Consider the following 57,671-nt stretch of genomic DNA (forward strand, 5'->3'; position numbering starts at 1 on the left):
CGCGGTTGCGCAGGTGGATGCTCTTGCCGATGTACAACGGCAACGTGCTGCTCTGACCATGAAATAGATAGACCCCGGGCGTGGCCGGCAAGGTCTCCAGTTCTGCACGCAGATGCTCGGGGTAGGTGTAGTCCGGAGCGCCCCAGCTGCGCTTTGCCCGCTCAGCGCGCCCCACCATCGCCGGCCTCCTGTCTCGGTGGTAACGCGTTGCTTGGCGCGATGCCAGACGCGCAGTGCCGCCGTTCGATCAATGTGGTGCGGCGAGTAGCCGTTGTGGTGCGTGTCATCGGCGGCGATGCTGCCAAGCACGCGTCTCAGTGGATGAGACGCGGGCGGTCATCGGACATCAGTGGGCGGCGATGGCGCAGCGCTGCGCCCACCAGGCCGCGCGGCAGTGAACGGTTTAGCGTTTTGCCGCAGCACAACGACCGGCAGGCGGCCGGAAGTTGTGGCGATGCTGGCGGGCGCGCTATCGTCTCGCCCGCGACGGGCACAACCGATGCCGCACGCGGGCAGTCTTCACGGGGAGTCGCTAACGCCATGGAGCCTGCACGACGCTGTCGACCGCCCGCCGTTCGATGGCAAGACGCATCGCGCACGCCTGCCGTATTTCCGGCAGTGGTCCACCCCAATTACGTCAGACGCGATGCCCGTTGATCCCAGTGGTGAGTCGTTTTCCTTCCTTGCCGGTGGTGGCGAAATGGGCGCGCGGATGCGTGCGCACGACTGGAGTGGCTCGGCGCTGGGGCTACCTTCGCAGTGGCCGCAATCGCTGCGTTCGGCGCTGTCGATCTGCCTGAACTCGCCGGTGCTCGCCACGGTGTTGTGGGGCCCGGATCTGGTGATGCTCTACAACGACGCCTATATCCCGTCGATGGCCGATCGCCATCCGTGGGCGTTGGGCCAGCCGGTCTCCGAGGTCTGGGGCGCGTCCTGGGAACAGGTGGCGCCGCCGTTCCGCCGGTGTCTGCAGACCGGCGAAGGTTTCGAGCAGCGGCATGTGGAACTGCCGATGGTGCGTCGTGGCGTGCCGGAGACGACTTACTGGAACTTCAGCGCAGCACCGATCCGCGGCGAAGACGGCAGCATCGTGGGCCTGTTCAACCAGGGCATCGAGATCACCGAGACGGTGCGCGCCGATCGCCTGCGCGCCGCCGAAGCCGAGCGGCAGCGCCGGCTGTTCGAACAGGCTCCCGGGTTCACCGCGATCTTGCACGGCCCGGAGCATGTGTTCGCCTTCGTCAATGCCGCTTATTTACGACTGGTGGGCGGTCGCGACATGCTCGGCATGAGCGTGCGTGCCGGCCTGCCGGAACTCGAAGGCCAGGGCTTCTACGAATTGCTCGACAGCGTCTACAGCACCGGCGAGCGCTTCGTGGCGTCGGCCGTGTCGATCCAGCTGCAGCGGACCGGTACCGGCGCCGAGCAGCGCTTCGTCGATTTTGTCTATGAGCCGGTCAAGGACGATGCCGGCCGCGTCACCGGCATCTTCGTGCAGGGGTTCGACACCACCGATGCGCAGCAGGCGCAGCAGGCCCTGCGCGAGAGCGAAAAACGCTACCGCATGCTGTTCGAAAACATCGACGCCGGCTTCTGCATTGCCGAGGTCAAGTTCGATGCGCAGGGTCAGGCAATCGACCACCGCATGCTCGCGGTCAATCCGGCCTTCGAGCGGCATACCGGCCTGACCGATGTGGTGGGCAAATGGTCGAGCGAGTTGTTGCCCGGGATCGAGCAGGAGTGGCACGAGGCGTATGGCCGCGTTGCCCGCAGCGGCGAGCCAATGCGCTTCGAACGCGAGGCCGCACGGCTGGGGCGCTGGTACGACGCGCACCTGTTTCCGGCCGGCACCCACGACAATCACGTGGCGATGCTGATCGTGGACATCACCCCGCGCCGGCGGGTGGAGCAGCAGTTGCGCGACTTGAACGAGACGCTGGAGCAGCGCGTTGTCGAAGCATTGGCCGAGCGGCGCCTGTTTGCCGACTTCGTCGATAGCACCGACGCGGCCGTGCTCGCTTGCGACATGGACTTCACCATCCTGGCCCTCAACACCGCCAGCGCCGAGGCTTTGCGGCTCGCCTATGGGGTATCTGCGCATGTGGGCGACAACCTGCTAGGTCTGCTCGACGGCTTGCCCGAACATCGCGCGCAGGTGGCGCGCCACTGGGGCCGCGCGCTAAGTGGCGACGAGTTCCTGGTGCTGGAGGAGTTCGGCGACCCGGCACGCGCGCTGCGGCATTACGAAGTGCGCTTCAGCCAGCTGCGCGATCGCCATGGCGGACGAGTGGGCGCCTTCCAGGTGGCGCAGGATGTCACCGACCGCGTGCAGACCGAAGCCAGTCTGGAGGTGGCACGCGAGGCGTTGCGGCAGAGCCAGAAGATGGAAGCGGTGGGGCAGCTCACGGGCGGGTTGGCGCACGACTTCAACAATCTGCTGACCGGCATTTCCGGCAGCCTGGAGTTGATGCAGACACGCATGGGCCAGGGCCGCTTCGACGATGTGGAGCGCTACATCGCAGTGGCGCAGAAGGCGGCCGGCCGCGCCGCAGCGTTGACCCATCGCCTGCTGGCGTTTTCGCGCCGGCAGACGCTCGCGCCCAAGCCGACCGATGTGAATGCATTGATTGCCGGCATGGAAGATTTGATCCGGCGCACGGTGGGGCCGTCGATCGAACTCACCACGGTGGCCGAGCAGGCGCTGTGGCCCGCGTTGGTGGACCCATCCCAGCTGGAAAATGCGCTGCTCAACCTGTGCCTCAACGCGCGCGACGCGATGCCGGACGGCGGCCGCATCACCATCGAAACCGCCAATACTTGGTTGAACCATTCGGCCACGCAGCAACACGAGGTGCCCGACGGCGAGTACCTGTCGTTGTGCGTGAGCGACACCGGTACCGGCATGCCCGAAGACGTCATTGCGCGGGTGTTCGAGCCGTTCTTCACCACCAAACCGATCGGCGAGGGCACCGGCCTGGGGCTGTCGATGATCTACGGTTTTGCGCAGCAGTCCGGTGGCCAGGTGCGGGTGTCGTCGACCGTGGGCGAGGGCACCACCGTCTGCATCCACTTGCCGCGGCATCTGGGCGATGCCACCGGCGATGCGCAAGCGCGCACGCTGCCGGCGATGCCGCGTTCGCAACAGGGCGAGACCGTGCTGGTGGTGGACGACGAACCCAGCGTGCGCATGCTGGTGGCCGACATCCTGGAGGAACTGGGCTATACCGCGTTGCAGGCGGTGGACGGCGCATCCGGCTTGAGCTTGCTGCAGTCCGATGTGCGGATCGATTTGCTGATCACCGATGTTGGCTTGCCGGGTGGCATGAACGGGCGGCAGATGGCCGATGCGGCGCGGATCGCGCGGCCGCGCTTGAGCGTGTTGTTCATTACAGGCTATGCGGAAACTGCTGTGCTCGGCGCCGGCCAACTCGCGCTAGGCATGGCCGTGCTGACCAAGCCGTTCGGTATCGATGCGATGGCGGCACGCATTCGCGAGATGATTCGCTAGGTGTTCGCGGCAGTGCTGTGCGGTGGCATCGCGTTGCCGCGCCTGCGCGAGATGCAAAGACAGCAGGGCGCTCTCAAGCGCCCGGTCTCAGGTCAATGACGTCAAGCATGAGCGCTTCCGGAGAGCGGATGACCCTCCGGAAGCGCCGCGCGGTCAGCGATTGCCGCCGCCGCTGGACTGGCCGCCCTTCTTGCCGGCTTCGCGTGCTTCTTCCGAGCTGAATTCGTGTGCGTTGCCGCTCTGATGGGCTGCCTTGCCGCCCTTGGAGGCGATTTCCCGCTGCTTGTCTTCATCCATCGAAGCAAAGCCGCGGTTACTGGTGCCGCCCTGGTTTTGGTTCTGATTTGCCATGGAGAGTTCTCTTGGTTCGTTGCTTGGGGAATGCACGCACGCGTTTGCGTGGTGCGGGGCAGAGCATCGCGCCGCCTGCATAAAACGCACGTCGGCGATGCGCCAATCGCACGTGAGCGCATAAGCGGACTTGGCGATTTTTCTTCACTGCCAAGAAACGGGCGATGGCGATCGCTGGCGCGTAGGCATGTCGACGGATGCGTCCGCGTTCGGTCGCGCATGCCCAGACCCACAGGCAGTTGCACGGCCGGCTATGCTGCACGCCCGGAACGAAATGGATGAGCAGGCAGATGCGAGGTCACGCAGTGGCGATGGTGTTGGCAACGGCGATGGCAATCGGCCCCTGTGCCGCAGCGGCGCTGCCGCCCGAGCTGAGCGCGCACCTGCCTGCCGGCTATACGCTCATCCAGGCGGTTGATGCGGATGTGAATGGCGATGGCCGGCGCGATTACCTGCTGGCGTTGCGGCGCGCCGACGAAGCAGCGCAGATTGCCGCCGGCAAGGATGCACCGCAGCGGCTGTTGCTGGTCCTGATGCACACGGCCGATGGCCGCTTTGTCGAAGCCGCGCGCAACGCACAGGTGATCTTCAAGGCCGATGACGGTGGGCAGTGCGATCCGTTCGATTACGACGGCCAGGGGTTGGTGGCCAAGGGCGCCTATTTCACCGTGCAGAACGGCGTTGCATGCGGCCAGCACTGGACCGACTACATCACCTTCCGCTACGACCGCATGCAGCGTGCAGTGCTGTTCCATGTGCGCATCATCGAAGACTGGGTGACCAACCCGGACGCAGAGCGCGATGGCGAGGCGCTGCGCCTGAGCCGGCACGAGGTGATCAAGGCCGACCCGCGCAAGCCGGTGACACTGTCTGCCTACAGCCCCATCGGTGGCTAGTGTCGCGCTAACGTGATGGCGTGATCCGCAGGCGAGTGCCGGGCTTGGCATCGGCGTGTGCGACGCGTTTGCTGCGTTGTCTGCGCAGCGCCGGTGTGTGGCCGGCGCCTGCGCCGTGCGGCGAGCCCGCAGCGTGATCGCGCGGCTCAGCCAGCCGGTTGCCGCGGCTCCGCGCCACGCCGGTACACAAACAGGCGCGGCGCCTTGGCGACGTGCACCGCGGCCTGGCGTTCGCCGGCAATCAATGAAAAACCGATGTCGGCCAGCATGCGCGACAAGCTGTTCGCATTGCCGCGGCCGGGGTCGCTGATCACGATTTCGCAGGCCGGTTTGGCCAGGTCGGGAATCAGCTTGGCCAGCAGGGTGGCGTGGCGGGTTTCGTAGAGCACGTCGCTGGCGATGATCATGTCGAACTGGCCCATGTCCGCCGCGCCCGCGTCCCAATCCAGGCGCCGGTACGGCACCGATTCCAGCGCATTGAGCGCAGCGTTGTAGGCCAGGAAGACTTCGGCCAGCGGGTGATGGTCGCTGGCCACGATGTCGGCGCCGCGGCGGCGCAACACCAGGCTGGCCAGCCCCAGGCCACAACCGAGTTCGAGAATGCGTTTGCCGGCCACCGGCCGGGTGGCCATCGCTTCGGCCAACAGCTGGCCGGCGGGCCAGACCTGGCCGAACAGGCTCCACTGCGCCGAGGAAATCCCCGCATCGGCGGCTGTCTGGTCGGGGTCTGCGTATTGCTGCTTGTCCGCCAACGCACGGATGCTGAAGGTGTGCTGCCCGAAGGTCAGCGCATGGATCTGGGTCTGATAGCCCGGCATGGTCGCGTCGCGTGATCGCCAGGCGCGCAGGCCGGCGGAGAGAGAAGAGCGCGCAACGGCGCCAGAACGGCCGGACGAGACGCAGGAGCTGCGTGGTGCACGCGCATGCTACGGCAAACCCGACCGTGGCGCGTTAGCGCGCGCGGTGCGTGCCGGCAATGGCGCACAGCCCGGCGATTGCGTGCAGGCCGGTGGCTGCCGTTATGGTCGCGGCAGTGAAGGCGTGGAGGCGAGGATGAAGCACTGGGTGTTTCTGGCGGTGGCAATCGTTGCGGAGGTCATGGCGACGGCGGCGCTCACATCCAGCGAAGGCTTCACCCGGCGATGGCCGTCGCTGCTGACCGTGCTCGGCTATGCCGTGGCGTTCTATTGCCTGGCGGTGACGTTGCGGGTGATCCCGGTCGGCATCGCGTACGCGCTCTGGTCCGGAGCCGGCATCGTGCTGATCTCGTTGGTGGCCTGGCTGGTGCATGGCCAGCGGCTGGATCTGCCGGCCATGCTGGGCATGGCGCTGATCGTGGCCGGCGCGGTGGTCATCAACGTGTTCTCGAAGATGGCGCCGCAGTGACGGCGCAAGGCGAGGACAGGTGTTGCCGCGCGCCGGGCAAGACCGGCAATTTGTCTGCATTGCGGCAGTCCACACGCTCCGCAGCGAGGGCGCCGGGCAGTCACCCGGGCGCAGCTACGTTCGGCCGCAATCAAAGGTTGCATCGCGGTCATTTGCCGGTCTGGAAAGGCTCACGGATGTGATGGGGGCCTCACCGGGCTCGTCTAAACTAGCGCCACGGGAATGGCCCCGCGGAGAGCACGCACTTGAACGATCCCGGTTACGGAGAGCCACGGGCGCCATTGATTGGCGAATCGCAGACGCTTCCGGTCAGCAAGCATCGCTCGGACATCTTCTTTGCTGCGGTGGAAACCACGCGCATGCCGATGACGGTGACCGACCCATACCTGCCGGATAACCCGATCGTGTTCGCCAACCGGGCCTTCCTGGAAATGACCGGGTACGCTGCCGACGAAATCATTGGCAACAACTGCCGCTTCCTGCAGGGCCCGGAGACCGATCGCCAGGCCGTGGCCGATGTGCGTGACGCCATCGACAACCGCCGCGAATTCGCCACTGAAGTGCTGAATTACCGCAAGGACGGCTCGACATTCTGGAATGCGCTGTTCGTTTCTCCGGTCTTCGATGACACCGGCAAGCTGGTGTACTTCTTTGGCTCGCAGCTGGACGTCAGCCGCCGCCGTGATGCCGAAGATGCCTTGCGCCAGGCGCAGAAGATGGAAGCGCTGGGCCAGCTCACCGGCGGCATTGCGCACGACTTCAACAATCTGCTGCAGGTGATGTCCGGGCATCTGGAATTCATCCAGATGATGGTCAGCAACGGCAGCGGCAGCCCCGATCGCATCGCGGTCAGCGCGGAGCACGCCGCCGCGGCAGCGGCCAAGGCCGCGACCTTGACCCAGCAATTGCTGGCGTTTTCGCGCAAGCAGAAACTGCGTGGCCGGGTGGTGAATCTCAACGGCCTGGTGTCGGGCATGAACAACATGGCCGAGCGCGCCCTGGGGGGCGGCATCAGCTTGCGTCAGGCGCTGGAAGAACGGCTGTGGAATTGCCAGATCGACACGACGCAGGCGGAAGTGGCGCTGTTGAACGTGCTGATCAACGCACGCGACGCCATGGCCAATGCCGAGCGCAAGGAAGTGATGGTGCAGACGCAGAATGTGGAGATCACTAGCCACGATCTGTCGATGTATCACCAGCTCGCGCCGGGCCGCTACGTGAGTATTGCGGTGACCGACAGCGGCTCGGGCATGCCGCCGGAAGTGGTGAGCCGGGTCATGGAACCGTTCTTCACCACCAAGGAAGAGGGGCAGGGCACCGGCCTGGGCTTGTCGATGGTGTATGGCTTCGTCAAGCAATCCGGCGGCACCGTGCGCATCTACAGCGAAGTGGGCGAAGGCACCACGGTGCGGCTGTATTTCCCCGCCTCCAGCGATTACGAAAACGCGCTGCCGTCCACCAAGAACCGCGCCCTGGACAAGGGCGGCAACGAAACCATCCTGATCGTGGAAGACAAGGATGACGTGGCGGTGGTGGCCAAGATGTTCCTGGAAGGCGCCGGTTATCGCGCGCTGTCCGCGTCGAGCGGGCGCGAAGCAATCGAGGTGCTGGAGCAGCATCCGGAAGTGGACGCCTTGTTCACCGACCTGATCATGCCGGGCGGCATGAATGGCGTGGTGCTGGCACGCGAAGCACGGCGGATGCTGCCCAAGATCAAGGTGCTGCTCACCACCGGCTATGCCGATGCCAGCATCCAGCGCACCGATGTGGGCGGTGCGGAGTTCGATGTGGTCAACAAGCCGTACACGCAGAAGGAATTGCTCAAGCGCATCCGCATGTTGCTGGATGGCCCCACCGGCGTTGGTTGAATACGTGCAGGTGCCGGTGTGGCCTGGAGTGCCCGGCAGTGGCCCATCCGTGAACGCGTGGCCGGGCACGCGCGCACTTTCAGCCAGGCATGACATCCGGCGGGGCATGCTCAGGCGTCATTGCCGAGGTGTCCCATGCACAAATTCATTTGGGTGGTCATTGCGCTGCTGAGTCTGGTTGGCTGCGCCACCGGGCGCCTGTCTGACGAGGAGCGCCTGCAGCTGTACCGCGCCAACGCCGGTGCGCCGGTGCGCGATTTCCGCTATGGCAACAGCCTGGCCGGCTGGACCGCATTGGGCGGCAGCGCGTTGGCGGTGTGGACGCGCCCCAATCAGGCGTATTTGCTGGAACTGCGCGCGAGCTGCAACGAGCTCGGGTATGCGCCGGCCATTGCGATCACGCAGCGCTTTGGTCAGGTGAGTGCGCGCTTCGACAATGTGATTGCGCTCGGTGGCCCGGGGATGATCCGTATTCCGTGCCGCATCGAGACGATTCGCCCGCTCGATGTCAAGGCGATCCGTGCCTCGGAGAAACAACTACGCGAGGCCAGGATGCAGGAGCGCACGGAGGCGGAAGCCGAACAGGCTCCGCAGGAGTGAGCGTGGGCGCCTACTCCGGCGAGTCATGATGTCGGCCCGCTGGTCGGCGGCAGTGGCGATGCACCACAGCGCCTTGGCGCGAACATGCGCGCAATACCGCGCCAAACGCACGCTGTAGCCAATCAGCGCATTGCCGCGCTCACTCTTCACCCAGCGGATCCACATACCCTTCTGGCTTGTCGGCATTGCGTTCGAAAAGGAACTTCTGCAATTCCGCTTCGAGGAAGGCGCGGTGCTTGGGATCGCGCGGCGAGAGCCGGTTTTCGTTGATCAGCATGGTCTGGTGCGCAAGCCAGGCTTGCCAGCCAGCCTTGCCAATCTGCGCGAAGATGCGCTGGCCGAGCTCGCCCGGATACGGCGCAAAATCCAGGCCTTCGGTGTCGCATTGCTGGTACTGGCAGAACACGGTGCGGGACATGCAAAGTTCCTTGTATGGGGCGCGCGTGGTGTGGGCGATGCAGGTGTGCAGGGCTCAACCAGCACACGGTGCGCTGGAGTGGCAGTGTAAGCCCGTGTCCTGTCAAAGCCGAGCCGCGGTTGCCTGCGCACGTGGTTGTCGTGCGGCGCGCGTTTATAACGCGTCGAGCAATTTGCGGATCGGCGCCGGCAGACCCAGCGTTGCAAGGTCTGCGTGTGCCACCCAACGCAGGTCGTCGTTGTCGCGCAGCATCTGGCGCAGCGCGACCTTGCGCAGACGCAGTGGCTGCAGGTGCAGGCGGTAGTGGCTGAAGGTGTGCACGATCATCGGCATTTCGTCGGCACGGTCGTAATCGCCATCGATATGCGCGGCGAACCACTCACGCAGCGCGCTGTCGGTTTCGGCTTGTGGCAGCGTCCACAGCGACGCCCAGATGCCGGTGGGCGGGCGGCGTTGCAGCAGGATCTCGTTGTGCGCGTTTTCCAGCAGTAGCGCAGTGGCCTCGCGCTCGGGCAATTGCTTGCCGGGCTTGGGCGTGGGCAGTGCCTCTACCAGGCCTTCGCGGCGCGCCACGCAGTTGTCCTGCAGCGGGCACACCATGCACGCCGGTCTGGCGCGCGTGCACAGCGTGGCGCCGAAATCCATCTGCGCCTGCGTGTAGTCGGCCAGGCGGGCGGCAGGCACGTGTGCGACATGGTTCGCCGCCAGCTGCCATAGCTGTTTTTCCACGACCGGCACGCCGGGATAGCCGGCAATGCCGTGGATGCGCGTGAGTACGCGTTTGACGTTGCCATCCATGATTGGAAAGCGGTCGTTCCAGGCCTGGCTGAGGATCGCGCCGGCGGTGCTGCGGCCGATGCCGGGCAGCGCCAGCAGCGCATCGAAATCGCGCGGCAACTCGCCTGCATGCAAGGCCACGCACTGCTTGGCGGCGGCATGCAGGTTGCGAGCACGCGCGTAGTAACCCAGCCCGGCCCAGTGCGCCATCACCGTGTCGTTGTCGGCGGCGGCCAGATCGGCCAGGGTGGGGAAGCTGGCGACGAACTTCTGGAAGTACGGGATCACCACCGCCACCTGGGTCTGCTGCAACATGATTTCCGACAACCACACCCGGTAGGGCGCGCGCGGATGCTGCCAGGGCAGGTCGTGCCGGCCGTGACCGTCGAACCAGTGCAGCAGGCGGTCGACAAACGCATCGGTGGTGAGCGTGGCAGGTGCGGGCATGGGGTCTGCTGGCGTGGGAAGGCGAAGGGTCAAAGCGGTTGGTGTGCACAAGCGGGGCGGTGACTTCATCCCGCATGCGGCTGCGTGCTTCGTGCGAGCTGATACGCAATGCCGCCGCTGTGCAGTGTAGGCGTCGGTGGCTTGATCTCGGCACTCAACAGCGCAGCAAGGTGCGTGTTTGCAGGGTGGATAGGCATCGCGCAATGCAGCTAACTGCACATCCGGCCGCCCTTGATGGCACTGCCACGCCGGTACTTTGTCGATCAGGCGCTGCAGGGTCGATCACGCGCTGCAGATGGCAAACCTGCGCTGCGCCAGAGGCGCCTCCCGCAGCGCCTCCCGCTGCAACGGCTGAAGGTGGCCGCTTTAGCGCGATCCCGCAGCCACGCCTGGCCCGTGCAGACGCAGCGCGGTGAATGCATCCGCGCAGCCATCTGGACCCCAGCGCCAGTGCTGCATGCGTGCAGCACTGCAGCAGGCGTGGAATCAGCTGCCCAGCGCTTCTGGCAGCAGCGCATCGACAAACGCTTCCGGGTCGAATACGCGCAGGTCTTCCGGGCGCTCGCCGATACCGGCAAAACGGATCGGAATGCCGAACTCGCGGGCCAGCGCAAATACCACGCCGCCCTTGGCGGTGCCATCGAGCTTGGTCACCACCAGGCCGGTGACGCCGACTGCGGCGTGGAACTGGCGCAACTGCGAGATGGCGTTCTGGCCGGTGGTGCCGTCGATGACCATCAGCACTTCGTGTGGCGCGGCGGCATCGATCTTGCCGAGCACACGGCGGATCTTGCCCAGCTCGTTCATCAGCCCGGTCTGCGTGTGCAGGCGGCCAGCGGTATCGGCGATCAGCACTTCGGTGCCACGGGCCTTGGCGGCCTGCAGCGCGTCGAACGCCACCGAAGCGGCATCGGCGTTCTGTCCCTGCGCAATCACGGCCACGCCGTTGCGATCGCCCCATGCCTGCAGCTGGGCCACCGCGGCGGCACGGAAGGTGTCGCCGGCGGCCAGCATCAGGCTGTGGCCGTCGTCCTTGAAGCGCTTGGCGAGCTTGCCGATGGTAGTGGTCTTGCCGACGCCGTTGACGCCGACGGTCAGCACCACGAACGGCTTGACCGAGCGGTCGATCACCAGCGGCTTGGAGACCGGCTGCAGCAGTGCGATGAGGTCGGCGCGCAAGGCCTTGAACATGGCCTGGGCATCGACGAACTCGCGCGACTTCATGCGCTTGCGCAGGCCTTCGACCAGCGCGGTGGTGGCGCCGATGCCGACGTCGGCGGTGATCAGTGCGGTCTCGATCTCGTCGAGCAGGTCGTCGTCGAGCTTGGGGTTACGGGAGAACAGGCCGCCAAAGCTGCGCGCAAAGGTGCTGTTGCGCAGGCGCTCGCGCCAGCCCGGCTTGCCGGCCGGCGCGGCAGGCAGGCTGTCGCGCGTGTCGATGCCGCTGTCCTGCACGACCTGCGTGGGCGCAGCCACCGGTGTGGTGACCAGGGGCGCTGCCGTGACTGGCGCGTATGCGGCGAGCGGTGTCGCTGCAGGCACCGCAGGCGCAGCCGGTGCAGTCACTACGGGCGGTACCGCCACCTGCGGCGTGGCTACCGGCGTGGCTGGCGTGACTGCCGGGGTCGGCGCTTGCAGCGGTGCAGCAGGTGCGGCCTGTGGCAGCGGCTGCGGCGTAGGCACCACAACGACGGGCGTGGCGGTGGCCGGCGCGCTCGGCGCAACCGGATCCGGCAATGCCTGCAGCGCCGAGGGCGCAGCGGCTGGCGGCGGCGTGGGTGCGCTGGGTACCGCGGCAATGCTCTGCGCCTGCCCGGTGCGTGCGGCGATGTCCTGCGCCAGTTGTTCAGCGGGTGCGGCCGGCGCTGTTGGCGTTGGCGTTTCTGCAGCCGGCGTGCTGGGCGCTGCAACCGGCGCGACCGGTGTGGTCGGCGCGCTGGCAGGCGGTGTCTGGGTGGGCGCGGGCGGAGCGGCTGGCGTGGCAGCCGATGGCGCCGTGGGGAATGCGGCTGCCAGTTCTTCCAGGCTGTAGCGCGAGGTCCGCGAGCTGTCGGGCGTGGTTGGCTTGTTGCGACGGAAGAAGCTGGCCATTGGCAACGCAGTAGGGGAAACGCGGAATTCTACCATCCGGGCCCGGTTCGGCCCTTGACGCGTCCTTCAGCGCAGCCAGCACCACGGGCCTCGCGGCCCGGCTGTAATCCTGCCGAATTCTGCATCTGCGGCAGACGCCCTCACGGCGTGCTGCTGCGGTCTTAGAGCTGGCCTTTCAGCGCCCGGTAGTCGCGCGGGGTCATGCCCACCGTGGCCTTGAATTGCCGCGCGAATGCGCTCTGGTCGGCAAAGCCGCAGCGCTGGCCGATACTGGCAATGCTGTCGTCGCCGTACAGCAGGCGCATCGCCGATTCGATGCGCAACTTGGTCAGCAGTTGCTGCGGCGTCACCTGGAACACGCGACGGAAATGCCGTTCCAGCTGCGCCACCGACAACCCGGCCAGGTCGGCCAGCGCCTGCACGCGCAGGTTGTCGCCGAAGTTGGCCTGCATGTGGTCCATCACCTGGCTCAGGCGCTCGTACGCCGAGTGACGGCTGTCCGGCTGACCAAGATCGCGCGAAATGCCGACCACGCCAATCACCTCGTCGCCTTCGCACAGCGGGCGCTTGAAGGTGAGGCACCAACCCGGCAGGCGATTGGGATACAGGTGCACTTCCAGCTGGTTGTCGATGAGCTCGCCACACAGCACGCGGCGGTCCTGCATCATGTAGCTGCCACCCAGCGGCAGCGGGAACACCTCCAGCGGCGAGCGGCCGATGATCTCGCTGCGCAGCTTGCGCCCGAGCCGGCGCACCAGGGTGAGGTTGCAATGGGTGTAGCGGCCTTCGCCATCCTTGATGAAGAACACCACATCCGGCAGCGCGTCGAACAACGTCTGCATTTCCAGCGCGGGCAGGTTGAGGTCCATCGGAGTCATCGTGGCGGTCGCATTTGACGGTCGCGCGAAAGGCGCGGCCCGACGCCGATCCTAGCGCAAACGCGCGGCTGTGAATCAGGTTGGCGATTGTGCGGATTTCCGCATTTGCGCCTCGCATTGCGCGCTAGTCGCCCGCGCGCCCTGGATGGGAGCATGGCGGCATGCACACCATCGACGTCATCGACTCCCATACCGCAGGCGAACCGACCCGCGTGGTCCTGTCCGGCTTCCCCGACCTAGGCGATGGCGACCTGGCGCAGTGCCGCGAGCGCTTCCGCAGCGACTTCGACCACTGGCGCAGTGCCATTGCCTGCGAGCCGCGCGGCTCGGACACCATGGTCGGCGCCTTGTTGCTGCCGCCGCGCGACCCGAGCGCCTGCACCGGGGTGATCTTCTTCAACAACGTCGGCTACCTGGGCATGTGCGGGCACGGCACCATCGGCGTGGTGCGCACGCTGGCCGAACTGGGCCGCATCGCGCCGGGGCAGCACCGCATCGAGACGCCGGTAGGCACGGTGGGCGTGGCGCTGACCGACGACGGCACGGTGTCGATCGACAACGTCGAAAGCTACCGCCACGCCGCCGACGTGGAAGTGGACGTGCCCGGGCATGGCCGCGTGCGCGGCGACGTGGCCTGGGGCGGCAATTGGTTCTTCATCACCGAGCAGGCGCCGTGCGCGTTGGGCCTGGCCCAGCAGCGCGAACTCACTGCCTACACCGAAGCGATCCGCCTGGCCCTGGAAGCGGCCGGCATCACCGGCGAGGCGGGTGGGGAGATCGACCATATCGAGATCAGCGGCGTGGCCCCGGACGGCAGCGGCGCGGCACGCAACTTCGTGCTGTGCCCCGGCCTGGCCTACGACCGCTCGCCGTGCGGCACCGGCACCAGTGCGAAGCTGGCCTGCCTGGCGGCCGACGGCAAGCTGGCCGAAGGCGAGCGCTGGCTGCAGCAAGGCATCCTGGGCAGTGCATTCGAAGGCAGCTTCCGGCACAGCGGGCGTGGCATTGCGCCACGGATCAGCGGGCACGCGTTCATCACCGCGCGGTCGCAACTGCTGATCGATCCGGCCGACCCGTTCGCCTGGGGCATCGTGGCCTGATGCAGCCGCCACCGCGCGCGCAGGGCGGTACCGGCGCAGCGCCTGCTGCGGCGACTGCCGTGCCCGAAGCCGCGCAGCCATTACATGGCGACACGCACGCCACCGCCGCTTCAACGCGCCGCAGCTACGACCTGATCGTGGTCGGCGCCGGCATCGTTGGCGCGGCCTGCGCGGAGGCCGCCGCCGCCGAGGGCTTGCGCGTGGCGATCGTGGAACCGGGGCCGATCGGCGGTGGCTCCACCGCCGCGGCGATGGGGCACTTGGTGGCGATGGACGACGACCCCGCCGAGCTGGCCTTATCGGCGTATTCGCTGCGCCTGTGGGAGCGGTTTGCCGAATTGAGCGAGGCCGAATTCAGCCGGTGCGGCACGCTGTGGGTGGCCCGCGATGCGCGCGAACTGGCAGCGGTGCCGGCCAAGATTGCGCGGCTGGCCGCCGCCGACCTGCGTGCCGAAGCGATCGATGCCACGCAGCTCTACGCGCTGGAACCACACCTGGTGCCCGGCCTGGCCGGTGGCATGCGTGTACCTGACGAGGCGGTGGTGTATCCGCCGCGGGTGGCGCGGCATCTGGTGAGCCTGGCTTGCACCGCAGGCGCGCACTTGTTTGCCGGCCGCAAGGTCGAGCAGCTGCAGGCCGGCGGCGTGCGTCTGGACGATGGGCAGGTGCTGGCCGGCCCGGTGCTGGTCGCCAGCGGCGTCGCCTTGCCCGCCTTGCTGCCCGAACTGGCGCTGCGCCCGCGCAAGGGCCATCTGGTGATCACCGACCGCCATCCGGGCCTGATCCGGCATCAGTTGCTGGAACTGGGCTATGCGGATTCCGCACATGGCGCCGACGACAGCAGCGTGGCCTTCAATGTGCAACCGCGGCCGACCGGGCAGATCCTGATCGGCTCCTCGCGCCAATACGGCGCGGACGACCGCACGCTGTCGATGCCGATCCTGCAGCAGATGCTGCAACGCGCCTTCGCGTATTTGCCGGTACTGCGCGAGCTGCAGGCGATCCGGGTGTGGACCGGCCTGCGCCCGGCCACCGCGGATGGCCGGCCGTACCTGGGGCCCGTGCCGGGCCGGCGCGATGTGTGGGTGGCGGCCGGCCACGAGGGCTTGGGGGTCACCACGGCGCTGGGGAGCGCACGGGTGATCGTGGACAGCCTGCTCGGGCGCACACCGGCGATCGACCCGGCGCCCTATGCGCCCGCGCGCGCGGTACAGGGCGTGGCGGCATGAGCGGCACGGTGCGCCTGCATGTGGATGCGCAGCCGGTGGAGGTGCCGCTGGGCGCCAGTGTTGCGGCCGCCGTGGCGCAGGCAACGCTGCAGTTTCGCCAGTCGGCGAGCGGTCAGCCGCGCGCACCGCTGTGCGGCATGGGCGTGTGCTTCGAGTGCCGGGTGCGCATCGACGGCATCGGCCAGCAACGTGCGTGCATGGTGGACGCGCGCGATGGCATGCAGGTGCGTACCGATGGCTGAGCGCGTGCGCCATTTCGATGTGTTGGTGATCGGCGCTGGCCCGGCCGGGCTGGCGGCGGCACGGGCGGCCGCCAGCCACGGCGTGCAGGTGGGCGTGGTGGATGCGCAGCCGCGCGCCGGCGGGCAGGTGTGGCGCAGTGACGTGCAGCACGGTGCGCCGGCCGATGCACGCACGCTGCTGGCGCAGGTGGCCGGCGATGCGGCGATCACGCTGCTCACTGGGCTGCAGATCGTGCTGGCGCAACCGGGCTGGCTGTTGGCGGACGGCGCGCAGGGCAGCGTGCAACTGCATTACGCCGCGCTGGTGCTGGCCACCGGCGCGCGGGAACTGATGCTGCCGTTCCCCGGCTGGACGCTGCCCGGCGTGACCGGCGCCGGTGCGGCGCAAGCGCTGACCAAGCAAGGTTGGCCGGTGCGCGGCAAGCGTGTGCTGGTGGCCGGCAGCGGGCCGTTGCTGCTGGCCAGCGCGGCCACCTTGCAGCGGCACGGCGCGCAGGTGCTGGGGATTCACGAACAAGCCAGCGCGGCGGCGCTGCGCGGCTTCGCGCTGCAGTTGTGGCACTGGCCGGGCAAGGCCGCGCAGGCGGTGGCACTGCGGCTGCAGCTGCATGCGGTGGCTTACCGCAGCGGCAGCGTGGTGGTTGCGGCACATGGCGACACCCAGTTGCGCGAAGTCGAGGTCGACGGCCCTGCCGGGCGCAGCCGCATGGCCTGCGATCAGCTCGCAGTGGGGTACGGGCTGGTGCCGAATGTCGAACTGGCGCAGTTGCTGGGCTGCCAGCTGGAGCCGTGCGGTGCACACCAGCAGGTGCAGGTGGATGCGCTGCTGCGCACCAGCGTGGCCCAAATATTTGCTGCCGGCGAAGCCTGCGGGATCGGCGGGCGCGATTGCGCGTTGATCGAAGGTGCGATGGCCGGGCACATGGCCGCCGACGGGCCGGACGCAGCGCAGCACCTGCAACCGCAACGGCTCAAGGCGCGTGCCTTCGCCGCCCTGTTGCAGCAGCACTTCGCGCTTGATCCGCGCATTCACCGCCTGGCCCAACCGGACACGCTGGTGTGCCGCTGCGAAGACGTGCCGCTGGGCGCGCTGGACCCCTTCAACGATGCACGCGATGCGAAGTTGGCCTCGCGCTGCGGCATGGGCGCCTGCCAGGGCCGCATCTGCGGCACCGCGCTGGCCGAACTGGGCCGCTGCCTGCCCGCACTTTCCACCGACGCCGGCCGCCGGCCGCCGTTGTTCCCGGTCCGCCTCGCGGCGCTGGCCGACTCCTTCACTTCCGACTCGCAAGGGAATCATCCATGAGCATTGCTGCGTTCTGGCACGGCGTGTTGCCGGCCATCACCACCCCGTTCACCGCCAACGGCGACATCGACCACGACTTCCTGGCCAAGCATGCCAATCAGCTGGTGGACGCCGGTTGCACCGCGATCGTGCCGCTGGGCTCGCTGGGCGAAGCGGCCACCTTGAGCGTGGACGACAAGCTCGCCATCCTCAAGACGCTGGTGACGGCCTTGAACGGCCGCGTGCCGGTGGTGCCGGGCATCGCCAGCCTGGCCACGGGCGAGGCGGTGGCGCTGGCAAAGGCGGCAAAGGAACTGGGCTGCGGCGGGCTGATGGTGTTGCCGCCGTACGTGTATTCCACCGACTGGCGCGAGATGGGCGCGCATGTGCGTGCGGTGATCGCGGCCACCGATCTGCCGGTGATCCTCTACAACAACCCGGTGGCCTACAAGACCGATTTCGGCCCGGCACAGATCGCCGAGCTGGCGGCCGAATTCCCCAATCTGCAGGCAGTAAAGGAATCTTCCGGCGATGTGCGCCGCTTCGCCGCGCTGCAGGAATTGCTGGGCGATCGTCTCGCGCTGCTGGTCGGCATGGACGATGCCATCGTCGAAGGCCTCAGCATGGGCGCCAAGGGCTGGATCGCCGGCCTGGTCAATGCGTATCCGAAGGAGTCGGTGCGCCTGTTCGAGCTGGCGCGCGACGGCGGCTACCCGGCGGCCAAGGAACTGTACGACTGGTTCCTGCCGCTGCTGCGCCTGGACACCGTGCCCAAGTTCGTGCAGCTGATCAAACTGGTGCAGGAAAAGGTGGGCCTGGGCAGCGAACGTGTCCGTGCGCCACGCCTGGTGGTGGACGGTGCCGAGCGCGAGGCAGCGCTGAAGGTGATCGACCACGCCATCGCCACGGCGCCCAGCCTGCACTGAGCACGCGCCGTTGCCGTCGCGCTGGTGTTTGTTTAGCGCAGCCGCCGTGCGTGCTGCGCTGGATGAGCCGGTGCCGGTAGTGGTCCATGGATCAAACGGGTGGGACGTCGCAGGCGCGTTACCCTCATCCGCTGTTCGATCGCCCGTGCTGCGTGCGGGCGCTTCCACGCAACCGAAGGTGCTGCGATGACCCAGACTCTCCAACCCGTGCTGCTGGCCGGCCAATGGCAAGCCAGCCGCGATGCCGCCGGCAGTTTTCGCGCTGCCGACCCCACCACCGGCGAGGCGATCGGGCCTCAGTTCCCGGTCAGCGGTGCCGGCGACATCGACACCGCCGTTGCGGCGGCGCACGCGGTGGCTGCCGAACTTGCCGCCGCTCCGGCTGAACGGATCGCTGCATTTCTGGACGCGTACGCGGATGCGCTGGACGCCGATGCCGACACGCTGGTGGCGCTGGCCCATGCCGAGACCGCACTGCCGGCGCCCACGCGTTTGCGCGGCAACGAACTGCCGCGTACCAGCGGGCAGCTACGCCAGGCCGCCCAGGCCGTGCGCAGCTATAGCTGGACGCACCCCATCATCGATACCGCTGCCGATCTGCGCTCGCATCTGGCGCCGCTGGGCAAGCCGGTGCTGGTGTTCGGGCCGAATAACTTCCCGTTTGCGTTCAACGCGATTGCCGGCAGCGACTTCGCCTCGGCGATCGCGGCGCGCAATCCGGTGATCGCCAAGGCGCATCCGCTGCATCCGGCCACCAGCCAGCGCATGGCCGAGCTGGCGCATCAGGCGCTGTTGACTGCCGGGCTGCCGGCCGCGGCGGTGCAGTTGCTGTATCACTTCGACAACGCGCTTGGCCTGCGACTGGCCGGCGATGCACGGCTGGGTGCGATTGGTTTCACCGGCAGCCGTGCCGGTGGCCTGGCGCTGAAGGCCGCCGCCGATGCCGCCGGCGTGCCGTTCTACGCCGAGTTGTCCAGCGTCAACCCGGTGTTCCTGCTGCTCGGCGCGGTAGCCGAACGCGGCGCCGCACTGGCACAGGAATTCTTCGCCTCGTGCACGCTGGGCAGCGGCCAGTTCTGCACCAATCCCGGCGTGCTGGTGGTGCCTCACGGCGAGGCGGGCGATGCACTGGTGGCCGCGGCCACCGCGCACTTTGCCGGCGCCGCACCGATGGTGCTGTTTTCGCAAGGCGGCGTGGATGGCGTGCAGCGCGGCGTGGAGACCTTGCGCGCGGCCGGTGCCCAGGTGCTGGCCGGGGCAACGGCAGGCGAGGGCGGCTACCGCTATGCGCCAACCTTGCTCAGCGTGGAAGCAGACGCCTTCATCGCCGCGCCGCACGCGCTGCAGACTGAAGCCTTTGGCCCGGTGAGCCTGCTGGTGCGCACGCGCGACAGCGCCCAGATGGCGCAGGTGGCCGCCGCATTCGAAGGCAACCTCACCGGCACGCTGTACCGCGCCAGCGATGGCGGTGACGATGCCGCCTGGCAACAGATCGCGCCGGTGCTGCGCACACGCGTGGGCCGGCTGATCAACAGCAAGATGCCGACCGGCGTGGCGGTAAGTGCCGCGCAGAATCATGGTGGGCCGTTCCCCAGCACCGGGCATCCGGGCTTCACCGCTGTGGGCATGCCGGGTGCAATCCGCCGGTTTGCCGCCTTGCACAGCTATGACGCCGTGCCGGATGCGCTGCTGCCGGTGGAGCTGCGCCAGCGCAACCCGGGCGGCGTCGCGCGTCTGGTGGATGGGCAGTGGAGCAGCGCCGACCTCGGGGCGCATGCATGAGCACGCAGATCGGCGGGATGTCGCTGGACCAGGCCCGTGCGCAGCTCGCGCCGTGGACGCAGCGGGCAGCGCCGATCGGCGCGGACGAATACCAGCAGCGTATCGAGCGCGCACGCATGCTGATGCGCGCGCAGGGCGTGGATGCCTTGCTGATCGGCGCAGGCACTTCGTTGCGCTATTTCAGCGGCGTGCCGTGGGGCGCCAGCGAGCGGCTGGTGGCGCTGTTGCTCACTACCGAGGGCGACCCGGTGCTGATCTGCCCGGCCTTTGAAGAAGGCTCACTGGATGCGGTGCTGCAACTCCCGGTGCGCAAGCGCCTGTGGGAAGAGCACGAAGACCCGTATGCGCTGGTGGTGCAGGCCATGGATGAGCAGCATGCACATGCCCTGGCGCTGGACCCGGGCATCGCCTTTGCGGTGCACACCGGTTTGCGGGCGCACCTGGGCACCGCGATCCGCGATGCCGGCGCCATCATCGATGGCTGCCGCATGTGCAAGTCGCCGGCGGAGCTGGCGTTGATGCAGCAGGCCTGCGACATGACGCTACTGGTGCAGCGGCTGGCCGCCGGCATTGCGCACGAAGGCATCGGCACCGACCAACTGGTGCGCTTCATCGACGAAGCGCACCGCGCGCTGGGTGCCGACAACGGCTCCACTTTTTGCATCGTGCAGTTTGGCCATGCCACCGCATTTCCGCATGGCATCCCCGGCGTGCAGCATCTGCGGGCCGGCGAGCTGGTGTTGATCGATACCGGCTGCACCGTGCAGGGCTACCATTCCGACATCACCCGTACCTGGATCTACGGCACGCCCAGCGACGCGCAGCAGCGCATCTGGGAGCTGGAACTGGCCGCGCAGGCGGCCGCGTTTGCCGCGGTGCGCCCGGGCGTGGCGTGCGAGGCGGTTGACCAGGCGGCGCGCGCGGTGTTGCAGGCGGCCGGGTTGGGGCCGGATTACCGCTTGCCCGGGTTGCCGCACCGCACCGGCCATGGCTGCGGCCTGGCGATCCACGAAGCGCCGTACCTGGTGCGCGGCAATCGCCAGCCATTGCAGCCGGGCATGTGCGCCAGCAACGAACCAATGATCGTGGTGCCGGGCGCGTTCGGTGTGCGCCTGGAAGACCATTTCTATGTCACCGACACCGGGGCGCAGTGGTTCACGCCGCCGTCGGTGGCGATCGATCAACCGTTTGCATGAGCCAGCACACGCGCGCAGTGCGCTGGTGCAGTGAACGGCATGGTGAGGTCGATCTCGTAGGAGCGCGCTTGCGCGCGATTGGGCGTTACCGGGAGAGCTTCATCGCGCGCAAGCGCGCTCCTACGGTGCCGGTGGGTCGCGTCTTTTTCGGAGTGAATGCATGAATGTATTGCGTCCTGTCGTTGTCAGCCTGCTTGCCGCTGCGTTGTCTACTTTGCGTAGCTGCACTGATCTGGCGGCCGCCAGGCGCAAAAACGACCTGGATGTCGTAGGAGCGCGCTTGCGCGCGATGGGGCATTACCGGGAGAGCTTCATCGCGCGCAAGCGCGCTCCTACGGTGCCGGTGGTTCGCGTTTCCTGGAGTGGATGCATGAATGTAGTGGGCCCTGTTGTTGTCAGCCTGCTCGCTGCTGCGCTGTTCACCTTGCACCGCTGCAGTGATCGGGCGGCCGCCACGCGCAAAAACGACCTGGATGTCGTAGGAGCGCGCTTGCGCGCGATGCGGCGTTACCGGGACAGCTTCATCGCGCGCCAGCGCGCTGCTACGGTGCCGATGGGCCGCATCTTTTTCGGAGTGAATGCATGAATGTATTGCGTCCTGTCGTTGTCAGCCTGCTTGCCGCTGCGCTGTTCACTGCCTGCAAACCGGCAACGCCCGGTGCAAGCACCGCCGCCGCCGCAGCGCCTGCACCCACCAACGAACAGGCGGCTAAAGCCTTCGATGCGTTGCTCGATCAGCAATGGCAATACCAGCTGCAGCACAGCCCGGAATTTGCCAGCATCATCGGCGACAAGCGCTACAACGATCGCTGGAGCGACTATTCCCTGGACGCCGCGCAGGCCGAGCGCGTTGCCACGGCCGCATTGCTGCGCAAGTTCGAGGCGGTCGACGCCAAAACGTTGGACGAGCAACGCCAACTCAGCCTGCAGATGATGCTCGGCCAGCTGCATGACCGGCTGGAAGGGCTCGACCTCAAAACCTATGAAATGCCGCTGGAGCCGGTCGGCGGTATCCAGCTGGCACTGGCCGGGTACGGCGATGCGTTTCCATTCGAGAACGCCAAGGACTACCAGGACTACATCACCCGGCTGAAGGCGATTCCTACCGTGATCGACCAGGTCATCGCGGTGTCGCGCCAGGGGGCGAAGGACGGATTGGTGCAGCCGCGCTACCTGCTCGAACGGCTGCCGGAGCAGATCGACAAGATCGCAGCGATGCAGGGCGCGCAGAGCCCGTTTGCCTCGCCATTGAAGAAGCTCGACGGCGCGGTGCCGGCCGACCAGCGCGCTGCGTTACGCACACAACTGATTGCAGCAATCGACCAGCAGGCAAGGCCCGCCTACACCCGCCTGGCAGCATTCGTACGTGACGAATACGCCGCCCAAGGGCGCGCGCAGGAAGGCATCTGGTCGCTGCCCGATGGCGAGCGCCGCTACCGCTACGCCATCCACACCCAGACCACCACCGACATGGCGCCGGAGGAAATCCATCAGATCGGCTTGAAGGAGGTGGCGCGCATCGAAGGCGAGATGGCCGTCATCGCCAAGGCGCAGGGCTACCCGGACCTGGCCAGCTTCCGCAAGGCGGTCGACGCCGACAAACGCCACTTCGCCAAATCCGGCGAGCAGATCCTGCAGCAATACCGGCAGTACATCGCCGCGATGCAGCCGGAGTTGCCCAAGCTGTTCGGCAAGCTGCCCACGGTTGCGCTGGAGGTGCAGGCGATGCCTGCGTTCCGGCGGACCGCACCGGGCGCCGAGTACTGGCAGAGCAATCCGGAGGGCAGCAAGCCGGCCATCGTGAAGGTCAACACCAGCGACTACGCCAGCCGCACGCTGATCAATATCGAAACCACCGCCTACCATGAGGGCGTGCCGGGCCATCACCTGCAAATTTCGCTTGCGCAGACGTTGCCGCTACCGCCGTTCCGCCAGCAGGCCGGCTACAACGCCTACATCGAAGGCTGGGCGCTGTATGCCGAGCGGTTGGGCAAGGACATCGGCTTCTTCAAGGACCCGTACAACGACTATGGCCGGCTCTCCGGCGAGTTGCTGCGCGCCAATCGCCTGGTGCTCGATACCGGCGTGCACTACAAGCGCTGGAACCGCCAGCAGATGGTGGATTTCTTCCACGCGCATCCGTCCGACGACGAGCCGAGCATCCAGTCCGAAACAGACCGCTACATCGTCTGGCCGGGCCAGGCGCTGGGGTACAAACTGGGTCAGTTGCAGATCCTGGCCTTGCGTGCCGAAGCCGAAAAAGAACTGGGCACGCATTTCGACATCCGCGGTTTCCATGATGCGGTGCTGGGTGGTGGCGCAATGCCGCTGGCGATGCTGCAACAGCGCGTGCGTGCGTGGATCGTGCAATCGAAAGCGGCCATTGCCACGCGGGATGCACGCGGATGAGCGCACTGACCGTGTTGCGCGCCAGCGTCCTGAGCAGCATGATCGCAGCCAGCCTGTGTAGCGTGGTTGCGCCCGTGCAGGCGGCGGCGCCGGCGTCGGTTGCGCAGACATCCGCTGCGCAGCGCTTCAAGGCGTTGTACACGCGCGAATGGCGCTGGCGGCAGGCGCAGCTGGCGGGTGCGGTGGACGAAGACAACCAGGCCACCCAGAGTGGCCCAGCCGATCATCTGCCCAAGGTCGACGTGGCCACGCAGCAGACGCGCACCGCGTACTGGCAACAGGTGCTCAAGGAGCTGGACGCGATTCCGATGGCGCAGCTCTCGGCCGAGGATCAGGTGAACGCGCAGGTGTATCGCCAGCAGCTCGACGTGCTGCTGGACCAGCAGCACTTCCGCGCCTGGGAGATGCCGTTCAACAGCGACTCGGCGTTCTGGAGCGACCTGGGCTTCAGTGCCGAGGCCACCTTGCGTACGCGCCAGGATTACCAGCGCTATCTGAAGATGCTGGCCGATATTCCACGCTACTTCGGTGAGCAGACCGACAACATGCGCGCCGGCCTGGCGCGCGGTTTCAGCCAGCCCAGGGTCACCTTGACCGGGCGCGATCAGTCCATTGCCGATGTGGTGCAGGCCAAGGGCGAGGCCAATCCGTTCTACGCACCGTTCAAGCAGATGCCGGCCACCCTGCCGGCCGCCGAGCAGGCGCAGTTGCGGCAGCAGGCGCTGCAGGTCATCGCCCAACACGTGGTGCCGGCATACGCCAAGCTGCTCAGCTTCATACGCGAGGAGTATCAGCCACGCGCCCGCGACACCCTGGCTGGCGAAGCGCTGCCCGATGGCGCGGCCTACTACCGCGCACAGATCCGCGAGTTCACCACGCTGGATCTGAGCCCGGAGCAGATCCATCAGATTGGCCTGCAGGAAGTGGCCAAGCTGCGCACGCAGATGGACCAGACCATCGTGGCCAGCGGCTTCAAGCCGCCAGCCGGGCAGGCGGTGTTTCCTGCGTTTTTGCAGTTCTTGCGCACCGATCCGCAGTTCTATGCCAAGACGCCGGAGGAGCTGCTCAAGCAGGCGGCCTGGATCGCCAAGCGCGTCGACGCCAAGGTCGGCGACTACATCGGCCGCCTGCCGCGGCAGCGCTTCGCCATCGAGCCGGTGCCGCCGGAGCTGGCGCCGTTTTACACCGGTGGCCGCGGTGGGCCGGGCATCTATCTGGTCAACACCTACAACCTGCCATCGCGCCCGCTGTACAACCTCACCGCGCTGACCTTGCACGAGTCATCGCCCGGCCACGCGTTGCAGATGCCGCTGGCCGCCGAAGCGCAGGATCTGCCGGAGTTCCGCCGCTACAGCTACATCTCCGCCTATGGCGAGGGCTGGGCGCTGTACTCGGAATATCTGGGCCAGGAAATGGGCATGTACGAGACGCCGTACGACCGCTTCGGCTATCTCACCTACCAGATGTGGCGTGCCTGCCGGCTGGTGATCGACACCGGCATCCACCACCAGGGCTGGACGCGTGCGCAGGCGATCGCGTATCTGCGCGACAACACCGCGCTCAGCGAGCACGAAGTGACCACCGAGGTGGATCGCTACATTGCCTGGCCGGGCCAGGCGCTGTCGTATTACCTGGGCGAGTTGAAGATTCTGGAGCTGCGCCGCAAGGCAGAGGCGGCGCTGGGCGAGACGTTCGACCTACGCCACTTCCATGATGCGGTGCTGCAGACCGGCTCGGTGCCGTTGCCGGTGCTGCAAGCGCGGATCGATCGATTCATCGCCGATGGTGGCGCATCGCCGTATCCGGATCCGCGCGCCGGCTCCGATGCCGATGCCAAGGTGTCGGCCAGCGACTGAGTTGTCTTGCCTCATGCCGGCGCAGGCCGCGCGGTTTCACTGCTTTCCTCTCTGGGGGTGACGTATGACCACACACGGTGCGAGCGCACAGGGCAAGTTCCACAAGCGGCTCAGCCTGACCGACCTGACCTTCATCGGGCTGGGCTCGATCTTCGGCTCGGGCTGGTTGTTTTCCGCCAGCCACGTGTCCTCGATCGCCGGTCCGGCCGGCATCGTGTCGTGGATTCTTGGCGGCATCGCGGTGTTGTTGCTGGGGCTGGTGTATTGCGAACTCGGCGCCGCGTTGCCACGCGCCGGCGGCGTGGTGCGGTACCCCGAGTACTCGCATGGGCCCTTGCTGGGGTCGTTGACCGGCTTCATCACGTTGATTGCGTTTTCCAGCCTGATCGCAATCGAAGTGGAAGCGGCGCGGCAGTACGCGGCGGCCTGGTTTCCGGCGCTTAGCCAGGCCGGCAGCACGCATCCCAGCCTGCTGGGCTGGCTGGTGCAACTGGCATTGTTGCTGCTGTTCTTTGCGCTTAATTACTTCAGCGTCAAGACCTTCGCGCTGGCCAACAACATCGTCAGCATCTTCAAGTTCCTGGTGCCGATCCTGGTCATCGTGCTGCTGATGAAGCACTTCAATGCCGACAACCTGAGCGTGCACGGCTTCGCACCCTCGGGCATGGCCGGGGTGGAAGCGGCGATCTCCGCCGGCGGCATCATCTTTGCGTACCTGGGGCTCACCCCGATCGTCTCGGTGGCCAGCGAGGTGTGCAACCCGCAACGCAATATTCCGATTGCCTTGATCCTGTCGGTGGCGCTGTCCACGGTGATCTACGTGCTGTTGCAACTTGCCTTTCTGGGCAGCATTCCGGCCGCGCAGCTGGCGCAGGGCTGGAGCGGCATCGACAAGTCGTTTTCGCTGCCGTACCACGACATCGCGCTGGCACTGGGCATGGCGTGGCTGGCCGCGCTGGTGATCTGCGATGCGATGGTGTCGCCCAGCGGCACCGGCAATATCTACATGAATGCCACGCCGCGCGTGGTGTACGGCTGGGCGCGCAGCGGCGGGTTTCTGCCGGTGTTGACGCGGGTGGACCCGGCCTCGGGCATCCCGCGCCCGGCATTGTGGCTGAGCCTGGGGTTGTCGATCTTCTGGACCTTGCCATTCCCGTCCTGGGAAACGTTGATTGGCGTGGTGTCGGCCGCGTTGGTGCTGAGCTATGCGGTGGCGCCGGTCACGGTGGCCGCGCTGCGGCGCAGTGCGCCCGGCCTGGCGCGGCCGTTCCGCGTGCGCGGATTTGCGGTGCTGGGGCCGCTGTCGTTCGTGGTGGCCGCTCTGATCGTGTATTGGTCCACCTGGCCCACGCTGTCCTGGCTGCTGGGCCTGCAGGTGGTCGCGTTCGCGGCGTACGTGCTGTATCGCCTGCCATCGCGCGCGGGCAGGGCCCGGCTGTTGCGCCAGGTCCGCGCGTCGCTGTGGCTGATTGTGTTTTTCGTGCTGGTGATGGCGGTGTCGTGGGCGGGCACCTTCGGTGGTCATGGCTGGATCGCGCATCCGTTCGACACGCTGAGCGTGGCGGTGATCGCCTTCGGCATCTATCACTGGGGCGCGCGTAGCGGCCTGCGCAGCGACGAACTGGCGCTGGAGGAGGACGATGGTGAGTGACGGATGCAAGCGCACCTGCATGCGGCAGTGGCTGCGCGGCGTGGTTGCCTGCGTGGCGCTGCTTGCTGCTGCGGCGCAGGCTGCGCCGAGCGTGGCCGACTACCAGCGGTCGCTGGGCCTGCGTGCGCAGTGGATGACCCTGACCGAAAACGTGAGCTGGCCGGCGCAATGGCACGACGCTGACACGTTTTATTACCGCAAGACCGTGCCGGGTGGCTTCGCGTTCATGCGCGAAGACCTGGCCACGCTGCAGAAAACGCCCGCCTTCGATCATGCGCAGCTGGCGCGTGGGTTGTCTGCTGCCGGCGGCAACAACGTCACCGCAACGACGCTGCCATTCGAGCGTTTTGCCTATGCCCAGGAGGCCGGGCGTGCCGATGGCGCAGTGGAATTCGAGATCGGCGAGACCAGCTGGCGCTGCACACTGACCCACTACCAATGCGCGCCGGTGGCTGCCACCGCGCAGCAGCGCCCTCGCGGGTTTGGCGTGGTGCGCGATCCGGCTGTGGCGGCCGACGCCACGCCGCGGCACTCACCCGATGGTGCGTGGGAGGTGGTGGCCGATGGCTGGAATCTGCAGCTGCGGCGCGTGGCCGACGGCCAGAGTACGCGGTTGAGCAGCGACGGCCGCGCCGAGGATTTCTATGATGTTGAAAGCGTCGCCTGGTCGCCGGATTCGCAGCACCTCGCGGTGTACCGCGTACGCCCGGGGTATGCGCGGCGGGTGACCCGCGTGGAAGCGGTGCCGCCTGGTGGCGGGCAGCCGGTGGTGCACGCGCAGCTGTACCCAAAGCCGGGCGATGCGGTGGACGTGGAGCGGCCGGTGCTGTTTGCACTGGATGGCAGCCGACGTGAGGTGGACACGGCGTTGTTCGGCAACCCGTATGCGCTGTCGCCGTTGCAGTGGCGCAGCGATAGCCGCAGCGTGAGTTTCGAGTACGTGCAACGCGGGTTTCAACGCATGCGGGTGATTGCGGTGGACGCGCAGACCGGCCGCGCGCACGTGGCCGTGGGCGAGGACGCGCGCACGTTTGTGTATGCCGACCGCAGCTTTCGCCACGATGTCGATGGGCGCGGCGATGAGATCCTGTGGATCTCCGAACGCGACGGCTGGCGCCATCTGTATCTGTTCGACGGCCGCAGCGGCAAGGTCAAACGCCAGCTCACCCGCGGTGCATGGATCGTGCGGGATGTGCTGCGCGTGGACGATGCACAACGCCGCATTTGGTTCACCGCCAGTGGCATGGATGCCGGCAAGGACCCGTACTACCGCCAGCTCTACAGCGTGGATTTCGATGGTCGCCATCTCAGCCGGCTGACCCACAGCGACGCCGACCACGATGTGGCGATTGCCCCGGATGGGCAGCATTATGTGGATACCTATTCGCGCCCGGATCTGCCACCGGTGATGGAGCTGCATGCCATCGATGGCCGCCTGCTGCAGCAGGTGGAGCAAGGCACCATCGATAAACTACAGGCCGCCGGGTGGCGTGCGCCGGAGACCTTCGTGGCCAAGGGCCGCGATGGCCGCACCGACATCTGGGGCATGGTGGTGCGCCCGCGCGACTACGACCCGCGCAAGCGCTACCCGGTGATCGAGAACATCTACGCCGGGCCGCACGATGCCTTCGTGCCGAAGACGTTCTGGCCGTTCGGCTACCACTCCGGTGGCGACAAGCAGATCGGCATGCAGGCGCAAGCGGACCTGGGCTTCATCGTGGTGATGATCGACGGCATGGGCACCGCCAACCGCTCCAAGGCCTTCCACGATGTGGCGTGGAAGAACCTGGGCGATTCCGGCTTTGCCGACCGCATTGCCTGGCACCGTGCGCTGGCCGCCAAGGACCCCTCGTACGACATCAGCCGGGTCGGCATCTATGGTGCATCTGCGGGCGGGCAGAGCACCCTGGGCGCGCTCGAACGCCACCCGGAGTTCTACAAGGTGGGCGTGGCGTTTGCGGGCTGCTACGACAATCGCATGGACAAGATCAGCTGGAACGAGCAGTGGATGGGCTGGCCGGTGGATGCCAGTTATGCCGCCGCATCGGGCGTGGTCAATGCAGCAGCGCTGCAGGGCGATGTGTTGCTGATCGTCGGCGAGCAGGACAGCAATGTGGACCCGGCGTCCACCGCGCAGTTGGTGGATGCGCTGATCAAGGCCGGCAAGGATTTCGACCTGCTCAACGTGCCGGGTGGCGAGCATTCGGTGGGCCGCTCCAGCGGGCCGATCGACTACGTGCAGCGCCGCCAGTACGACTTTTTCGTTCGGCATCTGCGCGGCGACGCTACGCCGCGCTGGAATGCCACTGCCCAGGAGCCCCGCTGATGCGCCTGTTTCTTTCCCGTGGCGCCGTGCGTCGCTGTGTTGCGCAAGTGCTGCTCTGCACGCTGGCACTGCTGGGCGGCCCCGCTGTTGCCAATGCTGAAGAACTGCCACGTTTCGTCACCCAGAACGGCCGCCACGCCTTGCTGGTCGACGGCGCGCCGTACACCATCCTGGCCGCGCAGCTGCACAACTCCAGCGCCTGGCCGGCTGTACTGCCGCAGGCGCTGGACCAGGTGGTCGCGCTGCATGCCAACACGGTGGAAGCGCCGGTGTATTGGGAGCAGTTCGAGCCGGCGCCGGGGCGGTTCGATACCACCAACGTGGATGCGTTGATCGCCGGGGCACGCAAGCGCGGCCTGCGCGTGGCGCTGCTCTGGTTCGGCAGCTGGAAGAACGGCCAGATGCATTACGTGCCGGAGTGGATCAAGCGCGACGACGCGACTTACCCACGCATGCGCGACGCCAATGGCGAGCCGGTGGACGTGCTGTCGCCGCACGTGGCGGCCAATGTGCAGGCCGACGCACGTGCATTCACCGCGCTGATGCAGCACCTGCGCAAGGTCGATGGCGACCGCCACACCGTGATCGTGGTGCAGGTGGAAAACGAGCCCGGCGCCATCGGCACCGTGCGCGATCACGGCCCGGCCGGCGAAGCGGCATTCGCGCAACCGGTGCCGGCCGCCATTGCCGCGGCGCTGGGCAAGCCCGCCGGCAGTTGGCAGCAACTATTCGGTGCGGAAGCGGCCGAAGCGTTCAATGCGCATGCCACCGCCGCGTATATCGAACAGGTGGCCGCAGCCGGCAAGCGTGCGTATCCGCTGCCGCTCTACGTCAACACCTGGCTGCGCTACAAGGGCAAGCGCTACCCCGGCATGGATTACCCCTCCGGCGGCGCCACGGTGAATGTGTTTGCGCTGTGGCGCGCGGCCACGCCGTCGATCGACTTCATCGGCACCGACATCTACACCAGCGACTACGGCGAATACACCAAGGTCATCGGCCAATACGCGCGCCCCGACAATCCGGCCTGGGTGTCGGAGACCGGCTTCGAAGCGGCCACCGCGCCGTACCTGTTCCATGTGCTGGGGCAGGGCGGGATCGGGTTCTCGGTGTTCGGTATCGACGGCAACCCGGACAGCGAGGCGAACCGCGCGGCCATTGCCGCGCACGCGGCCAACTTCCGCCAGCTGGCGCCGCTGCAACGCCTGATTGCCCAAGCCAATCTCGATGGCCGCCTGCAAGCGGTGGCCGAGCAGCCGGGGGCGCCGCAGCGCACGCTGCGTTTCGGTGACTGGGAGGCCAAGGTGTCGTTTGGCGCGCCGCTGTGGGGCGATGCGCCGGCGATCCTGCCCGGCACCGACGACCACGCCGGGCGCCTGCTGGTGCTGCAACAGGGGCCGGACGAGTTTCTGGTCACCGGTACCGCGGCGCGCATTGAATTTTTCCGCAGCGCGGCCGATACCCGTCATGGGCAGCTGTTGCAGGTGGAGCAGGGCCGGTATGTCGACGGGCGCTGGCAGATGGAGCGCCAGCTCAACGGCGACCAGACCGACTACGGGCTCAATTTCGGCCGCACCGATGCGGCTGGCCAACCGCCGCCGGTATTGCGGGTGCGGGTGGGCAGCTACTGAACGCGTAGCGGCTGCGGATTGGCCGCCGGTGATCGGCAGGCCGTGATGTGCTGGACGGGTGGCGCGTGACTGGTAGTTCGCATCGTCCGGTTGGTGGTTGCAGCAGGCGTTTGTCGTTTTTTTCTTGTTCTCAGTCCGGAGCCACCATGAGCATCAGCACCATCGCCAGTTCCGGAATGCAGGTGGCCGCCCTGCGCCAGCAGGTGGCCGCCAGCAACGTGGCGCGTCAGCCGGTGGAAGGCAGCCCCCGCCAGGCCGTGGCGGCGAGCACCCAGGCCGGCGGCGGCGTGACTGCCAGCGTGGTGGATGCGGCGGCGGATCCGTCCGCCTTGGCCACCGATCTGGTGGCCGGCCTGTCGGCGCGCAATGATTTTCAGGCCAACGCCAATGTGCTGCGGCGCTCCGACGAAGCGCTGGGCAGCCTGTTGGACGTGCTGGCCTGAAGCAGGCGCGGTTCGCGGGCGTGAGCGCAGTGAACGTGCGACACGCCACAGCGGCTCACCGGGAAGGTGCGCCAAGCACCTGTTGTGCATCGACGATATCGATGCCTTGCAGTTGCCCCAGCAGGCTGTCGAACCACGGTTTATGCATCGCGCCAACGATGACCAGCACGCGTGCGCCGGGTCGATCGCCGAAGCTGGTGCGGATGTTGGAGACCATGCGCAGGTTGCGCGCTTCCCAACCGGCCACATACCGCTGCCCGTAATGCTCCGGTGAGCTGTCGCGGAGCGCCGCGCGGAAATCGACATCCACTGCGAGCTGCGCGTTGCCCGGCGCATTGATCGCGCGATACAGCTCCAGCAGGCGGCCCTGCGATGCCAGCGCATCTTCCTGGTCGCGCATCGGCTTGGCGCGTGGTGCGGCCTGTTCCCACTGGGCCTGGATCACCTTGCCGTACGCGGCCGGGTCGCCAAGATCGATGTTGTCGCCGGTGTGGTCGTCCACCGGATACACCCGCTGCAGGCCGAGTTGCGCCGCCAGGCGTGCGGCAATCTGCTGGCTCTCGTTGGGGCGGTCCTGATACGCGCGCAACCATGTCACCAGCGCCTGGTCCAGGCCATCGCCTGCACGTTGTTCGGCGGCCGGCAGTTGCATCCATTGCACGCTGGCCGATGCGGGGTCGCCTGCAGCCAGGAACACCGCGGCCAGGTGGCGGCGCTGCGCGGGTGTGGATGTGCGCGCCATGGTCTTCAACAGCGTGCGCATCTGGGCGATTGCCGAGGGCACGTCCAGCCCGGTGGCGGCCTGCGCGGCGGCCGTATCCGGGCAATACGCGGACACGTCCTCGGCCAGATACACCGCTGGATGCCGCCGCATCAGGTCGCAGGTTTCGCCAGACAGCCCTTCAATGGTGATGATGTCCGGCTTGAACGCGGCAAGGCGCTCCAGCAGCGGTTGCAGGCGCGCGGTGCTGACATCGCTCCCCTTCGGTAGCTGCGACAGATGCACGCTCCCCAACACCAGAACCGGCGTGCGCGGGCCGGCCATCTCCGCATCCAGCGTAGACAGGTCAACGTGGGTGGCCTGCGCCTGTGCGAGGCCAGGTAATATGAGCGCAAACGACAGTACCCATCTAACCGTGTGCAGATGCATCTTCATTCCTTGAGGTGGTGCGCGGATGCGGAACCGGTGAACGTGCCGGCCTGCAGATGGGCGCGGCGCCGCGTGTGGTCGCGTTGTTTTTCGGTCTGGGTGATCACGGTGCGCCGTGGAGCCGCTGGCGCACGACGAGTGTCGTTGCCGCGTACGCTTGGAAACAATAGGCGATAAGTCACTGCGCCTGATGGCTGTGCGTGCGCGGGGTTCGCAGGCGGCCCGTTGCCGTTGAGTGCCTGTGTTGCGTCGTTGCTGATGCAGCTGCCTGATGTACGTTGCGCTGTGTCGCTTGCGATTAGCGATGTGGGTTTCCAGCGCGGTCTTCATCACCGTGAGTCCGGGACGCATGTCCGCATGCAACGCAATCAGGCGGCAGACGCTGGCATCTGCAACGTGCAGGCGCATGACGTTTCCTGCACCGGGGCGGCACTGTACATCCATCCATGAAGACTTGTTGGTGGCATCCATGCCGCTATTGATCCCGTCCGTGGCGACGCGAGCACCCGTCAAAGACTGCCTACGCTGATAACCCCGCTGGTTCGCTACGCGCGATGCCCCCACATGCCTGAGCTCCACGTGCCTGCAGCCTCCAGCGCGCCTGTGCAGATTTCCGCACGCCTGCCAGGCAGCGACCACAAGACGTGGCGCCAGTGCGCGCGCACGATGCAAAGTGGACACACGAAAGGGGCGCAACGATGGACCGTCGAACGTTTTTGCGGCAGGGGATTGCCGCCACCGCCGTGGTGGGCGTGGCGGGTGCCGGTGCGGTACCGGCTGCGGTGGCCGGCGACGCCACGCCTGTGCCGCTACGTCTGCGCCTGGAAGCGCTGCCTTCGGCGGCGCATGTTGGCAGCACGCTCTGCCGGTTTCGCCACCTGGAGCAGGACTGGACCGTCTACGAGCATCTCGACGACCCGCAAGGCCAGCTGACGCTCTGGACCGACAGCGGCATGCTGCGCCTGGACAAGCGCACCGAGCCTGCCTATCCCGCCGCAAGCAAGCCGTATTTCGGCCTGCCGCTGGCCGAGGTGGCGATGGCCGAGGCGGATCTGCTTGCCGACCGACTGCTGCGCGATGGCGACCCGGACGAGGCGCAGGTACGCGACGTGGCGCCACCGCCGGCCTCGCTGCTCGATCCCAAGGACAATGGCGGGCGCTGGCCGTGGACCACCTTTGTCGGCACGCGCGAAGCGCTCGACACCATGCCCATCCTGCCCAACGGCCGCAGCCGCACCTCGCGCCCGGAACATGCCTTTACCGCGTTGGGCGACGAGGCGCTGATCAAGCGGCGCGAGGAAGGCATGCTCGGCGGCTGGATGCCGGCGGTGCGCAAGGTCATGCGCCACGATGGCCAGGCCGATGCGTGGTACGACGTGCTGGTGTTTGCCGATGTGCGCGCCACTGATCGCTTCGTGGTGCAGACCTGGCACCGCACCATGCAGGTGAAAGGTGGGCAGATCGTAGCGGTGCACTACACCCACAGCTACCCTGCCTTCGGCCCGGTGCGTGGCGAGGCCAGTGCCGAGCAGTTCTATGCGGCGTTGCTCGATTTTGCCGCTTACTGGCAGCACGCACTCAGCGGCACGGTGCAGGCGCAGCTGCCCGATGCCAGCTGGAACGACATGGCGCAGTTTGCGTTTGCGCGCGAACTGGTGGTGCGCCCCGGTGGCGACTACCCCAAGTACGGCGCGGTCGAGCGCGACTACTACGGCAACGAGTACGACGGCTTTCAGGACACCTTTACCAGTTCCTTCTACGCCAACCTGGAGTGGGGGCGCTTCGACCAGGCGGCCGCGGTGCTGGACAACTATTTCGAGAGGTTCGTGCAGGACGACGGCCTGCCGAACATGCGTGGGCCGGAGGTCGGACAATTCGGGCTTACCTTGTCGCTGCTGGCGCGCTATCTGCAGTACACCGGTGATGCCACGCGCCTGCGCCGGCATCTGCCCAGGATCACTGCCACCGCGCAGGTGTTATGCACCTTGCACGACCAGGCGCTGGCGTTGCCGCGTAAGGCCCATGGCCATGGCTTGCTGCATGGCTGGAACGAATCCGATGCCTGCCTGTTCCCCGATCCGTCGCTGTGGTGGAAGCCGTACTACGCCAACAGCGCGCTGACCATTCGCGGCTGGGAAGACATCGCACAGGTCTGGCGCACGCTCGGCGGCGAGCCATCCGTCGCGCAGGACTGGCAGCGCCGCGCCCGGCAACTGCGCGCGCGTCTTGAAGCCAGCCTGCACGCCAACGTGCGGCGCGATCTCTCACCACCGTATGTTGGTCCACTGCCAGGCACCACGCTGACGTTCCGGCAATCGCTGCTGCAGGAAAAGCCCAGCGAACAGCAATGGCCGCACCGTGCCTATGCCGAACTATTGCAAGCCGATGTGCTGCCGGAGGCATTGGCCAACCTGGTGATCGATTGCCTGCGTGGCCACGGCGGCACCAGCCTGGGCGTGGTGGCCAACATCGCGCCCCCCGAGCCCGGCAGCCGCGATCTGCTTGGCTTTATTTCCTACGGCTATGCGCAACAACTGCTGCGGTTGGACCGCATCGAAGAGTACCTGCTGTTCCTGTACGCGCATCGCTATCAGGTGCACACGCGCGGCAGCTGGACGGCCGGCGAGGTCAGTGGCATCACCGGCGGCATGCCGCTGTTCTGCATTCCCGCGCAGATGACCATCCCGCTGCTGCTGCGCTGGATGCTGGTCAGCGATGACAGCGCCGGCGAGCAGCTATTCCTGGCACGTGCAGTGCCGCGTGCTTGGCTCGGCACCGGCAAGACGGTGGGCATCACTGCTGCGCCCACGCGCTGGGGCACGGTCACGCTGATGCTGCAGGCACTGCCGGAGCAGCGCCGCATCGATGCGCAGGTGGTGCTCCCCGCGCGCAGCCCGCAGCAGACCTGGCTCAGCATGCGCCCACCGCACGGCACGCGCCTGCAGCGGGCAGAGGTGGACGGAAAGCCGGCGCGCCTGCACGGGCCGCACGGCGACCGTGTGGCACTGCCTGGCACCGGTGGCACGGTGAGCGTGCAGGGGTGGTACGGCTGAGCGTGCGCTGGTGCGGGCCTGCATGCTGGGGGGCGCGTAGGCGTGTAGCCGCTTGCGAACCGCCTATGTTGCACCGGTAGCGGCGCGTTCTGGATGCTCGTCTTTTGACGTATCGAAGAAATAGCCGACCTGTGCGCCCAGCCACCAACTGCTATCGCGCTGCGGCGGGTTGGCGCTTGGCAAGTGTCGATGCCGCTCTTCACCCATCACCGGCTTTCTCACCTGGATCGGCCCATGCTCCTGCAGTTGCAACGTCCCGCGCGCCTGTCGCACTTTCGTATTGTCATCGCGTGCTGCCTAAGCATTGCGATGCTGCCAACGCTGGCGCACGCGGCGGCGCAGCCTGCCGAGCCCACACCGGCGCAGTACACCGCGGCGATCGGGTTGACCGACCGCTACGACGCCCTGGTCGACCGCCAGCCCAGCGCGCCGGTATGGGTGGATGCGCAGCGCTTTTTGTACCAGCGCGGGAGCATGCGCCAGGGCCAGGCGCCGGCAATCGAGTACCGGCTGGTGGACGCGGCCAGCGGGCGCAACACGCCTGCCTTCGACCACGCACGTCTTGCCGCCGCGCTGACCCAGGCCGGCGCACACAACGTGGATGCGGCAGCGCTGCAACTGCAGGATCCTGCGCTGGAACAGCAGACGCTGCGCTTTCAGCTGGCAGATCTTGGCTGGCAGTGCGAGCTGGCGCGTTACCGCTGCACGCACCTGCCCGAGCGCGATGTGCGGCCCGAGTCGATGGACATGAGTTTCCCGCTCAAGCAGGGCGAGCGCTATGCCAAGCACTCGCCGGACGGGCGCTGGCGGGTGTGGGTGGAGCAGGGCAATCTGCTGATCGCCCCGGTGGGCGGCGGCACGCCAACGGCCATCAGTGACGATGGCAGTGCGAGCGACTTCTACGCCATCGACACGGTGGTGTGGTCGCCCGACTCGCAACATGTGGCCGCCTATCGGGTCAAGGCGCCGCCGCCGCACATCGTGTATTACATCGAATCGGCGCCGGCCGATCGCGTGCAACCCAAGCTGCATCAGCAGGTCTATCCCAAGCCCGGCGACCCATTGCCGGTGATGCAGCCAGTGCTGTTCGACGTGGCCACGCGCACCGCGCGCCCGGTGGACATGACCCTGCTGCCCAACGCCTTCACCCTTAGCGAGCTGCAATGGTGGAAGGACAGCCGCGGCGTGACCTTCGAATACAACGCACGCGGGCATCAGCTGTACCGCGTGATCGAAGTGGATGCAGGCACCGCCGTTGCGCGCACCGTGATCGAGGAAACCTCGCCCACCTTTATCGAGTACTCGCCACTCAGTGGCGACAACGAAGACGGCGGCAAGTACGCGCGCCACGATCTTGCCGATGGCGCGCAACTGCTGTGGGCCTCCGAGCGCGATGGCTGGGAACACCTGTATCTCTACGATGGCCGCACTGGTCGCGTGAAGCGCCAGGTCACCCGTGGCGAGTGGGTGGTGCGCAGGCTTGATCATGTCGACGAGGCGGCCGGCCAGGTGTACTTCACCGCCTCCGGCATGCAGCCCGGTGAAGACCCGTATTACCGCCACGCCTATCGCATCGGCCTGGACGGCACCGGCCTGACCGCACTGACGCCGCTGGCCGCAGATCATGACGTGCGTTATTCGCCGGACGGGCGCTGGTTTCTGGACCTGTCGTCGCGCGTGGACCTGGGGCCGGTACTGGAGCTGCGGCGCAGTGCGGATGGCAGCTTGGCACACACGGTCGAACGCACAGATCTGAGCCATCTGCTGGCGGCCGGTTGGCAGCCGCCGTTGCCGTTCCATACTCCCGGGCGCGATGGCAAGACCGAGATCTGGGGCGTCATTTTCCGCCCGCAGCAGCTCGATGCCCAGCAGCCGTATCGCGTCGTCGAATACATCTACGCCGGGCCGCAGGGCTCGTTCGTGCCGAAGCGCTTCACCACGCGCACGCCGCCGCTGACCGGGTTGGGCTTTGCAGTGGCGCAGATCGACGGCATGGGCACCAACAACCGCTCGCGCGCGTTTCACGACGTGGCCTGGCGCAATCTCAAGGATGCCGGCTTGCCGGATCGCATCGCCTGGCACAAGGCGGCCGCCGCCCGTTACCCCTGGTACGACATTCGCGGCGGGGTGGGCGTGTACGGCACCTCGGCCGGCGGGCAGAACGCGCTGGGCGCGTTGCTGTTCCATCCCGAGTTCTACGTGGCCGGCGTGGCGAACTCAGGCTGCCACGACAATCGCATGGACAAGATCTGGTGGAACGAGCAATGGATGGGCTGGCCGGTGGGGCCGTGGTACGCCGAATCCTCGAACGTGGAAAACGCCGCGCGCCTGCAGGGCCATTTGCTGCTGGTCACCGGCGACATGGACAAGAATGTCGATCCTGCCAGCACCTTCCAGGTGGCCGATCGCCTGATCAAGGCGGGCAAGGATTTCGATCTGCTGGTGGTGCCCGGCGGCGATCACGGCGCAGGCGGCGACTATGGCAAGCGCCGGCTGCTGGATTTCTTCCAGCGCTGGTTGCACCGCACTCCAACGCCGGAGTGGAATCGCGCTGCGGCAGCGCCCGCTACGCAGGCACCTTAGCGCGCTGTACGACGCTGCATGGTGCGCAACACGCGCATGGAGGGTTGGATGCTGCGGCGCTGATGCATCAGGCGCCGTCGCACAGCACTGTGGTGGAGCATGCATGCGCGCAACCTGCGCCTCTGCGTGAATACTGCGGCTTGTGCTCCAGGGTTGCAGTTGCAACCGCGGCGCCGCAGCTTGAAGTCATCCACCAACAAGCGATCGTCCACAGGCGAACCATGCGAATTTCCGCATGCACTGTCGCCAAATGCGACAAGACGTCGCGCGTGCGCACAGGCACATTGTGACCAGCTGATGAAACCGGGCCGCATGGGCGGACCCGGTGCACGAAAAAACGTTTGCAGCGACGACGTGCCTTGCGTGTGCAGCCGTGCATGCAAGGCACCGGAACGGTGCGCGCCGTGTTACGGGCCTCTACGCGAAACGTCGCAGATGCCATGTCTTTGTGAGGTGACTCGCGCTGGTGCACGCCGGCACGGGCACGTGTTGCCCGCCATTTCTCTACTGTCCGAACCAGGAGCCCTGCATGCCGATGTTGCCGTTGCGTTCCGCCAGATCTTCGCTCAGTGCGGTCACGCCTTTGCAGACGACGCTGGGCAGCGCCGTGCTGCTTGCATTGGCTGCCACCGCTGCACCTGTCTGCGCGCAGCAGGCGGCCGGCACTGGCGCTGCAACACAGACACTCGACAGCGTGGTGGTCACCGGCTCGCGCCTGCGCCGCGTGGATACCGAAACCGCCAACCCGGTGGTGACCGTCAGCCAGGAGCAGATTGCCGCCACCGGCAAGGCCACAGTGGGCGACCTGCTGCAGGAACTCCCATCGATCGCCGGCAATGCCACCAACCCGTACACCAACAATGGCGGCGGCACCGGTGCGTCGGCCGTGTCGCTGCGTGGTCTGGGCGACAAGCGCACGCTGGTCCTGGTCAACGGCATTCGGCTGGCCTACAACGACGTCAATGCCATTCCGGCTAGCATGATCGAACGCATCGAAGTACTCAGCGATGGTGCGTCGGCGGTGTACGGGTCCGATGCCATTGGTGGAGTGGTCAACTTCATCCTGCGTACGCGCTTTGATGGTGTGCAATTCAGTAGCGACTTCGGCACCAGCAAGGAGCGCGATGGCAATCGCCGCAATTTCGCATTGACCGCCGGCAAGACTTTCGAGCGCGGCAGCCTGATTGCCGGGCTGTCGTATCACAACATCGACCCGGTTTCCGCCGCCGCACGCGACTATTCCAAGGATGCGCTGGCGCTCACCGATGGCGTGCCGGTGAAGCAGGGCTCCTCCGCAACACCCACCGGCACCGTCAATTTCAACGATGGCTCCGAGGCTTCAAATCAGCTGCGGCAAGCGAATGGCTGTACGCGTGTCACGCTCAATGGCGGTGTCAGCGGCCGTGCCGGGCCCGGCGATTTCCATTGTTACGACGCCGCTGCCGATTCCTACAACTACCAGCCGTTCAACCTGTTGCAGACACCGCAAAAGCGCACCAATGCCTTTGTGCTGGGCACGTATCGCTTCAGCGACAGCGTGGAGGGCTACGTCAACACATGGTTCAGCAAAACCGAATCCGCCTCGATCATTGCGCCCATCCCGATCTTTTCCAACGGCGACAACATCCTGGTGTCGTCGCAGAGTTACTACAACCCATTCGGGGTGAATTTCGGCACCGATCGCAGCTCCGGCACCTCGTACAATGACTTCAATACCCGCGCCACCGTGCTGGGTAATCGCAGCTACCAGTACAACACCTACAACTTCCAGATCAGCCCCGGGCTGCGCGGGCGCTTCGGTGACAGCTCCTGGCAATGGGATGCCACGTTCAACTACGGCAAGGTCAAGCAAAAGTCGATTAACAACGGCTTCCTGGACTACGCCACGTTCAATCAGGCGATCGGTCCGTCGTTTCTGGACAGCGATGGCGTGGTCAAGTGCGGCAGCGCGGGCGCGGCGATCGCCGGCTGCACGCCGCTGAATTTCTTCAACCTCAACGACAGCTCCAATCTCGCAACACTGCAGGGCATGGTGGTCAACCCGATTGTCACCAGCGTCTATACCGTCAAGCAGTTCGAGGCCAATGCCAACGGCACACTGTTCGAGATGCCGGCCGGCGCAGCCAGCCTGGCGGCCGGTCTGTCGTATCGCAAGGAGCGCTCCACCACCACCTCCGACCCGTTGTGGACGGGCGATGAGGACGGCTTGTGCGGCGTGATCGAATACTGCGCCTCCACGTTGAGCGGCAGCTTCGATGTCAAGGAGGCCTATGCAGAAGCGCTGTTCCCGCTGCTCAAGGACCTGCCGGGTATCAATGCCTTGAACATCACCCTGGGCACGCGGTTTTCCGACTACAGCTCGGTGGGCAGCAAGACCAATAGCAAGGTGTCGCTGGAGTACCGCCCGATCGAAAACCTGCTGCTGCGCGGCACGGCCTCGCAGGTGTTCCGCGCGCCCAATATCAACGAGCTGTACGCCGGCGTGGCCGGCGATGCGGCCACCGTCAACGACCCATGCAATGGCTATACCGGCGGCAGCAGCGTGGCCTGTGCCAACGTGCCCACCGATGGCAGCTATCAGCAGTCCGATGGCCAGGTGTCGGGCAAGGTCTCCGGCGCAGCGGTGGCCGGTTACCAACTCAAGCCGGAGACCGGTAAATCCTATGACGTGGGCCTGGTGTACGACCCGCAATGGATCGATGGCCTCTCGCTGAGCGCGGACTGGTGGCGCATCGATCTGGAAGACACCATCACCACCGTCTCCGCGCAGACCGTTCTCAATCAATGCTATGCAAATTCGGCTAGCGCGTTCTGCCCGCTGATCCATCGCAACGGCAACGGCACCATCAACTACATCGCCGAGCCCACAGTAAATCTGGGCAAGCTGTGGGCCAAGGGCATCGACTTCAACCTGACCTATCGCCTGCCGGAAACCGCATGGGGTAACGTCAATGTCGGCCTCAATGGTACCTATCTCACGCGCTATGACGTGCTGCCCGACACCACCGACCCCAGCTCGGTCACCATCCACAATGTGGGCCGCTACACGCAGGCCTATGGCAACTTCCCGCGCTGGCGTGGCCTGGGCACGGTGAGCTGGGCGTTGGGCGACTGGAGCGCAACCTGGCGCATCCGTTACGTCGGCAATACCGCCATCGGCAATTCCGATCCGGACCAGAGCCTGTCGGCCGATTCCAGCCAGCCCACCGTGGTGCGCAAGATCGGCGCCTATGTCTACAACAATCTGCAGCTGGGTTACGAGGTGCAGCCGTGGCACACGCGCTTTGAGGTGGGCGTGGACAACATCGCCGACAAGCAGCCGCCGCTGTATTACTCCAACAATGTTGGCAATGCCAATACTGACGTGGCTACTTACGATTTGTTGGGCCGGTTCTATTGGGCGCGTGCCACGGTGAAGTTCTGAGTGGCGCAGTGGTGGGCGTGTGTGCGTGCTGCCGGCGCTTGCGTTCCATCGTCGCAACAACGCCGCAACACCGCCGAGCGCAAGGCCGACCACCGCAGACTGCAACCGCGTGCGCCCTGCGCCGTTGCCCACAGGAGCTAAGCTGGTCCGATGACGCATGCACACCCCATTGATGACGTGAACGATGCTGCGCTGAGCCTGTCGCGGCGTCGGTTTCTGGCCTGGAGCAGCATGGCGGTGGCGGCCGGATTCCTGCGTTTTCCAGCCCAGGCCGCCGCGGCGCAGCCCGGCAGCATCCGCGCGGTGCCGCTGGCGCAGGTGCGGCTGATGCCGTCGCTGTTTCTGGATGCGTTGCACACCAATCGCCGGTATCTGATGCGCTTGCAGCCGGACCGCTTGCTGCACAACTTCGTGCTGTACGCCGGTCTCGATCCCAAGGCCCCCGCCTACGGTGGCTGGGAGGCGGACACCATCGCCGGCCACACGCTGGGGCACTACCTCAGCGCGTTGGCGCTGATGCATGCGCAAACCGACGATGCGCAGTGCCGCACGCGCGCCAGCTACCTGGTGGCCGAACTCGCCCGCTGCCAGGCGCATGCCGGCGATGGCTACGTGGCCGGCTTCACCCGCAAGAATGCGGCCGGCCAGATCGAGAGCGGCCGCGCGGTGTTCGACGAACTCAAACGCGGCAAGATCGAGCCGCTACCGTTCTATCTCAACGGCAGCTGGGCACCGCTGTACACCTGGCACAAGCTGTTCGCCGGCCTGCTCGACGTGCATGTGCATTGCGACAACGCGCAGGCACTGCAGGTCGCGGTGGGCCTGGCCGGCTACCTGCAGGGTATCTTTGCCGCACTGGACGACACGCAGCTGCAGAAGGTGCTCTCGTGCGAGTTCGGCGGGCTCAACGAGTCCTTCGTCGAGTTGCACGTGCGCACCGGCGATGCACAGTGGTTGGCACTAGCGCAGCGCCTGCATCATCACGCCGTGCTCGACCCGCTGGTCGCACAACGCGACGAACTGGTGCACCAGCATTCCAACACCAATATCCCCAAGCTGATCGGGCTGGCCCGCGAGTATGAAGTGACCGGTGATGCGGCTTCCGGCGCGGCGGCGCGGTTCTTCTGGAACACCGTCACCGACCATCACAGCTATGTAATCGGTGGCAATGGCGACCGCGAATATTTCCAGCAGCCGGACAGCATCTCGAAGTTTCTCACCGAGCAGACCTGCGAACATTGTTCCAGCTACAACATGCTCAAGCTCACCCGGCACCTGTACCAATGGGGCCCGCAAGCCGCGTACTTCGATTACTACGAGCGCACGCTGCTCAACCACGTGATGGCGCAGCAGCATCCACGCACCGGCATGTTCACCTACATGACACCGATGCTGGCCGGCGAGGCGCGCGGCTGGTCATCGCCGTTCGATGATTTCTGGTGTTGCGTCGGCAGCGGCATGGAGGCGCACGCCCAGTTCGGTGACTCGATTTACTGGGAGGACGGGCAGGGCGTGGCGATCAATCTGTATGTGCCGTCGCGCGTGCGTAACGCAGCCGGGCTGGACATGACCTTGCACAGCGCGCTGCCGGCGCAAGGCAGCGTCTCGCTGCGTATCGACGCTGCTCCCGCAGCGCAGCGCACGCTCTCGCTGCGGGTACCCGGCTGGGCGGCCGCGCCGGTGCTGCAGCTCAATGGCGCGGTTGTGGACGCAGCGGCTGTCGATGGCTATCTGCGGGTCACGCGCATCTGGCACCCAGGCGACACGCTCAACCTCAGCCTGCAGATGCCATTGCGGCTGGAAGCCACGCCCGATGACCCCGCCTGGGTCTCGGTGCTGCGCGGGCCATTGGTGCTGGCGGCAGATCTGGGCGATGCCGCCACGCCGTGGTCGGGCAAGACGCCGGCGCTGATCGGCGGTAACGAGGTCCTGCAGCAGCTGCAACCAGCGGCAGAGCAGGGCAGCTACGTCTACAGCGACGGCGGCCAACAGTGGCGCTTTTCACCGTTCTACGCGCAGTTCGACCGCCGCAGCGCGGTCTATCTGGAACACCGCAGCGCCACGGACTGGCAGCAACGCCAGGCCGAACAGGACGCCGCCGCCGCACGCCAGCGTGCGCTCGATGCCAGTGCACTGGACTGGGTCGCCCTGGGCGACGACGCCTCCGAAAAAGCACACGCCCTGCAGAGCGACGGCTCCTACGCGCTGAGCTACCGCCGCCGCGCCGGCCGCGACGCCCGCACCGGTGGCTTCATCGCCTTTACCCTGCGCAACACCGCAACCGCCCGCGTGCTGCGCCTGCGCTACTGGGGCGATGAAACCCGCCGCCGCTTCCGCATCCTCGCCGACGGCGAACTCATCGCCAACGAACGCCTGGACGGCAATCGCGGCCTGGACTTCGTCGATGTGGATTACGCCCTGCCAGCAGCGGTGGCAGGCCGCGCCATCCTGCAGATACGCATCGAACCAGAAACCGGCTACTCGGCCGGGCCGGCGTTCGGATGTTGGGTGCTGGAGTCGGCGTGAACTTGTGCCGACCCAAGCTCACTATCCACGATGAGAGCGAGTCATCCCATCGACAGCCCGACTACGGGTGCGGCATGTGGACGAGCCAATCGATCCATCTACGCCGCAGCAGCTGGCGATACTCTATTGGAGCGTCTCAAATCCAGGCACGGATGGAACCAATGCATCACTTGCCTAGCGACTGTTCCCGAGCCCGTTCTATCTCCTGCCTGAGCACACGCCTATTCTCGTCGGCATTCATCGAGCCAAGCCCGACGTCGTCTGCATTATCGATTGGAGCAGACATGCGGGCCTGTTTTTCCAGTGCGGGTAGACGCTTGGTGAGGTAGTAACTGGGATAGTGCGCGCTGACATCCTCCAGTGTGGCCGATCTGAGTTCCAGAAGTCGCTGTTCTTTGGCGCTTGCCGTCGACCCTTTGTATCCCCCGATGAAACGGTCTGCGACAATCAATTTTTTCGGGTTTTCAGGTTCTGTAATGATGCGCTCGCCCAGGCGATCCATGTTGGCGCCGTTGCTGCGGTATGTCACCACGACCGGCTTTGCATTGACGGTCGTGATGACAATTATCGTGCTGAAAAACTGTCGTCCCGCATAGTCGACCAGCGCAACAAGCTCCAACGTTCCATCGTTATCAAGATCGATGAATTGCGCTTCGCTGACGGTTGTCGGGACGATGTTGCCATCGGGATCGAAATTGGGGATCAATGCTTCGGTCAATTTGGGAAGGTCGCGGGTTCGATTGAGTTCAGCGGATCGCGATGATTGCCAAGTTGCTGGTTTGCCGATATCCGAACTCCATGCCGGAAATGAGGCCGCCAAAGTGGCGAGCAGTGCAAGTAGGAATCGATTGTTCATCATTGCAGTTCTGCCTTGTTGCATTGCCGGAGTCAGGTCAATTCAATTGTTTTGTGTATTGGCCATGTCGCGAGTGCGGGTGGCATGCCTGCTGCACTCACAGTGGCGGTTGGCGCGCGTTCAACGCTCTGATGATGACGTTCCACTCGGTAAGTGATCTGCGACGCAGGTGAGGCGTCTTCCATAAGCCAGGATAGACATAAAAAAAGACCGGCGCATGCGCCGGTCTTGGTGTATCACCAGTGTGTCGTAAGCTTTAAGCCGACAACTCCAACAACAACTTATTCAACCGCCGCACATACCCGGCCGGGTCCTTGAGGCTATCACCCGCCGCCAGCGCAGCCTGGTCGAACAGCACCCGGCTCAAATCGCCAAACCGGTCCATATCTTGTTCCGCATCCAGCTTTTCGATCAGCGGGTGGGCCGGGTTGAATTCGAACACCGGCTTGGTTTCCGGAACGGCCTGGCCGCTGGCTTCGAGCAGCTGACGCATCTGCAGGCCCAGGTCGCCCTGTCCGATGGCCAGGATGGCGGGGGAGTCGGTCAGGCGGTGCGAGACGCGTACTTCGGCCACGTCGTCGCCAAGGGCGGCCTTGATGCGCGAGGCCAGGCCTTCCTTGGACTTGGCGACTTCTTCCTGCGCCTTCTTGTCTTCTTCCGAATCCAGCTTGCCCAGGTCCAGATCGCCGCGGGCCACGTCCACGAACGACTTGCCGTCGAATTCGGTGAGGTAGCTCATCAGCCATTCGTCGATGCGGTCGGTGAGCAGCAGCACTTCGATGCCCTTCTTGCGGAACACCTCCAGGTGCGGGCTGTCCTTGATCTGCGCGTAGCTCTCGCCGGTGAGGTAGTACAGCTTGTCCTGACCTTCGGTCATGCGGCCCACGTAATCGGCCAGCGCCACGCTCTGCGCGCCGGTGGTGTCGTGGGTGGACGAGAAACGCAGCAGGCCGGCGACCTTTTCGCGGTTGGCGTAGTCCTCGGCGGGGCCTTCCTTCAGCGCCTGGCCGAAGTTGCGCCAGAAGGTGGCGTAGTCATCCGGCTTGTCCTTGGCCAGTTTTTCCAGCATGTCCAGCGCACGCTTGGTCAGCGCGGACTTCATCGAATCCACCACCGGGCCAGACTGCAGGATCTCGCGCGAGACATTGAGCGACAGGTCGGCCGAATCCACCACGCCTTTGATGAAACGCAGATACAGCGGCAGGAACTGTTCGGCCTGGTCCATGATGAAAACGCGCTGCACGTACAGCTTCAGGCCCTTGGCCGAATCGCGGTGATACAGGTCGAACGGGGCGCGGCCGGGTACGAACAGCAGCGAGGTGTAATCCAGCTTGCCTTCGACTTTGTTATGGCTCCACGCCAGCGGGTTGCCCGCATCGTGCGCGACGTGCTTGTAGAACTCCTGGTACTCCTCGGCCTTGATCTCGGACTTGGGGCGGGTCCACAGCGCGCTGGCGCGGTTGACCACTTCCCACTCGGGTTCGGCGGGCTTGTCGGCGTCTTCGCCGTAGTGCTCCTTGCGCATCTCGATCGGCAGGCCGATGTGATCGGAATACTTCTTGAGGATGTTGCGCAGGGTCCAGCCATCGGCAAAGGAATCTTCGCCCTCCTTGAGGTGCAGCACGATGCGGGTGCCGCGCTCGGGCTTGTCGATGCTGGCGACTTCGAACTCGCCCTCACCGCGCGAGGACCAATGCACGCCGTCGCTGGCGGGCAGGCCGGCGCGGCGCGAATACACATCGACTTGGTCGGCAACGATGAAGGCGCTGTAGAAGCCCACGCCGAACTGGCCAATGAGGTTGGCGTCCTTCTTCTGGTCGCCGCTCAGATGCTTGAGGAAGTCGGCGGTGCCGGACTTGGCGATGGTGCCCAGGTGGGACACCGCGTCCTCGCGGCTCATGCCGATGCCGTTGTCGTCGATGGTGACGGTGCGCGCCTCCTTGTCGAAGTCGACGCGGATGCGCAGCTCGCCGCTGCCTTCCAGCAGCTCGGGCTTGACCAAGGCTTCGAAGCGCAGCTTGTCGGCGGCGTCGGCGGCATTGGACACCAGCTCGCGCAGGAAGATTTCCTTGTTGGAATACAGCGAGTGGATCATCAGCTGCAGCAGCTGCTTGACCTCGGTCTGGAAGCCCAGCGTCTGCTTGTCGGTATCAACGGTCATTGTGGTCGTGCTCCGTGGTGGCCTGGGCCGCAGTGCGGCCGATGGCCTGGGGGATGAGGCTGCATGCGAAATTTTTCAAGGCCTGATGGCAGGATTCAGCAATGCAGCGGCCGCCCGGGACACGGCGCGGCCATGGCGGCCGCAGCGCTATCATGGGCACCGGTTCTTGCATTGCCTGCCCATGACGCCTGCCGCCCCGTTGCTGCCTTGCCTTCATCAGCCGACCACGTGCGTGCGCCGATGAGCCGCGCTGCACGGCCGGCCAGCGGCGCGGCGGAAGGGCAGGTGCGCATCGTGGGCGGGCGCTGGCGCAATACGCGTTTGTCGGTGCCACAGCTGCCCGGGTTGCGGCCCAGCAGCGACCGCGTGCGCGAAACGCTGTTCAACTGGCTGATGCCGCGCCTGGCTGGTGCGCGCGTGCTGGACCTGTTCGCCGGCTCCGGCGCGCTGGGGCTGGAGGCAGTCTCGCGGGGTGCCGCGCATGCGCTGCTGATCGAACGCGACCCCGGGCTGGCGCAACGCCTGCGTGAGCACGTGGCCCGGCTGGGCGCCGCCGAGCAGGTGCAGGTGCTGCAGGACGATGCGCTGCGCTGGCTGGAGCGCGCGCCCACCAGCCAGGTGGATCTGGTGTTTGTCGACCCGCCATTTGCCGCCGGGCTATGGGCGCCGGTGCTGGAACGGCTCTCGCCGCATCTGGCCGCCGACGCCTGGCTGTACCTGGAAACGCCGGCCGAGTTGCCGCCGCAGGTACCGCCGGGCTGGCACCTGCACCGCGAGGGCGCCACCCGTGAGGTGCGCTATGCGCTGTATCGCCGGGCCGCTGCTACACTGAACGGCGATCCGACCCCGGTAGCTTCCGTATGAGCGTGGCCAACAGCCGCACCGCTGTCTATCCCGGTACCTTCGACCCGATCACCAATGGCCATATCGACCTGGTGAATCGCGCCGCGCCGTTGTTCGAGCGTGTGGTGGTGGGCGTTGCCTACAGCCCGTCCAAGGGCCCGGCGCTGCCGTTGGAGCGTCGCGTCGAACTCGCCCAGGAAGCCCTGGCGGCGCATGCCAATGTGGAAGTGCGCGGTTTCGATACCTTGCTGGCGCATTTCGTGCGCGACATGGGCGCTGGCGTGCTGCTGCGCGGCCTGCGTGCGGTGTCCGACTTCGAATACGAATTCCAGATGGCCAGCATGAATCGCCATCTGATCCCGGAGGTGGAAACGCTGTTCCTCACCCCGGCCGAGCAGTACAGCTTCATCTCGTCTTCGCTGGTGCGCGAAATCGCGCGGCTGGGCGGGGATGTGTCCGGTTTCGTTCCGGCGTCGGTCGTCGATGCCTTGCGCCAGGTGCGTGAATCGCGCGCCCAGGTCTGAACCGTCTCAGCAGTCAACACCACCACACGCTTTTCAAAGGGAGGAGTTTCATGAAACACACCATGCGCGCGCTGGCGCTCGCTTCGATCGCCGCTCTGGCCGTCACCGCCTGCAAGAAGGAAGAGCCGGCACCGACCGCCGCTGCCGCTCCGGCTGCGCTGACCGCTCCGGCCAAGGACGACAACGCCGGCTGGAAGAAGTACCTGCAGGAAGTGGTTGGCCAGAACCTGGGCACCACCACCAACAGCCCGTTCCTGTACTACTTGCCGCCGGAATCCGATGCCGAGTTCGCCGGCAGCTACGAGCGTCAGCTGGAAAGCGTCAAGACCGCGCTGGCCCGTGGCGTGCAGCCGGGCAACATGCTGGCCTTCGGTTCGTCGGCCTCCACCAAGATGGCCGACCTGATCGAAGCTGCGTTCAAGGACGTACAGCCGGATTCGATGAAGGGCGTGCGCGTGTTGTTCATCGGCAATGCCGCCGAGAACGCGCGCGTGCAGACCATCATCCAGCCCAAGGGCGCGGAATACATCTTCGTTGAAGCCAAGTAATGCCGTACCAGGCCGGGTGCGCGGGAGGGCGCATCCGGCCGCGGCGTGGAAACGCACCATGCTGCTGACGTTGCACTCCATCCGGGTCGGCCCTTCGGGGCCGTTCCTCGACACCGCCACCGGCGGCGTCCATCGCAGTGCCTGTGCCGTCGCGCACGGGCAGCTGCTTCGCCTGGGCCTGGCCCCGCAGGTGGCCTCCACATGTCGCTGAAGATCAACGAGCTGTGCGTCAACTGCGACGTCTGCGAGCCGGCGTGCCCGAATCAGGCCATCTCGATGGGCGAAACCATCTATGTGATCGATCCGGCGCGCTGCACCGAATGTGTCGGCCATTTCGACGAGGCGCAGTGCGTGGTGGTGTGCCCGGTGGAATGCATCGACCCGGACCCGACGATCCCGGAAACACATGATCAACTGCTGGCCAAGCTCATGCAGCTGCAGCGCGATCATCCCGAACTGTACGAACAGGAGCCTCCCTCCCCGTGATCACTTCCCCCCGACGCTTGTTCCCGCGTGGCGTGTTGTTGCTGGCCTTCGTGGTCGCCCCAGCCGCGTGGTCGGCCCAGCCCGACGCCGCAGCGGCCACGCCGCCGCCCGCCGGCACCGCCACGCATCCGCCGGGTGCGGCGGTGGCCAGTGGCCATGCGCTGGCCACCGATGCCGGGCTGCAGATCCTGCGCGAAGGCGGCAATGCCTTCGATGCGGCGATCGCGGTGTCGTCCACGCTGGCGGTGGTCGAGCCGATCAGCTCGGGGCTGGGCGGCGGCGGGTTCTTTCTGTTGCACGACGCCAAGACCGGCAAGGACGTGATGCTGGACGCGCGCGAGTACGCGCCGGAGTCCGCCACTTCCGCACAGTTTTTGGACAAGAACGGCGGGCTGGACCGCGACCGCTCGGTCAACGGCCCGTGGTCGGCCGGCATCCCCGGTTTGCCGGCGGCGCTGGTGGAACTGGCGGCCAAGCACGGCCGGCTGCCGCTCACCCAATCGCTGGCACCGGCGATCCGCATCGCTACCGAGGGCTTCCCGGTGTATGCGCGCATGGCCAAGGGCTACGCCTCGCGGCGCGAAGTGATGGAGCGCTACCCCGGCACGCGCGAGGTTTACTTGCGCGGCGGAAAACCCATTGCCGAAGGCGACATCTTCAAGCAGCCCGAGCTCGCGCATACCCTGACGCTGCTGGGCGACAAGGGCTTTGACGGTTTCTACAAGGGCGAGACCGCCAAGAAACTGCTGGCCGGCGTCAAGCAGGCCGGTGGGCGCTGGACCGCGGCCGAGCTGGCCGGGTATCAGGTCAAGGAGCGCACGCCGATCCAGTTCGATTACCGCGGCTGGAAGGTCACCACCGCGCCGCCGCCTTCTTCTGGTGGTATTGCACTCGCGGCGATGCTGCAGATCCTGGAAGGCTGGGACTTGAACACGCTCGACGACGCGCACCGCACTCATTTGGTGGTGGAAGCGATGCGCCGCGCCTACCGTGACCGCACCTTTTTCCTGGGCGACCCGGACTTTGTCGACGTACCGCAGCGCGTGCTGACCAGCAAGGATTACGCGCAGGGCCTGCGTGCCACCATCAATCCGGACAAGGCCACGCCGAGCAACCTGCTGTCGGGCAACCCGACGCCGCTGGAAGACGACGAGACCACGCACTTTTCCATCATCGATGGCGAAGGCAACCGCGTGGGCGCCACCCAGACGGTGAACCTGCTGTACGGCTCCGGGCTGATCCCCAAGGGCACCGGCGTGCTGCTCAACGACGAGATGGACGACTTTGCGCTCAAGCCCGGCACCCCGAACGCGTTTGGCGTGATGGGCTATGCCGCCAACGCGCCCAAGCCGGGCAAGCGCATGCTCAGCTCGATGACGCCCACCTTCATGGAGTCGGCCGACAAGGTCGCCGTGCTCGGCACCCCAGGCGGCAGCCGCATCATCACCATGGTGCTGCTCGGCATCCTGGGTTACGACGCCGGCCTGGACGCGCAGCAGGTCAGTGCCTTGCCGCGGTATCACCACCAGTGGTTGCCGGACGTCATCGAGGCCGAGAGCAATGCGTTCTCGCCGCAAACCGCCAAGGCGCTGGAAGCGATGGGCCACGCGCTCAAGTTGCCGGGTGACACCGCCGAAGGCGGCCGAGGTTCCAGCCACGTCTGGGGTAATTTCCAGACCGTGGAATGGGACAAGCGCCGCAACGTGCTCAGCGGTGGTAGTGATCCGCGTAATCCGGTGGGCAAGGCTGAAGTGCAGCTGGCAACGCCGGCGCGGTGAGTCCCGCATGCCTGCGCCGTTTCCCGGAGCAGGCATGACGGAAGCGTTCGACGAAGCGCGCACTTTTGCTGATGCGCGATCTTGTGCGCGATCTTGCTGAGCGGCTCGGCTCTGAGCGGCAAAGTGATCAGCAACGCCGCGCTGCGAAACGTTTCAACTGGGGCCTGCACACAGTACTGACCCACGCTGGCCCAAGCGCTTGCACGCCACACCTTCGCTAGCAGCAATGCGGTTTGGCGCAGTGGCCTATGTCTGGATTGGACTTGTCGGTGTGCGTCGATTTGGCGACCATCGTGGCATGACCATTTTCCAGACCCTGCTCACCGCCATGGTGATCGCATCGCCCATCGCCGCCTGTGCGGCGGACACGACCGGCACTGCCGGCACCACGCCGGCCGCTGGCGCCACCATCCACGTCAATCAACTCGGCTATCTGCCGGGATCGGCCAAGCTGGCGGTGGTCGGCTTGCCGGCGTCTGCTGCGGCCAGTCCAGACCGCTTCACGGTGGAGGATGCCAAGGGCGCTCGCGTGCTGGAGGGCAGCTTGTCGCCAGCGGCCAGTTGGGCACCGGCGGGGCAACAGGCACGGGTGGCCGACTTTTCCGCACTGCGCACGCCGGGCACGTATCGGTTGAAGATCGCCGGCATGCCGGCCTCGGATGCATTTCCGATTGCAGCCGGTGCCTACCAGCCGGTCGTGGATGCTTCGCTGAAGGCGTTCTACTACAACCGTGCCAGTACCGAGTTGCCGGCACAATTTGCCGGGCGCTACGCGCGCGCGGCCGGGCATCCGGACACCGATGTGCGCATCCATCCGTCGGCGGCGTCTGCCACGCGCCCGGCCAACAGCGTGATCAGCGCGCCCAAGGGGTGGTACGACGCGGGCGACTACAACAAGTACATCGTCAATTCCGGCATCAGCACCTACACCTTGCTGGCCGCGTATGAGCACTACCCGGCGCTGTTCAAGGCGCAGGCACTCACCATTCCCAACGATGCGCCCGGCGTGCCCGGCATCCTGCAGGAAACCTGGTGGAACCTGGAATGGATGCTGGCCATGCAGGACCCGGCCGATGGCGGGGTGTACCACAAGCTCACCGACAAGCAGTTCGATGGGCTGGTGATGCCGGACCAGGCCAAGCAGCAGCGCTATGTGGTGATGAAGGCCACCGCCGCCACGCTGGATTTTGCCGCGGTGATGGCGGCGGCCAGTCGCGTGTATGCGCCGTTCGACAAGCAGTATCCAGGCGCGTCGGCGCGCATGTTGAAGGCCTCACGCAGCGCCTGGGCATGGGCGCAACAACACCCGAACGTGATCTATCGCCAGCCTGACGACGTGCGTACCGGCGGCTACGACGACGCCACCGTAGACGACGAATTCGCCTGGGCAGCAGCGGAGCTCTATGTGAGCACGCGCGAGGACGCGTTCTACGACGCCATGCTGGCGCGCAACGTACATGCCAGCGTGCCGGGGTGGAGCAATGTGGGTGGATTGGCCTGGATGTCGTTGGCCGCCCACCGTGAGCAGCTCACGCCGCATGCCGACCGCGCACGGATCGAAGGCGAAATCAGCGGGCTGGCGCAGCGCCTGGGCGAGCAGTGGCAGGCATCGCCGTGGCGGTTGGCCATGGCCGACAACGACTTTGTCTGGGGCAGTAACGCGGTGGTACTCAATCAGGCCATGATGCTGCTGCAGGGCTACCGGGTGACGCAGCAACGTCGTTATCTGGATGCGGCGCAATCGCAGCTGGACTACATCCTGGGGCGCAATCCGCTGGGGCTGTCGTTCGTCACCGGGGTCGGGCAGCGCACCCCGATGCATATCCACCATCGCCCATCCGAAGCAGACGGCATCGAGGCGCCCGTGCCGGGCTGGCTGGCCGGTGGCCCGCAGCCGGGCCAACAAGATGCGAAGGACTGCAAGGTGGCGTATCCGTCCAAGTTGGCCGCACTGTCGTATCTGGACAATACCTGCAGCTACGCAACGAACGAGGTGGCAATCAACTGGAATGCGCCGCTGGTGTATGTAAGTGCGGCGATCGAGGCGTCGACCCGCTGAGGCAGGCTTCAGCGCGTCGACGCGGTTTTCCTTCTCCCGTCGGGAGAAGGTGGCGCATAGCGCCGGATGAGGGGCGCCTCAGCGAAATGCCGATGCCTGACATGACAAACGCGTCGCTACGCGTCGGCAGAAGTGAATCGCCGCGAGCATCGCTTGCCGTACCCTCACCCCAACCCCTCTCCCGTAGGAGAGGGGCTTAAAGCCGCCGATTCATCTTATCGGCGCGGTTGCAGCGCGGTCGGATAGTGCAGCGCGCGTCGGTCTTTGATCTGGACGCTTGGGACGCTCATCTCAGCTGGGAAACTCACTTCAGCTGGAAAGCTCACTCCACCCGCGTACCAAAAATCCGGTCGCCGGCGTCGCCCAGGCCGGGCAGGATGTAGCCTTTTTCGTTGAGGTGGTCGTCGATGGCGGCGGTATAGACCTCCACGTCCGGGTGCACCGCTTCCAGCGCTTTCAGCCCTTCGGGCGCGGCGACCAGGAAGATGCCCTTGATGCGCCGTGCGCCAGCGCGCTTGAGCATGTCGATGGTGGCGATCAGCGTGCCGCCGGTGGCCAGCATCGGGTCCAGGATCAGCGCATCGCGTTCTTCCAGGCGGCCGGTGAGGCGCTCGAAATACGGCACCGGTTGCAGGGTTTCTTCATCGCGCTGCAGGCCGACCACGCTGACGCGCGCGGCGGGAATCAACGCCAGCACGCCAGGCAGCATCCCCAAGCCGGCGCGCAGGATCGGCACCAGGGTGATCTTGGCGCCGGCGATGCGTTGCACTTCCACCGGCCCGGCCCAGCCCGGCTGCACGTGCGATTCGGTGTCCAGATTGGCCGTGGCCTCGTAGGCCAGCAGCGTGCCCAGCTCGGTCACCAGTTCGCGGAAGCCCTTGGTGCTCAACGCTGCATCACGCAGCAGGCCGATCTTGTGCTGGACCAGGGGATGACGGACTTCGACGATTTTCATGGGCGGCAGCGTGCGGGAGAGGCCCACAGTGTGCCGCAGCCGGCCGCAGCGTCGCCACACAGGGTGTGTGATGGTGCTTGCATATGTCATGTCGGTGAAACGTCGCGGACATAGTGTGCACACCCATTCTTAACCGATTGGGGAAGCACTCGTGTTGAACAAGACTCCGCTCTGCATGGCGATCACGCTGACGTTGGCCTCGGTCGCGTGGAGCCCGCTGGCACAGGCGGCAGAAGAGGCGGTCGCGACCGGTGCAGCCAGCGGCGCGGCGGCGATCGACCTGGAGCGGCTGGAAGTGCGCCCGCAGCTGGAAGCGCAGGAGCGCGCAGTCGATCTCAAGCGTGCTTCCGATGCGATCCAGGATGCGGTGGCCTCCGATGCGATGGGGCGTTACCCCGACAAGAATGTTGCAGAATCCTTGCAGCGCCTGCCCGGTGTCAGCGTCACCCGCGACCAGGGCGAGGGGCGCTTTGTGGTGATCCGCGGCCTGGATTCGTCGCTCAACACCGTGACCATCGACGGCATGAGCATGGGGACGCCGGAAGACGGCACACGCTCGGCGCCGCTGGATGTGATTCCGTCCGATTCCACCGAGCGCTTGAAGGTTGTGAAGTCGCCCACGCCGGACATGCCGGGCGATTCGATCGGCGGCGCCATCCAGGTGGAATCCACCTCGGCGTTCGATCGCGACGGGCGCACCCTGCGCGGGTCGATCGAAGGCAGCCACCAGTCGCTGTCGGGCAAGACCAGCCCCAAGGGCGCGTTCAATTACAGCGACATCTACAACGGCACCTTCGGTGTGGCGGTGGGTGTGAACTATCAGGACCGTGAGTTCGAATCCGATAACACCGAAGTGGCGTACGACAGCTTCGACGGTGGCGCTGCCGATGACCTGTTCGCCGGCGAAGTGCAGCGTCGCAAGTACTTCATCGAGCGCACCCGCATGGGCGCCAACCTCAATCTGGACTGGCGCCCGGACGCCGACAACCGCTACTACCTGCGCTCGCTGTACAGCCGTTTCGACGATGCCGAAACACGTCAGCGCACCATCTTCGGGCTGGCCGATGGGCAGGTCAGCGCCAACGGCGATGGTACCTACGACGTGGCCGACCTGCCGGCGGACAGCATCTCCAAGCGGGTGCGCTACCGCACCAAGAAGGAAGACAACACGGCGATCAGCATCGGTGGCGAAAACCGCCTGAGCGCTGCAACGGTGGACTACAAGGTGGGCTACACCAAGACCACCGAGCGCGTAAACGACGAAATGGAAGCGCGCTTCAACTACGACGGCGACGACCTGTCGGCCACCGTGGACCAGCGCAGCGGCATCCCGCGGCTGGGGTTCTCTGACAACGGATGGCAGAGCAACCAGGACTTCGTGTTCGACCGCTTTGTCGTGTCGCCCAAGACGGTGGACGACAGCGAGCACAGCGCGCAGGTCAATGTGCGCTTCGACGGCGAACATTCCAGCCTGAAGATGGGTGTGCTCGGTCGCTGGCGCGAGCGCGATGTGGACGTCAACGAACAGGAGCTGCGGCGTGGCCCGGCGATCGATCTGAGCAGCTGGACCACCGCCGCACCGGAGCACCGCGGCGGCACGCTGGGCGAAAGCATCGGCTCGGACGGCATGCGTCGCTACTGGCGCACGTCGGGCGGGTTGTACAGCGCACGTCCGCAGGACGTGGGCGGCAACCAGCAGGTCTCGCTGCAGGACGACTACACCGCCACCGAAGACGTCTTCGCCACCTATGCCATGGGCACCTGGGACATCGGTGCATTACGCATGATTGCCGGTGTCCGCGTGGAAAACACGCAGTTCAACGCCACCGGCAACCAGGTGGACGTGGCCGAAAACGGCCGCACCGCCACTGTCACGCCGCGCGAGGCTTCCAGCAGCTACACCAATGTGTTGCCGGGCCTGCACCTGCGCTACGACAGCGGCAACGATTGGGTGTTGCGGTTTGCAGCCAACAAGACCCTGTCGCGCCCGTCGTTCGGCGATGTGTCGCCGCGCGTGAGCATCAACCGTGGCGATGAAGAAGTGAGCATCGGCAACCCGGACCTCAACCCGTATCGCTCCACCAACCTGGATCTGTCGTTCGAAAAATACATCGGCAGCACCGGCCTGGTGTCGCTGGGCGTGTTCAACAAGTCGATCGACGATTACATCGTGCAGACCCTTAGCACCACCGACGCCGAATTTCCGGGCCTGCGGGTGACGCGCTCGATCAATGGCGACACCGCCAAGGTGCGCGGCGCCGAGTTCAACTGGCAGCAGACATTGGACTTCCTGCCCGAAGGCTGGAACGGCTTGTTGGTCGGCGCCAGCGCCACCGCCCTGGACAGCGACTTCGACCCGGGCCTGAGCAATCGCGCCGGCGACGACTTCATGCTGCCGCGCTCGTCCAAGCGCATCTACAGCGGCCATCTGGGCTATGAAAAGTATGGCTTCAGTGCGCGCGTGGCGGCTGTGTATCGCAGCGAATACCTGGACACCATCGGCCAGAGCCGCGCGTACGATATCTACGTCGCGCCACACACCCAACTGGATGTCAGCATGAGCTATCAGTTCAACAGCCACGTCAGCCTGTATCTGGAAGCGCAGAACCTGCTCGACGAGCCGTTGGAGCTGTATCAGGGCGTGCCCTCGCGCACGCTGCAGAACGAAGAGTACGGCCGCACCTATGCGCTCGGCCTGAAGGTGGCGCTGTGATGGCCGCGCGCCACATCCTGCAGACCACAGTGCTCGCCGCTGCGGCGGCGTTGGCCGGTTGCGCCAGCGCGCCGGCCGACCGCGAAGCCGACGAAGCGCTGCTGCAAGACCCTTTGCTCAGCGAGTCCAAGGTCGCGCATCAGGTGGTGCCGGAGGCCTTCATCACGGCGCTGACGCCTGCCGACAACCTGGATTCGCCGGCCAGCTGGATTGCGCCGGATGGTAGCCGCTGGCTGATCGCCACCGCCAAGGCCACGCATGCGCTGGTGGTGTTCGATGGCGACAGCGGCAAGCGGTTGCGCGTGGTGGGCGGCAAGGGCAAGGCGCTGGGCAAGCTGGATCGTCCTAACGGGATCTCGGTGGTCGACGATCTGGTGTTCGTGGTGGAGCGCGACAATCGCCGCGTGCAGGTGTTCTCGCTGCCGGACTTCAAGCCGTTGGCCGCCTTCGGCCAGGACGAACTGCGCGAACCGTACGGCCTGTGGGTGCGCAAGCACGACGGCGGCTACGAGGTGGTGGTCAGCGACAACTACATGTCGCCGGCCAACAAGGACACACCGCCGCCGTTGGCCGAGCTTGGTCAGCGGTTCCGCCGCTATCAGCTGCAGGCCGCAGGGCAGGGCTGGAACGCGACGCTGACGCAGAGCTTTGGCGATACCACCGAGGCCGGTGCGGTGCGCATTGCCGAATCGGTCTTTGGCGACGAGGCCAACGCG

General features: G+C 66.2%; 42 protein-coding genes (2 of these 42 cut by a window edge). 31 read left to right on the forward strand and 11 right to left on the reverse strand.

Going from position 1 to position 57,671, the window contains the following annotated elements; translation table 11 throughout:
- Positions 1 to 178, reverse strand: the start of a protein-coding gene (cho, locus tag QRM89_RS07255) for an excinuclease Cho (RefSeq protein ID WP_225042071.1). Its footprint begins 680 nt before the window's first position; only the first 178 of its 858 coding nucleotides appear in the window; its start codon is at positions 176 to 178; the stop codon falls past the left edge of the window.
- 522 nt (positions 179 to 700) lie between these two features.
- On the opposite strand from cho, the gene QRM89_RS07260 reads away from it, so the two are divergent.
- Positions 701 to 3,508: a PAS domain-containing protein gene (locus QRM89_RS07260; protein ID WP_285447694.1), complete on the forward strand. Its 2,808-nt coding sequence runs from the start codon at positions 701 to 703 to the stop codon at positions 3,506 to 3,508.
- Positions 3,509 to 3,661: 153 nt separating this feature from the next.
- Here the strand turns inward: QRM89_RS07260 and QRM89_RS07265 are convergent, their stop codons facing one another.
- The gene (locus tag QRM89_RS07265) at positions 3,662 to 3,859 is read right to left on the reverse strand and encodes a KGG domain-containing protein (protein WP_014508120.1); all 198 of its coding nucleotides are present in this window, start codon (positions 3,857 to 3,859) and stop codon (positions 3,662 to 3,664) included.
- A gap of 290 nt (positions 3,860 to 4,149) precedes the next feature.
- Here QRM89_RS07265 and QRM89_RS07270 point away from each other — a divergent pair, with 290 nt between their 5' ends.
- Positions 4,150 to 4,755, forward strand: a complete 606-nt coding sequence (locus QRM89_RS07270) for a hypothetical protein (protein WP_285447663.1) — start codon at positions 4,150 to 4,152, stop codon at positions 4,753 to 4,755.
- A gap of 146 nt (positions 4,756 to 4,901) precedes the next feature.
- Here the strand turns inward: QRM89_RS07270 and QRM89_RS07275 are convergent, their stop codons facing one another.
- Entirely contained in the window at positions 4,902 to 5,573 is a 672-nt protein-coding gene (locus QRM89_RS07275; protein ID WP_042598517.1) for a methyltransferase domain-containing protein, read from the reverse strand.
- 235 nt (positions 5,574 to 5,808) lie between these two features.
- Here QRM89_RS07275 and QRM89_RS07280 point away from each other — a divergent pair, with 235 nt between their 5' ends.
- The 3 genes from QRM89_RS07280 to QRM89_RS07290 all read left to right on the forward strand — a co-directional run bounded on the left by QRM89_RS07280 (position 5,809) and on the right by QRM89_RS07290 (position 8,609).
- Complete coding sequence (locus QRM89_RS07280; RefSeq protein ID WP_285447664.1) at positions 5,809 to 6,141, forward strand: SMR family transporter; 333 nt, start codon at positions 5,809 to 5,811, stop codon at positions 6,139 to 6,141.
- A gap of 245 nt (positions 6,142 to 6,386) precedes the next feature.
- A complete protein-coding gene (locus QRM89_RS07285; protein ID WP_285447665.1) occupies positions 6,387 to 8,009 on the forward strand; it encodes a hybrid sensor histidine kinase/response regulator in 1,623 nt (540 codons plus the stop codon).
- Positions 8,010 to 8,144: 135 nt separating this feature from the next.
- Positions 8,145 to 8,609, forward strand: a complete 465-nt coding sequence (locus QRM89_RS07290; RefSeq protein WP_161960393.1) for a DUF6491 family protein — start codon at positions 8,145 to 8,147, stop codon at positions 8,607 to 8,609.
- 139 nt (positions 8,610 to 8,748) lie between these two features.
- On the opposite strand, the gene QRM89_RS07295 is transcribed toward QRM89_RS07290, so the two are convergent.
- The 4 genes from QRM89_RS07295 to QRM89_RS07310 all read right to left on the reverse strand — a co-directional run bounded on the left by QRM89_RS07295 (position 8,749) and on the right by QRM89_RS07310 (position 13,220).
- Positions 8,749 to 9,027, reverse strand: a complete 279-nt coding sequence (locus QRM89_RS07295; protein ID WP_011037561.1) for an oxidative damage protection protein — start codon at positions 9,025 to 9,027, stop codon at positions 8,749 to 8,751.
- 153 nt (positions 9,028 to 9,180) lie between these two features.
- Positions 9,181 to 10,251, reverse strand: a complete 1,071-nt coding sequence (gene mutY / locus QRM89_RS07300) for an A/G-specific adenine glycosylase (protein ID WP_228436756.1) — start codon at positions 10,249 to 10,251, stop codon at positions 9,181 to 9,183.
- A 486-nt stretch (positions 10,252 to 10,737) separates the two neighbouring features.
- Positions 10,738 to 12,342: a signal recognition particle-docking protein FtsY gene (ftsY, locus tag QRM89_RS07305; RefSeq protein ID WP_228426934.1), complete on the reverse strand. Its 1,605-nt coding sequence runs from the start codon at positions 12,340 to 12,342 to the stop codon at positions 10,738 to 10,740.
- 161 nt (positions 12,343 to 12,503) lie between these two features.
- Positions 12,504 to 13,220, reverse strand: coding sequence for an AraC family transcriptional regulator (locus QRM89_RS07310; protein WP_011037558.1), 717 nt, complete (start codon positions 13,218 to 13,220; stop codon positions 12,504 to 12,506).
- Between the two features lie 161 nt (positions 13,221 to 13,381).
- Here QRM89_RS07310 and QRM89_RS07315 point away from each other — a divergent pair, with 161 nt between their 5' ends.
- The 14 genes from QRM89_RS07315 to QRM89_RS07380 all read left to right on the forward strand — a co-directional run bounded on the left by QRM89_RS07315 (position 13,382) and on the right by QRM89_RS07380 (position 31,296).
- A complete protein-coding gene (locus QRM89_RS07315) occupies positions 13,382 to 14,320 on the forward strand; it encodes a proline racemase family protein (RefSeq protein ID WP_285447666.1) in 939 nt (312 codons plus the stop codon).
- The gene (locus tag QRM89_RS07320) at positions 14,320 to 15,549 is read left to right on the forward strand and encodes an FAD-dependent oxidoreductase (protein ID WP_116923275.1); all 1,230 of its coding nucleotides are present in this window, start codon (positions 14,320 to 14,322) and stop codon (positions 15,547 to 15,549) included. The genes QRM89_RS07315 and QRM89_RS07320 overlap by 1 nt, the downstream gene beginning before the upstream one ends.
- On the forward strand, positions 15,546 to 15,791 hold the full coding sequence (locus QRM89_RS07325) for a 2Fe-2S iron-sulfur cluster-binding protein (RefSeq protein ID WP_075287654.1): 246 nt from the start codon (positions 15,546 to 15,548) through the stop codon (positions 15,789 to 15,791). The genes QRM89_RS07320 and QRM89_RS07325 overlap by 4 nt, the downstream gene beginning before the upstream one ends.
- Positions 15,784 to 17,097 (forward strand): FAD/NAD(P)-binding oxidoreductase, encoded by a 1,314-nt coding sequence (locus QRM89_RS07330; protein WP_258872877.1) that lies wholly within the window; start codon positions 15,784 to 15,786, stop codon positions 17,095 to 17,097. The genes QRM89_RS07325 and QRM89_RS07330 overlap by 8 nt, the downstream gene beginning before the upstream one ends.
- Complete coding sequence (locus QRM89_RS07335; protein ID WP_068574129.1) at positions 17,094 to 18,002, forward strand: dihydrodipicolinate synthase family protein; 909 nt, start codon at positions 17,094 to 17,096, stop codon at positions 18,000 to 18,002. The genes QRM89_RS07330 and QRM89_RS07335 overlap by 4 nt, the downstream gene beginning before the upstream one ends.
- Before the next feature lie 186 nt (positions 18,003 to 18,188).
- The gene (locus tag QRM89_RS07340; RefSeq protein WP_285447667.1) at positions 18,189 to 19,784 is read left to right on the forward strand and encodes an aldehyde dehydrogenase family protein; all 1,596 of its coding nucleotides are present in this window, start codon (positions 18,189 to 18,191) and stop codon (positions 19,782 to 19,784) included.
- Entirely contained in the window at positions 19,781 to 20,980 is a 1,200-nt protein-coding gene (locus QRM89_RS07345) for a Xaa-Pro peptidase family protein (protein WP_285447668.1), read from the forward strand. Before QRM89_RS07340 ends, QRM89_RS07345 begins: the two co-directional genes overlap by 4 nt.
- Before the next feature lie 160 nt (positions 20,981 to 21,140).
- Positions 21,141 to 21,566: a hypothetical protein gene (locus QRM89_RS07350; protein ID WP_285447669.1), complete on the forward strand. Its 426-nt coding sequence runs from the start codon at positions 21,141 to 21,143 to the stop codon at positions 21,564 to 21,566.
- Entirely contained in the window at positions 21,563 to 23,389 is a 1,827-nt protein-coding gene (locus QRM89_RS07355; protein WP_285447670.1) for a DUF885 family protein, read from the forward strand. Before QRM89_RS07350 ends, QRM89_RS07355 begins: the two co-directional genes overlap by 4 nt.
- A complete protein-coding gene (locus tag QRM89_RS07360) occupies positions 23,386 to 25,245 on the forward strand; it encodes a DUF885 family protein (RefSeq protein WP_285447671.1) in 1,860 nt (619 codons plus the stop codon). Before QRM89_RS07355 ends, QRM89_RS07360 begins: the two co-directional genes overlap by 4 nt.
- Before the next feature lie 64 nt (positions 25,246 to 25,309).
- Complete coding sequence (locus QRM89_RS07365) at positions 25,310 to 26,896, forward strand: APC family permease (RefSeq protein ID WP_285447672.1); 1,587 nt, start codon at positions 25,310 to 25,312, stop codon at positions 26,894 to 26,896.
- The gene (locus tag QRM89_RS07370) at positions 26,886 to 29,222 is read left to right on the forward strand and encodes a S9 family peptidase (protein WP_285447673.1); all 2,337 of its coding nucleotides are present in this window, start codon (positions 26,886 to 26,888) and stop codon (positions 29,220 to 29,222) included. Before QRM89_RS07365 ends, QRM89_RS07370 begins: the two co-directional genes overlap by 11 nt.
- Positions 29,222 to 30,853: a DUF5597 domain-containing protein gene (locus QRM89_RS07375; RefSeq protein WP_285447674.1), complete on the forward strand. Its 1,632-nt coding sequence runs from the start codon at positions 29,222 to 29,224 to the stop codon at positions 30,851 to 30,853. Before QRM89_RS07370 ends, QRM89_RS07375 begins: the two co-directional genes overlap by 1 nt.
- Positions 30,854 to 30,999: 146 nt before the next feature.
- Positions 31,000 to 31,296: a hypothetical protein gene (locus QRM89_RS07380; RefSeq protein WP_011269640.1), complete on the forward strand. Its 297-nt coding sequence runs from the start codon at positions 31,000 to 31,002 to the stop codon at positions 31,294 to 31,296.
- A 55-nt stretch (positions 31,297 to 31,351) separates the two neighbouring features.
- On the opposite strand, the gene QRM89_RS07385 is transcribed toward QRM89_RS07380, so the two are convergent.
- Positions 31,352 to 32,446: a DUF5694 domain-containing protein gene (locus tag QRM89_RS07385; protein ID WP_285447675.1), complete on the reverse strand. Its 1,095-nt coding sequence runs from the start codon at positions 32,444 to 32,446 to the stop codon at positions 31,352 to 31,354.
- Positions 32,447 to 33,144: 698 nt separating this feature from the next.
- Between QRM89_RS07385 and QRM89_RS07390 the strand changes: the two genes are divergently transcribed.
- The 4 genes from QRM89_RS07390 to QRM89_RS07405 all read left to right on the forward strand — a co-directional run bounded on the left by QRM89_RS07390 (position 33,145) and on the right by QRM89_RS07405 (position 44,032).
- Positions 33,145 to 35,499, forward strand: a complete 2,355-nt coding sequence (locus QRM89_RS07390) for a Tat pathway signal protein (RefSeq protein ID WP_285447676.1) — start codon at positions 33,145 to 33,147, stop codon at positions 35,497 to 35,499.
- 234 nt (positions 35,500 to 35,733) lie between these two features.
- The gene (locus tag QRM89_RS07395; protein ID WP_285447677.1) at positions 35,734 to 38,082 is read left to right on the forward strand and encodes a S9 family peptidase; all 2,349 of its coding nucleotides are present in this window, start codon (positions 35,734 to 35,736) and stop codon (positions 38,080 to 38,082) included.
- A 529-nt stretch (positions 38,083 to 38,611) separates the two neighbouring features.
- On the forward strand, positions 38,612 to 41,506 hold the full coding sequence (locus QRM89_RS07400) for a TonB-dependent receptor (protein WP_042598552.1): 2,895 nt from the start codon (positions 38,612 to 38,614) through the stop codon (positions 41,504 to 41,506).
- Positions 41,507 to 41,656: 150 nt separating this feature from the next.
- Positions 41,657 to 44,032, forward strand: a complete 2,376-nt coding sequence (locus QRM89_RS07405; RefSeq protein ID WP_285447678.1) for a glycoside hydrolase family 127 protein — start codon at positions 41,657 to 41,659, stop codon at positions 44,030 to 44,032.
- A gap of 166 nt (positions 44,033 to 44,198) precedes the next feature.
- Here QRM89_RS07405 and QRM89_RS07410 read toward each other — a convergent pair whose 3' ends face one another.
- Both QRM89_RS07410 and htpG read right to left on the reverse strand, forming a co-directional pair.
- Positions 44,199 to 44,888: a hypothetical protein gene (locus QRM89_RS07410; protein WP_285447679.1), complete on the reverse strand. Its 690-nt coding sequence runs from the start codon at positions 44,886 to 44,888 to the stop codon at positions 44,199 to 44,201.
- 256 nt (positions 44,889 to 45,144) lie between these two features.
- Positions 45,145 to 47,049 carry a molecular chaperone HtpG gene (gene htpG / locus QRM89_RS07415; protein ID WP_285447680.1) on the reverse strand — a complete coding sequence of 635 codons (1,905 nt, stop codon included), beginning with the start codon at positions 47,047 to 47,049 and terminating at the stop codon, positions 45,145 to 45,147.
- Positions 47,050 to 47,289: 240 nt separating this feature from the next.
- On the opposite strand from htpG, the gene rsmD reads away from it, so the two are divergent.
- The 6 genes from rsmD to QRM89_RS07445 all read left to right on the forward strand — a co-directional run bounded on the left by rsmD (position 47,290) and on the right by QRM89_RS07445 (position 53,287).
- Positions 47,290 to 47,913 carry a 16S rRNA (guanine(966)-N(2))-methyltransferase RsmD gene (rsmD, locus tag QRM89_RS07420; protein ID WP_075285595.1) on the forward strand — a complete coding sequence of 208 codons (624 nt, stop codon included), beginning with the start codon at positions 47,290 to 47,292 and terminating at the stop codon, positions 47,911 to 47,913.
- Positions 47,910 to 48,416: a pantetheine-phosphate adenylyltransferase gene (gene coaD, locus QRM89_RS07425; RefSeq protein WP_011037533.1), complete on the forward strand. Its 507-nt coding sequence runs from the start codon at positions 47,910 to 47,912 to the stop codon at positions 48,414 to 48,416. The genes rsmD and coaD overlap by 4 nt, the downstream gene beginning before the upstream one ends.
- 50 nt (positions 48,417 to 48,466) lie before the next feature.
- Positions 48,467 to 48,964 (forward strand): hypothetical protein, encoded by a 498-nt coding sequence (locus tag QRM89_RS07430; protein WP_014508077.1) that lies wholly within the window; start codon positions 48,467 to 48,469, stop codon positions 48,962 to 48,964.
- A 201-nt stretch (positions 48,965 to 49,165) separates the two neighbouring features.
- On the forward strand, positions 49,166 to 49,450 hold the full coding sequence (locus QRM89_RS07435; RefSeq protein ID WP_285447682.1) for a YfhL family 4Fe-4S dicluster ferredoxin: 285 nt from the start codon (positions 49,166 to 49,168) through the stop codon (positions 49,448 to 49,450).
- Complete coding sequence (ggt, locus tag QRM89_RS07440; protein ID WP_285447683.1) at positions 49,447 to 51,228, forward strand: gamma-glutamyltransferase; 1,782 nt, start codon at positions 49,447 to 49,449, stop codon at positions 51,226 to 51,228. Before QRM89_RS07435 ends, ggt begins: the two co-directional genes overlap by 4 nt.
- 298 nt (positions 51,229 to 51,526) lie before the next feature.
- Entirely contained in the window at positions 51,527 to 53,287 is a 1,761-nt protein-coding gene (locus QRM89_RS07445; RefSeq protein WP_285447684.1) for a glycoside hydrolase family 9 protein, read from the forward strand.
- A gap of 322 nt (positions 53,288 to 53,609) precedes the next feature.
- Here the strand turns inward: QRM89_RS07445 and upp are convergent, their stop codons facing one another.
- Entirely contained in the window at positions 53,610 to 54,242 is a 633-nt protein-coding gene (gene upp / locus QRM89_RS07450; protein WP_011037528.1) for a uracil phosphoribosyltransferase, read from the reverse strand.
- A 151-nt stretch (positions 54,243 to 54,393) separates the two neighbouring features.
- Between upp and QRM89_RS07455 the strand changes: the two genes are divergently transcribed.
- Together QRM89_RS07455 and QRM89_RS07460 are read left to right on the forward strand one after the other, a co-directional pair.
- Positions 54,394 to 56,955: a TonB-dependent receptor gene (locus QRM89_RS07455; protein WP_285447685.1), complete on the forward strand. Its 2,562-nt coding sequence runs from the start codon at positions 54,394 to 54,396 to the stop codon at positions 56,953 to 56,955.
- On the forward strand, positions 56,952 to 57,671 hold the 5' portion of the coding sequence (locus QRM89_RS07460; protein ID WP_285447686.1) for a phytase. It continues 402 nt past the right edge of the window; the window shows 720 of its 1,122 coding nt (coding positions 1-720); the start codon lies at positions 56,952 to 56,954; its stop codon lies off the right edge, out of view. Before QRM89_RS07455 ends, QRM89_RS07460 begins: the two co-directional genes overlap by 4 nt.

Source organism: Xanthomonas sp. LMC-A-07, from assembly GCF_030208825.1.
Taxonomy (GTDB): Bacteria; Pseudomonadota; Gammaproteobacteria; order Xanthomonadales; family Xanthomonadaceae; genus Xanthomonas; species Xanthomonas campestris.

Coding starts and splice junctions, on each gene's coding strand:
- QRM89_RS07260 (WP_285447694.1), top strand. CDS start 701: ATGGGCGCGCGGATGCGTGCGCACGACTGGAGTGGCTCGGCGCTGGGG.
- QRM89_RS07265 (WP_014508120.1), bottom strand. CDS start 3,859: ATGGCAAATCAGAACCAAAACCAGGGCGGCACCAGTAACCGCGGCTTT.
- QRM89_RS07270 (WP_285447663.1), top strand. CDS start 4,150: ATGCGAGGTCACGCAGTGGCGATGGTGTTGGCAACGGCGATGGCAATC.
- QRM89_RS07275 (WP_042598517.1), bottom strand. CDS start 5,573: ATGCCGGGCTATCAGACCCAGATCCATGCGCTGACCTTCGGGCAGCAC.
- QRM89_RS07280 (WP_285447664.1), top strand. CDS start 5,809: ATGAAGCACTGGGTGTTTCTGGCGGTGGCAATCGTTGCGGAGGTCATG.
- QRM89_RS07290 (WP_161960393.1), top strand. CDS start 8,145: ATGCACAAATTCATTTGGGTGGTCATTGCGCTGCTGAGTCTGGTTGGC.
- QRM89_RS07295 (WP_011037561.1), bottom strand. CDS start 9,027: ATGTCCCGCACCGTGTTCTGCCAGTACCAGCAATGCGACACCGAAGGC.
- mutY (WP_228436756.1), bottom strand. CDS start 10,251: ATGCCCGCACCTGCCACGCTCACCACCGATGCGTTTGTCGACCGCCTG.
- ftsY (WP_228426934.1), bottom strand. CDS start 12,342: ATGGCCAGCTTCTTCCGTCGCAACAAGCCAACCACGCCCGACAGCTCG.
- QRM89_RS07310 (WP_011037558.1), bottom strand. CDS start 13,220: ATGACTCCGATGGACCTCAACCTGCCCGCGCTGGAAATGCAGACGTTG.
- QRM89_RS07315 (WP_285447666.1), top strand. CDS start 13,382: ATGCACACCATCGACGTCATCGACTCCCATACCGCAGGCGAACCGACC.
- QRM89_RS07320 (WP_116923275.1), top strand. CDS start 14,320: ATGCAGCCGCCACCGCGCGCGCAGGGCGGTACCGGCGCAGCGCCTGCT.
- QRM89_RS07325 (WP_075287654.1), top strand. CDS start 15,546: ATGAGCGGCACGGTGCGCCTGCATGTGGATGCGCAGCCGGTGGAGGTG.
- QRM89_RS07330 (WP_258872877.1), top strand. CDS start 15,784: ATGGCTGAGCGCGTGCGCCATTTCGATGTGTTGGTGATCGGCGCTGGC.
- QRM89_RS07335 (WP_068574129.1), top strand. CDS start 17,094: ATGAGCATTGCTGCGTTCTGGCACGGCGTGTTGCCGGCCATCACCACC.
- QRM89_RS07340 (WP_285447667.1), top strand. CDS start 18,189: ATGACCCAGACTCTCCAACCCGTGCTGCTGGCCGGCCAATGGCAAGCC.
- QRM89_RS07345 (WP_285447668.1), top strand. CDS start 19,781: ATGAGCACGCAGATCGGCGGGATGTCGCTGGACCAGGCCCGTGCGCAG.
- QRM89_RS07350 (WP_285447669.1), top strand. CDS start 21,141: ATGAATGTATTGCGTCCTGTCGTTGTCAGCCTGCTTGCCGCTGCGTTG.
- QRM89_RS07355 (WP_285447670.1), top strand. CDS start 21,563: ATGAATGTATTGCGTCCTGTCGTTGTCAGCCTGCTTGCCGCTGCGCTG.
- QRM89_RS07360 (WP_285447671.1), top strand. CDS start 23,386: ATGAGCGCACTGACCGTGTTGCGCGCCAGCGTCCTGAGCAGCATGATC.
- QRM89_RS07365 (WP_285447672.1), top strand. CDS start 25,310: ATGACCACACACGGTGCGAGCGCACAGGGCAAGTTCCACAAGCGGCTC.
- QRM89_RS07370 (WP_285447673.1), top strand. CDS start 26,886: ATGGTGAGTGACGGATGCAAGCGCACCTGCATGCGGCAGTGGCTGCGC.
- QRM89_RS07375 (WP_285447674.1), top strand. CDS start 29,222: ATGCGCCTGTTTCTTTCCCGTGGCGCCGTGCGTCGCTGTGTTGCGCAA.
- QRM89_RS07380 (WP_011269640.1), top strand. CDS start 31,000: ATGAGCATCAGCACCATCGCCAGTTCCGGAATGCAGGTGGCCGCCCTG.
- QRM89_RS07385 (WP_285447675.1), bottom strand. CDS start 32,446: ATGCATCTGCACACGGTTAGATGGGTACTGTCGTTTGCGCTCATATTA.
- QRM89_RS07390 (WP_285447676.1), top strand. CDS start 33,145: ATGGACCGTCGAACGTTTTTGCGGCAGGGGATTGCCGCCACCGCCGTG.
- QRM89_RS07395 (WP_285447677.1), top strand. CDS start 35,734: ATGCTCCTGCAGTTGCAACGTCCCGCGCGCCTGTCGCACTTTCGTATT.
- QRM89_RS07400 (WP_042598552.1), top strand. CDS start 38,612: ATGCCGATGTTGCCGTTGCGTTCCGCCAGATCTTCGCTCAGTGCGGTC.
- QRM89_RS07405 (WP_285447678.1), top strand. CDS start 41,657: ATGACGCATGCACACCCCATTGATGACGTGAACGATGCTGCGCTGAGC.
- QRM89_RS07410 (WP_285447679.1), bottom strand. CDS start 44,888: ATGAACAATCGATTCCTACTTGCACTGCTCGCCACTTTGGCGGCCTCA.
- htpG (WP_285447680.1), bottom strand. CDS start 47,049: ATGACCGTTGATACCGACAAGCAGACGCTGGGCTTCCAGACCGAGGTC.
- rsmD (WP_075285595.1), top strand. CDS start 47,290: ATGAGCCGCGCTGCACGGCCGGCCAGCGGCGCGGCGGAAGGGCAGGTG.
- coaD (WP_011037533.1), top strand. CDS start 47,910: ATGAGCGTGGCCAACAGCCGCACCGCTGTCTATCCCGGTACCTTCGAC.
- QRM89_RS07430 (WP_014508077.1), top strand. CDS start 48,467: ATGAAACACACCATGCGCGCGCTGGCGCTCGCTTCGATCGCCGCTCTG.
- QRM89_RS07435 (WP_285447682.1), top strand. CDS start 49,166: ATGTCGCTGAAGATCAACGAGCTGTGCGTCAACTGCGACGTCTGCGAG.
- QRM89_RS07445 (WP_285447684.1), top strand. CDS start 51,527: ATGACCATTTTCCAGACCCTGCTCACCGCCATGGTGATCGCATCGCCC.
- upp (WP_011037528.1), bottom strand. CDS start 54,242: ATGAAAATCGTCGAAGTCCGTCATCCCCTGGTCCAGCACAAGATCGGC.